This is a genomic window from Pyramidobacter porci, from assembly GCF_009695745.1.
GTDB lineage: Bacteria > Synergistota > Synergistia > Synergistales > Dethiosulfovibrionaceae > Pyramidobacter > Pyramidobacter porci.
This window is the reverse complement of the sequence record NZ_VUNH01000009.1, coordinates 1-57,671: the sequence shown is the minus strand read 5'-3', so window position 1 is coordinate 57,671 and position 57,671 is coordinate 1. Positions and strand designations below refer to the sequence as shown.

The 57,671-nt window shown below is 57.7% G+C and carries 48 protein-coding genes and 2 tRNA genes (1 of these 50 running past the window's edge); 11 read left to right on the top strand and 39 right to left on the bottom strand.

The annotated features are described in order from the left end of the window. The 3 genes from FYJ74_RS08725 to FYJ74_RS08715 form a co-directional block, all read right to left on the bottom strand. Positions 1–447: the 5' portion of a GntR family transcriptional regulator gene (locus FYJ74_RS08725; RefSeq protein ID WP_154529194.1), read on the bottom strand. It extends 180 nt beyond the left edge of the window; only the first 447 of its 627 coding nucleotides appear in the window; its start codon is at positions 445–447; the stop codon falls past the left edge of the window. A 534-nt stretch (positions 448–981) separates the two neighbouring features. Further along, complete coding sequence (locus FYJ74_RS08720) at positions 982–2,640, bottom strand: carbon starvation CstA family protein (RefSeq protein ID WP_154529193.1); 1,659 nt, start codon at positions 2,638–2,640, stop codon at positions 982–984. A gap of 121 nt (positions 2,641–2,761) precedes the next feature. Beyond that, positions 2,762–3,193 carry a hypothetical protein gene (locus FYJ74_RS08715; RefSeq protein WP_154529192.1) on the bottom strand — a complete coding sequence of 144 codons (432 nt, stop codon included), beginning with the start codon at positions 3,191–3,193 and terminating at the stop codon, positions 2,762–2,764. A gap of 175 nt (positions 3,194–3,368) precedes the next feature. Between FYJ74_RS08715 and FYJ74_RS08710 the strand changes: the two genes are divergently transcribed. Next, positions 3,369–3,443 (top strand) — tRNA-Val (locus tag FYJ74_RS08710). Positions 3,444–3,641: 198 nt separating this feature from the next. Here FYJ74_RS08710 and FYJ74_RS08705 read toward each other — a convergent pair. The 8 genes from FYJ74_RS08705 to selA all read right to left on the bottom strand — a co-directional run bounded on the left by FYJ74_RS08705 (position 3,642) and on the right by selA (position 11,518). Further along, positions 3,642–4,352 carry a P-II family nitrogen regulator gene (locus tag FYJ74_RS08705; RefSeq protein ID WP_154529191.1) on the bottom strand — a complete coding sequence of 237 codons (711 nt, stop codon included), beginning with the start codon at positions 4,350–4,352 and terminating at the stop codon, positions 3,642–3,644. Further along, entirely contained in the window at positions 4,345–5,883 is a 1,539-nt protein-coding gene (locus FYJ74_RS08700; protein ID WP_154529190.1) for a DUF1538 domain-containing protein, read from the bottom strand. The genes FYJ74_RS08705 and FYJ74_RS08700 overlap by 8 nt, the downstream gene beginning before the upstream one ends. Before the next feature lie 186 nt (positions 5,884–6,069). After that, a tRNA-Ile gene (locus FYJ74_RS08695) sits at positions 6,070–6,144 on the bottom strand. 29 nt (positions 6,145–6,173) lie between these two features. Continuing rightward, a complete protein-coding gene (locus FYJ74_RS08690) occupies positions 6,174–6,353 on the bottom strand; it encodes a ferredoxin (protein WP_154529189.1) in 180 nt (59 codons plus the stop codon). 74 nt (positions 6,354–6,427) lie between these two features. Further along, positions 6,428–7,216 (bottom strand): phosphoribosyltransferase family protein, encoded by a 789-nt coding sequence (locus tag FYJ74_RS08685; RefSeq protein WP_154529188.1) that lies wholly within the window; start codon positions 7,214–7,216, stop codon positions 6,428–6,430. A 26-nt stretch (positions 7,217–7,242) separates the two neighbouring features. After that, complete coding sequence (locus FYJ74_RS08680) at positions 7,243–7,878, bottom strand: GHMP family kinase ATP-binding protein (protein WP_195838874.1); 636 nt, start codon at positions 7,876–7,878, stop codon at positions 7,243–7,245. A gap of 296 nt (positions 7,879–8,174) precedes the next feature. After that, entirely contained in the window at positions 8,175–10,094 is a 1,920-nt protein-coding gene (selB, locus tag FYJ74_RS08675) for a selenocysteine-specific translation elongation factor (protein WP_154529186.1), read from the bottom strand. Continuing rightward, the gene (gene selA, locus FYJ74_RS08670) at positions 10,091–11,518 is read right to left on the bottom strand and encodes an L-seryl-tRNA(Sec) selenium transferase (RefSeq protein ID WP_407692120.1); all 1,428 of its coding nucleotides are present in this window, start codon (positions 11,516–11,518) and stop codon (positions 10,091–10,093) included. The genes selB and selA overlap by 4 nt, the downstream gene beginning before the upstream one ends. 112 nt (positions 11,519–11,630) lie before the next feature. Here selA and yedF point away from each other — a divergent pair, with 112 nt between their 5' ends. Beyond that, complete coding sequence (gene yedF / locus FYJ74_RS08665) at positions 11,631–12,230, top strand: sulfurtransferase-like selenium metabolism protein YedF (protein ID WP_154529185.1); 600 nt, start codon at positions 11,631–11,633, stop codon at positions 12,228–12,230. A gap of 67 nt (positions 12,231–12,297) precedes the next feature. Here the strand turns inward: yedF and murB are convergent, their stop codons facing one another. Genes murB through lepA form a run of 4 tightly spaced genes read right to left on the bottom strand, consistent with a single transcriptional unit; the run spans position 12,298 to position 18,063 of the window. Further along, positions 12,298–13,248 carry a UDP-N-acetylmuramate dehydrogenase gene (murB, locus tag FYJ74_RS08660; RefSeq protein WP_154529184.1) on the bottom strand — a complete coding sequence of 317 codons (951 nt, stop codon included), beginning with the start codon at positions 13,246–13,248 and terminating at the stop codon, positions 12,298–12,300. Next, positions 13,217–15,112, bottom strand: a complete 1,896-nt coding sequence (locus FYJ74_RS08655; RefSeq protein WP_154529183.1) for a YgiQ family radical SAM protein — start codon at positions 15,110–15,112, stop codon at positions 13,217–13,219. The genes murB and FYJ74_RS08655 overlap by 32 nt, the downstream gene beginning before the upstream one ends. Before the next feature lie 13 nt (positions 15,113–15,125). After that, complete coding sequence (gene hemW, locus FYJ74_RS08650) at positions 15,126–16,253, bottom strand: radical SAM family heme chaperone HemW (protein WP_229769434.1); 1,128 nt, start codon at positions 16,251–16,253, stop codon at positions 15,126–15,128. After that, positions 16,243–18,063: a translation elongation factor 4 gene (gene lepA, locus FYJ74_RS08645; RefSeq protein WP_320633966.1), complete on the bottom strand. Its 1,821-nt coding sequence runs from the start codon at positions 18,061–18,063 to the stop codon at positions 16,243–16,245. Before lepA ends, hemW begins: the two co-directional genes overlap by 11 nt. 399 nt (positions 18,064–18,462) lie before the next feature. Here lepA and purS point away from each other — a divergent pair, with 399 nt between their 5' ends. The 8 genes from purS to purE all read left to right on the top strand — a co-directional run bounded on the left by purS (position 18,463) and on the right by purE (position 26,628). Continuing rightward, positions 18,463–18,720, top strand: a complete 258-nt coding sequence (gene purS / locus FYJ74_RS08640) for a phosphoribosylformylglycinamidine synthase subunit PurS (protein ID WP_154529181.1) — start codon at positions 18,463–18,465, stop codon at positions 18,718–18,720. Then, positions 18,717–19,421 (top strand): phosphoribosylformylglycinamidine synthase subunit PurQ, encoded by a 705-nt coding sequence (gene purQ / locus FYJ74_RS08635; RefSeq protein WP_154529180.1) that lies wholly within the window; start codon positions 18,717–18,719, stop codon positions 19,419–19,421. Before purS ends, purQ begins: the two co-directional genes overlap by 4 nt. Continuing rightward, entirely contained in the window at positions 19,421–21,544 is a 2,124-nt protein-coding gene (gene purL, locus FYJ74_RS08630; protein ID WP_154529179.1) for a phosphoribosylformylglycinamidine synthase subunit PurL, read from the top strand. Before purQ ends, purL begins: the two co-directional genes overlap by 1 nt. A gap of 150 nt (positions 21,545–21,694) precedes the next feature. Then, complete coding sequence (purM, locus tag FYJ74_RS08625) at positions 21,695–22,690, top strand: phosphoribosylformylglycinamidine cyclo-ligase (RefSeq protein WP_154529178.1); 996 nt, start codon at positions 21,695–21,697, stop codon at positions 22,688–22,690. Continuing rightward, positions 22,687–23,256, top strand: coding sequence for a phosphoribosylglycinamide formyltransferase (gene purN, locus FYJ74_RS08620; protein WP_154529177.1), 570 nt, complete (start codon positions 22,687–22,689; stop codon positions 23,254–23,256). Before purM ends, purN begins: the two co-directional genes overlap by 4 nt. Before the next feature lie 11 nt (positions 23,257–23,267). Beyond that, positions 23,268–24,788 carry a bifunctional phosphoribosylaminoimidazolecarboxamide formyltransferase/IMP cyclohydrolase gene (purH, locus tag FYJ74_RS08615; RefSeq protein ID WP_154529176.1) on the top strand — a complete coding sequence of 507 codons (1,521 nt, stop codon included), beginning with the start codon at positions 23,268–23,270 and terminating at the stop codon, positions 24,786–24,788. A gap of 3 nt (positions 24,789–24,791) precedes the next feature. Continuing rightward, positions 24,792–26,087, top strand: a complete 1,296-nt coding sequence (purD, locus tag FYJ74_RS08610) for a phosphoribosylamine--glycine ligase (protein WP_154529175.1) — start codon at positions 24,792–24,794, stop codon at positions 26,085–26,087. 13 nt (positions 26,088–26,100) lie between these two features. Beyond that, positions 26,101–26,628: a 5-(carboxyamino)imidazole ribonucleotide mutase gene (gene purE, locus FYJ74_RS08605; protein ID WP_154529174.1), complete on the top strand. Its 528-nt coding sequence runs from the start codon at positions 26,101–26,103 to the stop codon at positions 26,626–26,628. A gap of 74 nt (positions 26,629–26,702) precedes the next feature. On the opposite strand, the gene FYJ74_RS08600 is transcribed toward purE, so the two are convergent. The 11 genes from FYJ74_RS08600 to FYJ74_RS08550 form a co-directional block, all read right to left on the bottom strand. Further along, the gene (locus FYJ74_RS08600; RefSeq protein ID WP_154529173.1) at positions 26,703–27,989 is read right to left on the bottom strand and encodes an adenylosuccinate synthase; all 1,287 of its coding nucleotides are present in this window, start codon (positions 27,987–27,989) and stop codon (positions 26,703–26,705) included. Further along, entirely contained in the window at positions 27,986–28,957 is a 972-nt protein-coding gene (locus tag FYJ74_RS08595; RefSeq protein ID WP_154529172.1) for a divergent polysaccharide deacetylase family protein, read from the bottom strand. Before FYJ74_RS08595 ends, FYJ74_RS08600 begins: the two co-directional genes overlap by 4 nt. Next, a complete protein-coding gene (locus tag FYJ74_RS08590; protein WP_154529171.1) occupies positions 28,954–30,411 on the bottom strand; it encodes a S41 family peptidase in 1,458 nt (485 codons plus the stop codon). Before FYJ74_RS08590 ends, FYJ74_RS08595 begins: the two co-directional genes overlap by 4 nt. 33 nt (positions 30,412–30,444) lie before the next feature. After that, the gene (locus FYJ74_RS08585; RefSeq protein WP_154529170.1) at positions 30,445–31,674 is read right to left on the bottom strand and encodes a murein hydrolase activator EnvC family protein; all 1,230 of its coding nucleotides are present in this window, start codon (positions 31,672–31,674) and stop codon (positions 30,445–30,447) included. Further along, on the bottom strand, positions 31,655–32,539 hold the full coding sequence (locus FYJ74_RS08580) for a cell division protein FtsX (RefSeq protein ID WP_326830914.1): 885 nt from the start codon (positions 32,537–32,539) through the stop codon (positions 31,655–31,657). Before FYJ74_RS08580 ends, FYJ74_RS08585 begins: the two co-directional genes overlap by 20 nt. After that, the gene (locus FYJ74_RS08575; RefSeq protein ID WP_154529169.1) at positions 32,526–33,221 is read right to left on the bottom strand and encodes a cell division ATP-binding protein FtsE; all 696 of its coding nucleotides are present in this window, start codon (positions 33,219–33,221) and stop codon (positions 32,526–32,528) included. Before FYJ74_RS08575 ends, FYJ74_RS08580 begins: the two co-directional genes overlap by 14 nt. A gap of 59 nt (positions 33,222–33,280) precedes the next feature. Next, entirely contained in the window at positions 33,281–34,273 is a 993-nt protein-coding gene (gene csaB / locus FYJ74_RS08570) for a polysaccharide pyruvyl transferase CsaB (RefSeq protein WP_154529168.1), read from the bottom strand. A gap of 1 nt (position 34,274) precedes the next feature. Beyond that, on the bottom strand, positions 34,275–36,185 hold the full coding sequence (locus FYJ74_RS08565) for a DUF5693 family protein (RefSeq protein WP_154529167.1): 1,911 nt from the start codon (positions 36,183–36,185) through the stop codon (positions 34,275–34,277). Further along, on the bottom strand, positions 36,182–36,763 hold the full coding sequence (locus tag FYJ74_RS08560; protein WP_195838873.1) for a Maf family protein: 582 nt from the start codon (positions 36,761–36,763) through the stop codon (positions 36,182–36,184). The genes FYJ74_RS08565 and FYJ74_RS08560 overlap by 4 nt, the downstream gene beginning before the upstream one ends. Before the next feature lie 20 nt (positions 36,764–36,783). Further along, entirely contained in the window at positions 36,784–37,578 is a 795-nt protein-coding gene (locus tag FYJ74_RS08555; RefSeq protein ID WP_229769432.1) for an undecaprenyl-diphosphate phosphatase, read from the bottom strand. A 78-nt stretch (positions 37,579–37,656) separates the two neighbouring features. Continuing rightward, a complete protein-coding gene (locus tag FYJ74_RS08550; protein WP_229769431.1) occupies positions 37,657–39,357 on the bottom strand; it encodes a ribonuclease J in 1,701 nt (566 codons plus the stop codon). Positions 39,358–39,595: 238 nt separating this feature from the next. On the opposite strand from FYJ74_RS08550, the gene greA reads away from it, so the two are divergent. Further along, entirely contained in the window at positions 39,596–40,090 is a 495-nt protein-coding gene (gene greA, locus FYJ74_RS08545; RefSeq protein ID WP_320633465.1) for a transcription elongation factor GreA, read from the top strand. A gap of 241 nt (positions 40,091–40,331) precedes the next feature. Here the strand turns inward: greA and FYJ74_RS08540 are convergent, their stop codons facing one another. From FYJ74_RS08540 to FYJ74_RS11650, 13 genes are all read right to left on the bottom strand, one after another. After that, entirely contained in the window at positions 40,332–42,170 is a 1,839-nt protein-coding gene (locus tag FYJ74_RS08540; protein ID WP_154529164.1) for an LPS-assembly protein LptD, read from the bottom strand. Further along, on the bottom strand, positions 42,167–42,679 hold the full coding sequence (locus tag FYJ74_RS08535) for a hypothetical protein (RefSeq protein ID WP_195838872.1): 513 nt from the start codon (positions 42,677–42,679) through the stop codon (positions 42,167–42,169). The genes FYJ74_RS08540 and FYJ74_RS08535 overlap by 4 nt, the downstream gene beginning before the upstream one ends. 55 nt (positions 42,680–42,734) lie before the next feature. Further along, positions 42,735–43,796 carry a hypothetical protein gene (locus FYJ74_RS08530; RefSeq protein WP_154529162.1) on the bottom strand — a complete coding sequence of 354 codons (1,062 nt, stop codon included), beginning with the start codon at positions 43,794–43,796 and terminating at the stop codon, positions 42,735–42,737. Between the two features lie 30 nt (positions 43,797–43,826). Beyond that, a complete protein-coding gene (locus FYJ74_RS08525; RefSeq protein WP_154529161.1) occupies positions 43,827–45,335 on the bottom strand; it encodes a peptidoglycan DD-metalloendopeptidase family protein in 1,509 nt (502 codons plus the stop codon). Between the two features lie 382 nt (positions 45,336–45,717). After that, positions 45,718–46,488 (bottom strand): phosphate signaling complex PhoU family protein, encoded by a 771-nt coding sequence (locus FYJ74_RS08520; RefSeq protein ID WP_154529160.1) that lies wholly within the window; start codon positions 46,486–46,488, stop codon positions 45,718–45,720. Then, positions 46,478–48,121, bottom strand: a complete 1,644-nt coding sequence (locus FYJ74_RS08515) for a Na/Pi symporter (protein WP_154529159.1) — start codon at positions 48,119–48,121, stop codon at positions 46,478–46,480. The genes FYJ74_RS08520 and FYJ74_RS08515 overlap by 11 nt, the downstream gene beginning before the upstream one ends. Positions 48,122–48,168: 47 nt before the next feature. Continuing rightward, a complete protein-coding gene (locus tag FYJ74_RS08510; protein ID WP_154529158.1) occupies positions 48,169–49,665 on the bottom strand; it encodes a tripartite tricarboxylate transporter permease in 1,497 nt (498 codons plus the stop codon). Between the two features lie 15 nt (positions 49,666–49,680). Then, entirely contained in the window at positions 49,681–50,259 is a 579-nt protein-coding gene (locus tag FYJ74_RS08505) for a tripartite tricarboxylate transporter TctB family protein (RefSeq protein ID WP_154529157.1), read from the bottom strand. Positions 50,260–50,345: 86 nt separating this feature from the next. Beyond that, entirely contained in the window at positions 50,346–51,305 is a 960-nt protein-coding gene (locus tag FYJ74_RS08500; RefSeq protein ID WP_154529156.1) for a tripartite tricarboxylate transporter substrate binding protein, read from the bottom strand. 67 nt (positions 51,306–51,372) lie between these two features. Next, on the bottom strand, positions 51,373–52,293 hold the full coding sequence (locus FYJ74_RS08495) for a Ppx/GppA phosphatase family protein (protein ID WP_154529155.1): 921 nt from the start codon (positions 52,291–52,293) through the stop codon (positions 51,373–51,375). Between the two features lies 1 nt (position 52,294). Continuing rightward, complete coding sequence (locus FYJ74_RS08490; protein WP_154529154.1) at positions 52,295–52,879, bottom strand: hypothetical protein; 585 nt, start codon at positions 52,877–52,879, stop codon at positions 52,295–52,297. A gap of 572 nt (positions 52,880–53,451) precedes the next feature. After that, a complete protein-coding gene (gene nifJ / locus FYJ74_RS08485; RefSeq protein WP_154529153.1) occupies positions 53,452–57,018 on the bottom strand; it encodes a pyruvate:ferredoxin (flavodoxin) oxidoreductase in 3,567 nt (1,188 codons plus the stop codon). A gap of 372 nt (positions 57,019–57,390) precedes the next feature. After that, on the bottom strand, positions 57,391–57,671 hold a 281-nt coding region (locus FYJ74_RS11650; RefSeq protein ID WP_195838871.1), incomplete at its 5' end, for a hypothetical protein.

The following is a 57,671-nucleotide window of genomic DNA, read 5'->3' as shown; positions in this document are numbered from 1 at the left end:
TTTGAGAGTGTCTCTCAGCAGCTGATTGCCGTAAAGACTCGCCAGATAGTCGTGAAATTCCACGTCGCTCTCAAGGAAAGCCGAGGAATTGCCGACGGCTGCGAGCTCCTCCTGAGAATCGACCATCGCCTGCAGCTTCGCGCATTGCTCGTCGCTCAGAGGAAGACTGAGATTCTGAATGACGAACTCCTCCACAGCCATGCGCAACTCCACGATCTCCACAGCTTCGGCTATCGAGATTTCGTTGACCATAGAACCTTTATGCGAACACCCCTTCATGAATCCCTCCATGACCAGCCGCTGAAGAGCTTCACGTACAGGGGTTCGGCTCATGCCGAGCTCATCACCTAGACTTTTCTCTGAAGGAGTGAATTCCGACGTTAAATCTCCCTGAAGAATCATTTCTTTGATTCTTTTGTACGCAATGTCCCTTTTCGTAGCAGACAATATTTCCCCTCCCTTTGACGTTGCAGCATAACGTAAAATCTTCTTAAAAAGAACGGCTTTTCACTTTCCATTTATGCGCGTAGAACATCATAAAATCCCGTCAGTATTTTTTCAGTATACCAAAAAAATACCATGTTGTGTTTGAATAATATCAAAATTACAACTCTTTGTCAAATACAATAATTAACATTGTGAAAACGAGGGCCCCTTTCTTAAACTCACCATTTCGCGAGGAGCAGGCAAGTAGATAACGCATGCCGAAAAATAAAAGCCCCGATTGAAAAACGCCGCGCTACACACGGTGGTGTTACAAAAATCACGCAACACAGGATCTCACGCCCTTTTCGGCGCGCCGAAAAGGGCGAAGAACTTGTGCCCTGTTTAACGAAAACAAGGATGAACTCTTTTGCTGCGCCAAGCAAACTACGCCAAGACTTTCTATCAAGAATTCGCATGAAACGGGATCTTTTCGTTCACAAAAAAAAATCTTCCTCCGAAGAGGAAGATTTTTTGTCCTTTTCAGTTTCAGTCGTCTCAGGCGCTTTGTTTTTCGCTGGCATGCATGGTCCTGATTCCAGCGATGGACATGGCGATTCCGAGAACGATGAGGATAACCGCCAAGCAGGAAAGCAGATAGTTGGGCTGAGCAACCGCGAACCGTTCCTTCACCTCGATGATCAGCGAGAAGACTGTCGTTGCAAGCATGAACCAGAAGGGAGCATACACGAAGGTATGCTTCTTTTTGAGGCCAAGCTTGACCCAGGCGGCGATGCTCAGAAGGCTCAAAGCGGCGACCATTTGATTGGCCGCGCCGAAAATGGGCCAGATCGCCAACCATGCCGCGATCACCTTGCCGCTCACATCGTGAGTCTTGGTGTAGACCAGGCAAAGAGCGAGGACGATAACGAAAATCGTCGCAGGATACATGCTGACTTTGCCGCCGGTAATCTCCTGGACCTGATAGCGAGCCAGACGAGTCGCCGTATCAAGAGAAGTCAGCAGGAAGCTGTTGATGGCAATGGCGCCCAAGCGGGCACCGAACGTGGCGTCAAGCCCCACAAGCGTCGAAAATTTACCAAAACCCAACGAGAAAATCTGCACGGGAGAAAGTCCCTTTGCGCCTTCAAGGCCAAGCACCATCAGCGTACCAATGGAGATGACGGCCACCAGACCTTCGATCAGCATGGCGCCATAGCCGACAAGAACGGCATCCTTCTCCTTGCGAAGCTGCTTGGACGTCGTGCCGCTGCCGACGAGGCTATGGAAACCGGAAATGGCGCCGCAGGCAACCAGGACGAACATGGCAGGCCACATGGCGCTGGAAGAGAAACCGAAATAGCGGACATTGGCAGCCACCACGGAAACGGTTTTCGAATCGAGCGCACTGCCGGCGAACATGCCGTACGCGCCAATGGCCACGGCAAAATACAGGAAGTAAGAGGCCAAGTAATCGCGGGGCTGAAGGAGCATCCACACCGGCAGAATGGAAGCAAAGAAAATATAAACGCCGAGGAACGCGTTCCAGAAATTGATGTCATGGGCAAAAACAGTGTTGATCAGCCAAGGGGCCGTCTCGGCGTTCACCTTGACGCAGCCGCCGACAATCAAAGCGAGCATGACGATCGTGACAACCCAGAGAGGAACGTGCCAGCGATAGATCATAAAGCCGGCGATGACAGCCAAGACAATATAGAGAGTGCTGACGAACGCGACGACCGGATCGGCCGCGAACGTACCGGCGGACATGACCAGGAAAACGGCGACGACGAGGATCAGCGTGAGGATCGTAAAACTCAGGAAAAGGAATTTTCCCGTTTTGCCGATCCATTTTTCGACAACCGCACCGATTGACTGGCCGTCATGGCGAAGAGAGGCGACCAGCGCGCCCATGTCATGCGGTCCGCCGAGGAAGGTCGAACCGATGACGCACCACAAAATCGTAGGCAGCCAGCCAAACCTCATGGCCGCGGCGATGGGGCCCGTGATGGGACCAGCGCCGGCGATCGAAGCGAAGTGGTGCCCCAGCAAAACGGCCGGATGGGCAGGACAGTAGTCGATCCCATCTTCGAACTTGACAGCAGGAGTCTCGTTCGTGTCGGAAAGGCCGTAGATATTCGCCATAAAGCGCCCATAAAAGATGTAGCCGATGATAAATACGACAGCAGAAACACCGAACATCATTGGGAACAGCATATAAAACACACCTCCGTACAATTTTTTGCGCCCTTTCGTCTTGGGCGTTTTTCTATCGTGAACCGGAAGGACCTGCTTTCCTCCCGGCACTCACCCCATGAAATTCTGCCACTCCTGCGCTTTATACCGACAACTCCCCCTGATGAGCCAAGGCATATTTGTGGGCCGCATCGATGAGCTGGGTAAGATCGGTCAGTCTTTTCAACGAATCTCCCAGAGGCGTATACTGATAGACTTCGACAAAGCCGCTGAATCCCAGCCGGAACGATTTGCTTTTTGAAGTGGTATCCCCTTCGGGGCGGACAAAAATATAGCGCTGAAGCATCAAGCCTTTTTGATGCCTGGCATTTTTAAACAGGCACTCAAGGTCCCCATCCTCGTATTTCCAGACAATGTAATCGTCCGCTTTATAACGGCCAACCTCGCCAAGCAATCCCGCTTTTATGAAATCGACCCGACGATAAACCCCCGACGCGCTGCCGCTTTGCCATGGCACAAAACGCCAATCATCCCAATAAATTTTTCCGCCCGTTAAATAGGACATATCGATCATTTTGGGCACTCCCCTGCACGATGAGATATCCATTTGACTGCATACAGCGCATTTTATCCATCTAACTTTTCAAATCTTACCACAAAAGCAAAACACCGTATACAAGCAACTTCTCCCTTTGGGGGTTGCAAAAATCGTACGAAGCATTTATAATCTCATACGTTGCAAACAAAAAGGGCGATTAGCTCAGCGGAAGAGCGCTTCCTTCACACGGAAGAGGTCACAGGTTCGAACCCTGTATCGCCCACCATATGAAACCAGTAAATCCGCGAGACAAAGCGTCTTGCGGATTTTTTTATTCCCCGAGCCGCCGTTGTCGCGCCCTTAGTATAGCATATTAATACATAAAAATCGACATGACGGATCGCGCAAAAGTTTTAATATGACCGTCCATTATCCGCGCGCCTCACGCGCGGTCTGCTAACGATCGAATTCAGATCTCTCGTTGCTACGCCGGGTCGGGACTCTCCAGGACCGCGCCGACTCCTACGACATCGTCGACCGGCACTGAAAAAATCGTGCCCATTTCCGGGGATTTCTCCGCCAGAGTTTTGCTGACGGCGGACATGATCTTCAATTTTTCTTCGCGTTGAACCAGTATTGCCAGAATTTCCATTTCATCATACAGTTTCAATCCAAAAAAACTTTCCGTATTTTCGTCGCCGACAGCACGGGCCTTCATCACGGTCCCCCCGCGCGCGCCGGCGTTCCGGGCGGATTTCATGATCGAATCGACGAAACCGTCTTCCGTACTGACAATGATCAATTCATATTTGTTTTCGTTCGTCTTATACATGACGCGCTCCTCGTTTTTTTTCTCTCGAATAGCCGACAAATAACGTCGCGGTATTCCCTGGTTCACGGATGAAAGCGGGATGGTAAAAAGGATCCCCCGCCCGGCGTTGCGAAGCTGCATATCGTCCGAGATCTGGGTGATGAGAGCGGGGATCCAGGAACGCGGGGTCAAGCTGAACACAACGACTTTTTCCTTTTCGCCGATGCCCAAGATGTCCAAAATCTCGGTGCTCGCCGTTCCTCTTCCCCAACAGGAAAGCGTTAGAGAAACGTTTTTCCCTTTGAAGAAATTTGTGGCCTGAACCGCTTTGGTTCGGTCAACAATCGTGACCATGAGTTCCATTACGGGCAATTTCTCAGTCATTATAGGCAAGCTCCTCCGGCGTGTACTCGATAATAACGAAATTGTCGTAAACCTTGCTGACCGGCGGCTGCTTGGCAGCGGCCTTCAGACGCATGTTATAGAGCACGCCAAGAATTTGGATTGAAATGAGCGGCGTCATTGCCACCATGGCGACGACGCCAAACGCGTCCGTCAGAATGGAACCGCCCGCGCCTTCGCATGCGCCCATGGCCAACGGCAGAAGAAACGTCGCCGTCATGGGACCGCTGGCAACGCCGCCGGAGTCGAAGGCGATTCCGGTAAAAATGGGAGGAACGAAAAAAGTCAGAGCAAGCGCCAGCGCATACCCCGGGATAATGATCCAGTAAATGGACAGTCCCGTAATCGCGCGCAGCATCGCAAACGCAACGGAACAGGCCACGCCGCAGGCCAAACTGACATGCATGGCTCGTTGCGAAATGGTGCCGCCGGTAATCTCTTCGACCTGCTTGTTCAAAACGTGGACGGCCGGCTCCGCGTCAACCACATAATAACCGATAATCAATCCAATAGGCAACAGCAGCCATCTGTACTCGGACATGGCCAGCGACTTGCCGATGAAGTGTCCGGCCGGCATGAAGCCGACGTTGACGCCGGTAAGAAAAAGCACAAGCCCGATAAACGTATAGGCAACCCCCACGACGATACGGACAAGAGAGCCACGGCGGAAAAGGGCGAAAATCCCCTGAAAAACGACAAAAAAAGCGACCACGGGCGTTAAGGCGAGCGAGACCTCTTTCAAATAAGCGGGAACTTTTACAAAGAAGCTTTCGGCGATGTCGATCGAAGTCATCTTGTCCAGCGAGGCGATCGTTTGCGATACGGCCGCCGCCTGGGGATTATAGATCATTCCCAGGAGCATCACCGTCAAAATGGGGCCGACGCTGCAGAGGGAAACGAGGCCGAAACTGTCCTCCCGGGACGATTCATCGTGGCGCATCGATGCCATGCCGACGCCCAGAGAGATGATGAACGGGACGGTGATCGGTCCCGTCGTGACGCCGCCGGCGTCAAAAGCGACGGGAATAAAAGACTGCGGCGTAAAGTACGCGAGAAGAAAAACCACGCCATACAGAAACAACAAAACGTGAGCGAGATCGATTTTCAACAGAGGGCGAAGCATGGCGATGACAAGAAAAACGCCGACACCGCCGGCAACGGTGATGACCAGCGTAAAATCCGAAACCGCCGGCACCTGCTCGGCCAATACCTGCAGATCCGGCTCGGCAATCGTCGTGATCAGACCGAGCAAAAAACAAACGGGCACGGCAAAGGAGAGTTTGCGCAGCAGAGTGATCTGCTTCCCGACGCCCTCCCCCATCGGCATCATGGACATGTCCGCACCGAGAGAAAAAAATCCCATCCCCACGATCAAAAGCACCGCGCCGACAAGAAAAAGCATCAGTATTTCCGCAGGCATGGGGACGATCAATGCGCTCAGCACAACGACCAAGAGAGAAATAGGCGTAACTGACGTGAGCGCCTCGCCGATCTTCCCCTTCAACTTATTCAATGCCTTCAGCCTCCCGAGAACGCTGCCGTACGCGGCAGCTCTGTATTTTCGACAACTGTGTTTCTTCAATAAAAGCTCAAACCTTGCGGCGTTCCGAGGGAGAGCCGCAAAGCGACAAACACAGTATAACAAAAAAACCTCGCCGCACGCGAGGTTTCACGAGAAATTCAATTAAGTAACAGAAAATGGTGGGCCCACCAGGGTTCGAACCTGGAACCTCCCGGTTATGAGCCGGCAGCTCTACCCTTGAGCTATGGGCCCTCTCAGATCATGCGATCAGACGACGAACGTCATTCAATCGCAATGCACGAAACCGGACAGCTTTTTACAGCCTGTTCCACCGCTGCATTGCCTTCCTGGCGAATGACTTTCGCCACGCCGCGTGCTTCGTCAAGAGAGAAAACGTCCGGCGCGATTTGTACGCAGACGCCGCAGCCAATACACTTCTCCGTATCTAGGGTCACAAACATGAGCCAGTCCCCTTCCCACGACGCACAATTATAACCAGCGCCACGACATGAGTCAACCCATCATCCATCCAGCATCAGAAAAGCGAAACGCGCTCCCCGCCGTGCAAAGACAGCTTCAATAAAGCTTTATATTCGCTGACGGCTTTTTCCTCCGGCTCGTCTACGGCGATAAACACGCCCATACCGACCAATTCCGCGCGAAACTCGTTCACGACCTGAACCATTCCGGCAGCGGTGCTGCCGCCGTGCATGAAGTCGTCGATCAGAAGCACTTTGTCGTCGGGCGAAAGGATTTTCGTTCCCATATACATCGAGCGGACTTCGCCGCTCTGCGTCGGATAATGCACGCAGACGGCCGGCCCATCGCTGGCGCGGTTTCGAAAACGGCACACCGCCAGAGGCACGCCCAGAGCCCGAGCCGTCGCCAGCCCAAGGGGGATCCCTTTAACCTCCGAGGTCATGATCAGAGAGGGATGAAGATCTTTAAAATCCGAAGCGAAAGCCAATCCCAAGACATCCGTGTAAACCGGATTGAAGAGGATATCCGCATAATAGATCAGCCCTCCCGGCAACAAGCGGCTGGGGGCGGAAAGAATTTTCGCGACGTTTTTCAAAAACTCTTCGCGGCGTTCCGAGGACAAGGCGGGGACGAAAAAAGCCCCGCCGGTACGACCGCGGTCTACGATCAGACGGCCGTATCCTTCCCGCGTCAGGGCGTCGTTCACCATGGACACGTCGTCGCTGATAACGGTCTTCGAAACCCCGAACTCATCGGCCAGACCGGTCAGTGAAATCTGACATGACGGGGAAGAAAGAAATTTGGAAGTTATGCGAATGAGCCGTTCCGTACGCTGACCTTTCATGTCGTGTCACACCTTCTCTTTTCAATTCAAAAAATAAGCACGTCCTCCACCCAGGGCAGCGTGGTACTGAAACCACAAAAGTCGTTCTCATTCCACAAGGCAAAGGCAGAGCTGCCGCTGCCGCTGATTCCCCAGGCGATGGCCCCTGTCCGATAAAAATCGGCAAAAAGCGCCCGATATTCGCCGTGTTCCCTTAAAAGCAGGTCGGAAAAATCGTTGGGCAGCAGGCCGAAGAACTCTCCGCGCACAAGCCGGTCAAAAACTTGACACGCTTCGGAGCGCGCCCGCCCGCCCGTGCTTTTCCATTCGTCATGAAAATATTCGTCCAGTCTGACAAACATATCGGCCGTCACACAACGCCACGCCGGTATGACGACGGCAACTCGCCAGCGAGCGGAGGGGGCTTGCAGCGGCGCGAGCTTTTCTCCCGCCCCCCGCGCAAGCGCCACAGGAGCCTGGCTGAGCAAAAAAGGAACGTCGGCGCCGATTTCCGCAGCGAACCGTTCCACAGGATACCCCGCCGACACCAGATAATCCAAAAGCGCGGCGGCGTCGCCGCTGCCGCTGCCCAGCCCCGTTCCCGGCGGCACTCTTTTCTCGAGGCGCATGTCCAGCGGCGGTATGGCGATGCCCGCAGCGCGGATTTTATCCAACGTTTTCAAAAGAATATTGCGTCCCTGAATGCCTGACTTTGTCCGGCTAAAAATTACCCTTACATTATCCTCTACACTCTCATTAATTGTCAAGCAATCGACCGGCCCGATTTTGAAAAAGATGGAGCACAGCTCGTGATAGCCGGATCGCAGTCTGCCCACAACTCGCAAAGACAGGTTTATCTTGCCCCAGCAGTTTCGAAATTCCATCTCGCTCAGCCTCCTGCACGCCGCGACAAAAAAAGAGGCCGGAGCCTCTTTTTGAAATAATCAGCGCCCCCTCATTCCGGAGAAAACTCTGCTCTTTAGTCTTTTTTCAAGAGAATTCTTTTTTCGCCGACGCGCCGCGTGATCCCTTTCCCATCCATGTACTCAAGAACAGGCAGGACGAACTTGCGGCTGCTGCCGGTCAAATCCCGCACTTGCGCCAGCGTGAAGCCTCCCTCGATCCGCCCCAGCCGGGCCAGAAGCGGCTTGAGAATATCGAGCGCCAGGACAAACGCCCCCTCGAGAACGACCACTTCATTGTTCTTCTTCAGCTGATCCAGCAGGCTCTTGAAATCCTTCGCCGTCATGTCCAGGGCTTTCGGCAAAGTCTCGATTTCCGGCAGCTGGAAACCGCACGCGGAACAATAGTCCAGCAGCTTTTTCCGCGCCTCGCTGTACACGGAGTCGTCGACGGCGACGAACTTCGGCAGCGCCAGTACGTCTCCGTCGACCCTGAAACGGTTCTGTTCGACGGCCTTTTCCAGGATCAAGCGCCCGGCTTTCCGCTCCGACTCCGGGAAAACCCGATTGATCAGCGATTCCGGCGCGATTCCGCGCTGGTGCGGATAAGCGGCGTGGAACGCCTTCGCTGCGGCACGAAGTTTTTCCACGGCGCTCTGATAGTTTTCCGCCGAAAAGATCATGCCGTCGCCGACGTGGAGACGCACTAACTTGCCGTTTTCTTCCAGCTTCTCGAGAACTGCGTCAAGGTCCTGACGGCGTTCCTGCGCCTGCACCATGAGTTCGCTCATGGAAAGGTTCCCTGCGAAGTTCACGATCGCGGCGACTCGTTCCTCGCGAGTTGACGCCCCGCTGAGCGCGACCAGCCGGTCGCGTTCCGATTCGCGGCGTTTCCTGCCCGAGGGGCGGCTTGCATAGGGAACGAGCACTTCTCCGCCGCCGATCGTCCGCAGCGGACTGTAAAAGCGGATCACAAAGCGCTGGCCCAGCGAAGCCACCACAGGCTCTTCCAGAACCAGCTGAACCGGAGCGGTCTGTCCGGGCTGGAGGCTTTTTTCGTCGAGCAGGGACACTCTGGCCAGGACGTCGGACGTGCCGATGTGAAGACGGACGCGCTGCCAATGTTCCAAAGGTTCAGGCACGAAGCCGAGCAGCTTGAGCATGACGTCGAGACACGACGTCGCCTTGTAGACGCCGTCAGCGCAGACGACGTCGCCATGCCGAATCTCGTTCAGGTCGAGATCGTTCAGGCACATGGCGACGCGCTGCCCGGCGTAAGCGGACTCGACGTTTTTCCCGTGGACCTGCACCGAGCGCACGCGCGATCTCCGCCCGGAAGGATAGACTTCGACTTCCTCGCCGGGAGCGATGGTTCCCTTGTAGGCCGTACCGGTGACGACCGTGCCGAATCCCGCCACGGGAAACGCCCGGTCGATCGGCATAAAGTAAGCGCCGCTGCGTTCCCGCGGCTTTACCTGGTCCACCAGGCGCTCCAGCGCGCGCCGCAGTTCGTCGATGCCGGCGCCGGTCACCGAGGAGACGCTCACGACCGGGCAGCCTTCGAGGAACGTGCCGGCCGTCAGAGTGCGGACGTCCTCTTCGACGAGTTCGAGCATCTCTTCGTCGACCAGATCCTTTTTCGTGATGGCGACGATGCCGTGCTGAACGCCAAGCAGGCACAGGATGTCCAGATGTTCCCGCGTCTGCGGCATCACGCCTTCGTCCGCCGCGACGACCAGCATGACCGCGTCGACGCCTGAAGCTCCCGAGACCATCTGCCGGATGAAACGGTCATGACCGGGAACGTCGATCAGGCTGATCACTCGCTCGCTGGGCAGGAGCAGCGGCGCGAATCCCAGTTCGATCGTGATGCCGCGCTTTTTCTCTTCTCCCAAACGATCGCAGTCGATTCCCGTCAGAGCTTTGACCAGCTGCGTTTTGCCGTGGTCGATATGTCCTGCGGTGCCGACGACAAGTGAAATTTCACGCCGGCTCATCGTTTCGTCTCCAGGGCTTCTTCAAGCGAACTGATCAGAGCATTTTCGTCCTCGGCCGGCAGCGTGCGCATGTGGAGCAAAAGCTCATTGCTGCGCGCTCCGGCGACGACGGGCAGAGTACAGCGGCGCAGGCGCTCCTGCAAGACGCCGGCGTTTAAATTCTCGTTGGCCGGAAGCAGCGAAACCGCCCAGCCCGGCAGCGGACGTTCCGGATAAGCGCCGCCGCCGACAGCGTCTTCGACCGGCACGACTTTCGTCTGCAGACAGAAATCCGCCAGTTCGGAATCGATTCTTTTTTTCAAGGCGGCCGCCCGCGCCTTCAATTCGTCTTCAGACGCGGCGATCATGCCAAGGGAAGGGATTTTTTTCCAGTCGCCGCGAAGATAAATGCGAAGCGTCGCCTCCATGGCGGCCAGCGTCATTTTATCGCAGCGCAGGGCGCGCAGCAGCGGGTACTTGCGGATCCGATCGATGATCTGCTTTTTGCCGACGATGGCGCCGATCTGCGGACCGCCGAGAAGCTTGTCTCCCGAAAAAGTGACGACATCGACGCCGGCCTCGAGACATTCGTTCACCGTCGGCTCGCCCTCAAGGCCCAGCGTCCGGGCGTCCACAAGAATGCCGCTCCCCAGATCCTCCACCATCATCAGTCCCTTGGCGTGGGCCAGTTCGGCCAGATCTTCCCGGAGCGGCAGCGACACGTACCCCGTGATGCGGAAATTCGACGGATGGACTTTGAGCAGCATCGCCGTTTCTTCGCTGATCGCGTTTTCATAATCCTTCAGATGAGTGCGGTTCGTGCAGCCTACCTCCACCAGGCGGGTCCCGGCGAAACTCATGATGTCGGGAATGCGGAACGAGCCGCCGATCTCCACCAGTTCCCCGCGGGACACGACCGCTTCCTTTTTGCCGGCCAGCGCGGCGAGCACCAGCAGCACCGCGCCCGCGTTGTTGTTCACGACGAGCGCGGCTTCCGCTCCCGTCAGCTGGCAGAGAAGCCATTCCACGTGGAAGTTTCTGTGTCCGCGCGCGCCGCTTTCGAGATTATACTCGAGCGTGCTGTACCCGCAGGCGGCCGCGCGCGCCGCCTCGGCCGCTTCGGCAGAAAGGCAGGAACGTCCGAGATTCGTGTGCACCACGACGCCGGTGCAATTCAGCACGGGACGCAGACTGGGACGCAGCCGGCGTTTCAACTCCTGACGCAGTTCCGCGAAAAAAACGTCGTCGTCGAAACTCAGCACCTCTCTGTCGAGGATCATGTCGCGCCAGCGTTCCAGAGCGTCGCGGCACATACGCTTGAGACTGTCACGGTCGATAATGCCGCCGAATTCGCCCAGGCGGTCGTCAGTGAGAATTTTTTCCATGGAAGGGAGTGAACGCATCAACTCCTGGACGGACTCGACCTTACGCTGCTTCTTAACCAATATGAACACGCTCCCACAGTAGATTTCGAGTAGCATTTTCAACCTTGAATGCTATAATCATTATTGTTGTCATTTATTATCTCACGAATATCGGAATTGGAGGAAAAAAAAGATGATTCAAATCGATGCCAGAGGCAAAGCCTGCCCCGAACCCGTGATCATGACCAAAAACGCGCTCGCCGACAATCCTGACGCCGTCGCCGTGCGCGTGGACAACGTGCCGGCCGCGCAAAACGTTTCGCGCTTCTTCGAAAGCAAGGGCTATAAAGCCGTTGTCAGCGGAGAAGGCAAAGATTTCACCGTCACCGGCGCCCGCGACGGTTCGGCGCCGGCCCCCGAGTCCTGCGGCTGCGACCTCGTGCCGTCGGCCAGACTGAAGAACGCCGTTTTCATCGCTCACAGCAGAATCGGCGGCGACGACCCGCAGCTCGGCGAAGTGCTGATGAAAGCGTTCCTCGGCACGCTGGTGCAGTACGACGAAAACGAGCGCCCCTCAGTCATCGCCCTGATGAACGAGGGCGTCACGCTTGCGGAACAGGGCACGTCCAGCGCGGAAACGCTTCGGGATTATGTGGCGCGGGGCGGCACAGTACTTGTCTGCGGGACCTGCCTGAAGCATTTCGGCCTGATGGAAAAAGTCGGAGTGGGGATCGTCTCCAACATGTTCGAGATCGTTTCCACTCTGCTTGCCTGCAATACTCTTTCTCTGTAAATTCCCCACTGCAAATCTAAAAATGATGGAAGCCCTTCCGAACAGACAAGGAGCTTCCATTTTTTATTTACAGGAACGCGTCAAGACGCCCGCATCGGCCGTCAGGGGCCGCATAACAGACTTCGCAGCGCAGCAGAAATCCCGTCCGCTCCAGAACCTTCCGCCGGACGTGCCTGACCAGCGCGAAAACTTCCGCCGAAGAAGCCCGTCCGCGATTGACGATAAAGTTGGCATGGCGCGCGCTGATCTCCGCATCGCCGACGCGGGCACCTTTCAGCCCCGTCTGCTCGATCACCATGCCCGGCGGCCCGTACGTTTCGTAAAGCGGAGGCTCGTTGCTGAACACCGATCCACAGTTGGGCAAGTTCAGCGGAAATTTTTCCCGGCGTTCCTTCAGAATCTCCAGCATCTTCCGGCGCACATCGCCGGGCGTGCTTTGTCGAAGTTCCAGTTCCACGCCGAGAACAACGCTTTTCTTTTCCTGAAAGACCGAATGACGGTAGGAAAAATTGCACTCCGCAGCGGAGACGGCGGCAACATTCCCCCGCTCGTCCAAAACCTCCACGCAGACCACGGCGTCTCCGATGCTCTGCCTGAGACTGCCGCCGTTCATATAAACCAGGCCGCCGAGGTTGCCGGGGATGCCCACGATATGTTCGAGCCCCGCCAGGCCGCGACCGGCGCACGCCCGCGCCAGCATCGGCGCCCAGATCCCGGCTTCCGCTCTGACCCTCGAGCCGGAAAAGCGGCAGCGGCTCATCTTGCGCCCCAGCTTTATGATGACGCCGCGGTAACCGGCGTCGTCGAAAAGCATGTTGGAACCGTGACCGATGACAAGAAACGGAACGTTTGCTTCTCCGGCGATGCGCTGCGCCGCCGCGGCCTCCTCCGCGCTGCGCGGTTCGATCACATAATCCGCGGGGCCGCCGATCTTCCAGTGGCACAGGGTTCGCAGCGGCACGCCGGCCTTCCAGATCAATCCCGAATCAGTCAGGATTTCGCCGAGTGTGTTGGCCATATTTCCTTTTTTCTCCTCCTGAAGCGAAAGACGTGTTCAGTCCTTTTCGTCCCGCAGAAATTCTCTGCCGGTTCTTTTTCGGCGGGCGGATCAGGCAACGCTCGTTCCAGCCGATCAGATCCTCCCGCCCCGCTTTGCGCAGGGCTTCTGCCACAAGGTCGTAATTTTCGGGCTGCCGATATTGAAGCAGCGCGCGCTGCAGGGCTTTTTCGCGACCGCCGCGGGGGACGTACAGCTTTTCGCCCGTCGTCGGATCGAGCCCTGTATAGAACATGCAGGTCGAGAGGCTGCCCGGCGTCGGGATAAAGTCCTGCACCTGCTCCGGGGTGAAACGCTGATCGCGCAGGAACTCCGCCAGCTCGACCGCGTCTTTCAGCGTACATCCCGGGTGGCTGGAAATCAGATACGGCAAAACGTACTGTTCCTTTCCCGCGCGCCGCGTCGCCTCTTCGAAGAGCTTTTTAAAGCGCACATACTCCTCGATGGGCGGCTTGCCCATCAAACGCAGCACGCGCAGGCTGGCATGCTCCGGCGCCACGCGCAGCTGACCGGAGACGTGGTGGCGGCATAGCGCCTCGATAAACTTTTCCCCCTCGGGATCGGCGAGGATATAATCATATCGCAGTCCCGAGCGGAGAAAAACTTTTTTCACGCCGGGAACGGCTCTCAGTTTTTCAAGCAGCCGGATGAATTCGCGATGAGTCGCGCGCAGACGCGGGCACGGCTTCGGCGAAAGGCACTGCCGGTGGCGGCAGCAGCCGCGGCGCAGCTGGTCCTCGCAGGCGGGCGCGCGGAAGTTCCCCGTCGGGCCGCCGACGTCGTGGATGTACCCCTTGAATTTCGGATGGCGCGTCATCTCGCGGGCTTCCCGCAGGATCGATTCATCGCTCCGCGCCTGGATGATGCGCCCCTGGTGGGCGTGGATCGCGCAGAAAGCGCAGCTGCCGAAGCATCCGCGCGTGCTGTTGATGCTGAAGCGCACCTCTTCAATGGCGGGGATGCCGCCGCATCTGTCGTACATGGGATGGGCTTCGCGGGTAAACGGCAGCTCGTTGACCAGATCGAACTCTGCCGTCGTCAGCGGGCGCATGGGCCTGTTCTGCACCATGTAACGGTCGCCGACTTTTTGCGCCACCGCCGCGCCGCGGATGGGATCCTGCTCGAGGCTTTGCAGGCGGAACGCCTCGGCATAGGCCGCCTTATCGGCCGCGACCGCCTCGTAGGACGGGATTTCCACGCAGTCCTCGGGTTTGAATTTTTTCATCACGCAGGTGCCCGGCACCAAGTCGATCTCACGCACCGGGACGCCCGCGTCAAGCCGGGCGGCGATTTCTTTCAGCTGAAGTTCGCCCATGCCGTAAATCAGAAGATCCGCTTTGCAGTCGGCAAGCATTGGCCGACGCACCCTGTCCGACCAGTAATCGTAATGGCTGAAACGGCGCATGCTGGCTTCGATGCCGCCGACGACCAGCGGCTTCGTCCCCCAGATCTCGCGGACGCGGTTGCAGTAGACGATCGTGGCCCGATCGGGCCGATGTCCGGTTTCGCCGTTGGGAGAATAGGCGTCGTGCCCCCGCTTGTTGCGCGAGGCGGTCAGCTTGTTCAGCATGGAATCGAGGTTGCCCGCCGAGACGAAAACGGCCAGCCGCGGCTCCCCCATCGCTTCGAAATCGCGGCGGCTGCGCCAGTCGGGCTGGGCGATCACGCCGATGCGGTAGCCCAGGTATTCCATCCAGCGGGCGATCAGGCCGTTGGCAAACGTCGGGTGATCCACGTAAGCGTCGCCGGTGATAAATAGAAAATCCAGCTGCTCCCAACCGCGGCGTTCCATGTCCCGCCGGCAGACCGGCAAAAAATCGTTCATTCCCATGGCCTCTTTACCGTTCCAAATCCATCAGTTCCGCCCAGATCGAATTGCCGACGCGCATTCCCCGCGGCGAAAGGGCTACGCCGTTCCCGCGCCAGACAAAATCCTGTTCCGGCAGGGAGCGCAGGCGCTTCGTTATCGCGTCGAGCCAACGTTCGCCATAGCGCGCGGCAAACTCTTCGAAACGGATGCCTTCGCTCGTGCGCAGCGCCAGTACCGCCGCTTCCGAAGCTTCCCGGGCCTCGGACAGTTTCTCGCGAAATTCCACGGGGCTTTGTCCGTTCTCGATCCGCTCCGCCCACCGCTCCAGGCTGCGGCAGTTGGCGAAACGGACGCCGTTCAGAAAGCCCCAGGCGGCCGGCCCCGCCGCACACACGTCGCTGCGCCTCCAATAGGCCTGATTGTGCCGGCTTTCGAATCCCGGGACCGCAAAACTGGCGATTTCGTATTGCTGCAATCCCTGACGCGGCAGATAATACTGCGCCCAGCGATACATTGGATAGCCGTCCGGCAGTCCCGGCGGCCGACGACGCCCCCAAAAGCTGCCGTCTTCGATCGTGAGCTGGTAGACGGACAGGTGCGTCACGCCTGCGGCGACGAGCTTCGACATGTTTTCGTGCCAGCGCCTCAGCGTCTGGCGCGGCAGACCGAAGATCAGATCGGCGCTGACGCGGAACCCTTTTTTCATGCAACGTTCCAGAATCCTCAGCGCCTGCGCGCTGTCGTGCGGACGGGCCAGCATCCTCAGTTCCCGATCGTCAAGGGACTGCACGCCCACGCTGACGCGCGTGACGCCAAAATCTTTCCAGAGCGCCAGTTTTTCCTCGTCGGCGCTCTCGGGATTGGCTTCGACCGTAAACTCGCAGGCGGGCTCCCGCGGAATTTTAGCCAGCGCGCCGAGCAGTTCGCGCCAAAGAACCAACGGCAGATACGACGGCGTGCCGCCGCCGATGTAGACCGTTGAAAATTCCCCTCCCGAAAGCCCGCGCCGTATCGTTCCCAGCTCCGCGACGACGCACGCCAGCCACCGTTCCATCTGCCCGCTTCGCGGCGCAAAGCTGTAAAACGCGCAGTACGGGCATTTGGAACGGCAGAAAGGCACGTGGACGTAAAGCGAGAGGCGGCGTTTATCTGCCATCCTCTTCATCGTTCACGTCGAGGAACGAGAGGAACGCTTCCGGCGGGATGGAGACTTTGCCGATCTGCTTCAGGCGTTCCTTTCCTTTCTTCTGTTTTTCGAGCAGCTTGTTCTTGCGCGAGATGTCGCCGCCGTAGCACTTGGCGAGCACGTCTTTGCGCAGCGCCCGCACGTTGGTGCGCACGATCACCTTTTTGCCGATCGAGGCCTGGATCGGCACCTCGAACAGCTGGTTGGGGATCAGCGTTTTCAGCTTCATGGCCGAGGCGTGACCGCGGTGATAGGCGTCGTCGACGTGGCATATGAACGAAAACGCGTCGATCGGCTCCTGATTGATGAGCATGTCCACCTTGACCAGATTCGAGGCCCGGAAGCCGATATGCTCGTAGTCGAGAGACGCATAGCCGCGCGTCAGCGACTGCAGCTTGTCGTAGAATTCCACGATGAACTCGGCCAGCGGCAGGTCGTAGACAAGCCGCGCCCGCTCGGGCGTGATGTAGTCGAGATTAAGATAAACGCCGCGCTTGTCCTGACAGAGCTGCATGACCTTGCCCACGTAATCCTTGGGCGTGTAGACCGTCAGCCGGATCATCGGTTCCTGGACTTCCCGGATCTCTCCTTCCGGCGGGAAATCGCCGGGGCGGTGCGCTTCGACGACTTCGCCGTCTTTCTTGACGACGCGGTACACCACATTGGGGGCCGTGGCGACGAGATGGACGTCGAATTCGCGCTCGAGCCGCTCGCGCGAGATGTCCATATGCAGCAGCCCGAGGAAGCCGCAGCGGAATCCGAAGCCCAGAGCCGTCGAAGTTTCGGGATCGTAAGTCAGCGAGGCGTCGTTCAGCTTCAGTTTCTCCAAAGCGTCGCGCAGCTGCGGGAAGTCGTCGCGCTCGACCGGATAAAAGCCGCAGTAGACCACCGATTTCACCGCTTGGTAACCGGGAAGCGCCTTTTCCGCCGGCCGGGCGACGTTCGTCACGGTATCGCCGACGCGCGCCTCGTCAAGCGTCTTGATGCTCGCCGTAAAGTAGCCGACTTCCCCCACCCCCAGCGCCTCGACCGGCGTCCAGCCCGGCGAAAAGACGCCCACTTCTTCGACCGCATAGGAAGCGCCCGTCGCCATCATCTTTATCGCGTCGCCGCGCTGCATGGCGCCGTTCACGATGCGGACGTAGCAGACAATGCCGCGATAGTTGTCGTAAACGGCGTCGAAAATCAGCGCCTGCAGCGGAGCGTCCTCGCTCCCCCGCGGCGCGGGAACGCGAGCGACGACCTGCTCCAAAATCTCATGGATGCCGATGCCTTCCTTGGCGCTGCAGCACACGGCCTCCGAGGCGTCGATGCCGATCACGTCTTCGATCTCGCGGCGGACTTCCTCCGGGCGCGCCGAGGGCAGATCGATCTTGTTCAGAACCGGGAGCACCGTCAGATCGTGGTCGACCGCCTTGTAAGCGTTCGCCAGCGTCTGCGCCTGGACCCCCTGCGTGGAATCCACGACGAGCAGCGCGCCCTCGCAGGCCGCCAGGGAGCGCGACACTTCGTAGCCGAAATCGACGTGCCCCGGCGTGTCGATCAGGTTCAGCACGTACGTTTGCCCGTCGGCGGCATGATAATCCATGCGCACGGGAACGGATTTGATGGTGATGCCCCGCTCCCGTTCGATCGCCATGTTGTCGAGAATCTGCTCCTTCATGTTCCTTTTGGCGATCGTTCCCGTCGCCTCCAGCAGACGGTCGGCAATCGTAGACTTGCCGTGGTCGATATGGGCGATAATTGAAAAATTGCGTACTTTTCGAGGATCGGCTGTCACAGAAAATCGTCCTTCCTTCGCGCATGATACAAAAATTGCGGTTTCTGATCCGCAAGCTAGTATACACGATTTTCCTGCCGGCACAAAGTATTTTTGATTTTAGACCTTCAAATGCCCGTTCGCCAAAAAAAATAAAATTCTTCGAGAAAGAACTTTTTCTCTGTTATTATTTGCAAAAAAGCTTTCAATGCGCAGTCCTCGGCTTATTTCGTTGCAGGGGTCGGCCGTCGGATAAAAATCCGGCCTTTCTTTCGGCAAAAATCATGCGCTCTATTTATTGACTTTTATTTTACGATGAAGAATAATGTCAGTGCGATTTCGCGTTCAGGTCCGCGGATTTTTTTGAACCCGAAAAAGAAAATTATTTGGAATGCAATTTCCAGAAAGAGGTATGAACCGATGACTTACGGAATCCGTCTGCTTGTTTTTCTCAAGGAAGGCGTGCTCGACACTCAGGGCAAAACGGTCGCGGCGTCTCTCAAAGGCATGGGATACGGCTGCCTGAAAAATCTGCGCGTCGGCAAGTACATCCATCTCGACGTCGACGCCGCTTCCGAGGCCGAAGCCGCCGCGCAGGTTGAGAAGATGTGCGACGATCTGCTTGTCAACGATATTATCGAAGAATTCACGATCGAATCAGAGGCGGCCCGCGCATGAAAACCGCCGTCGTCGTCTTTCCCGGCAGCAACTGCGACCAGGACGCCGTCAAGGCCGCGGCTTCGGTCGCAGGAGCGACGGCCGTCACCGTCTGGCACAAGGAAACAGCTCTTCCCGATCGTACCGATCTGGTCATTCTCCCCGGCGGTTTTTCATACGGCGACTATCTGCGCTGCGGCGCCATGGCCGCGAATTCGGCGATCATGAACGCGGTCAAGGAACACGCCGCCAAAGGCGGCCTCGTTCTCGGCATCTGCAACGGCTTTCAGGTGCTGACCGAAAGCCGTCTGCTTCCCGGCGCGCTTTTGGCCAACGACTGCATGCATTTCGTCTGCAAGCCCATGACTATCCGCGTGGAGCGCGACGATCTGCCCTTCACTCTTCGTTACAAGAAGAACGAGGTCCTCACAATCCCGATCGCCCACAACGAGGGACGCTATTACATCGACGCCGAAGGTCTGAAACTCCTGGAAGGCGAAGGGCGCGTCGCCTTCCGCTACTGCGACGCGCGGGGCAATATCACCCCGGAAAGCAATCCCAACGGCGCGCTGAACAATATCGCCGGCATCGTCAACGACCGCGGCAACGTGCTGGGGCTGATGCCGCATCCCGAACGCTACAGCGATCCGTTGCTGGGCGGAAACGACGGCGCCGGATTCTGGAGTTCCGTAAAAAGCTGGCTTGAAGGAGGCCTTCGCTGATGAATTACAAAGAAGCAGGACTCCGCGAGTCCGAATATCTTTCTCTAAAGAAAACGCTGGGGCGCGAACCCAACGAGCTCGAACTGCGCATCATGGGCGTGATGTGGTCGGAACACTGCAGCTACAAGTCCACGCGTCCGCTGCTCAAAAAACTGCCCAAGGAAGGCCGGTACGTCGTTCTCGGTCCGGGGGAGAACGCCGGCGTCATCGACGGCGGCGCAGGCGTCGGCATCGCCTTCAAGGTCGAGAGCCACAACCATCCTTCGGCGGTCGCCCCCTACCAGGGCGCGGCGACCGGCGTGGGCGGCATCATCCGCGACATCATCGCGCTGGGCGCGCGGCCGGTCGCCTCGCTTGACGGACTGTTCTTCGGCTCCGAGCAGTCGCCGGTCCACGACGGCGTCGTCAAGGGCGTCGGCGGCTACGGCAACTGTATCGGCGTTCCCACCATCGGCGGCAAGACCTGTTACGATCCCACCTACGAGGGCAACCCCCTCGTCAACGCCATGAACATCGGCACGGTGCGCCTCGACAAGATCGTCAGCTCGCAGACGGCCAAGCCCGGCCAGGCCGTCGTCATCCTCGGCTCCAAGACCGGGCGCGACGGCATCGCCGGCGCAGCGTTCGCCTCCGCGGAACTGAAAGACAACGCCAAGGAGAGCCGTCCGTCGATCCAGATCGGCGATCCCTTCGTCGAAAAACTGCTCACCGAAGCGTGCCTGGAGATGCGCGACGCCGGGCTGTTCGTGTCGATGCAGGACATGGGCGCGGCCGGGATCCTTTCTTCCTCGTCGGAAGTGGCCGCCAAAAGCGGCGTCGGCATGACGATCGACTTCGACAAGGTGCCGCTGCGGGCGGAAGGCATGGAGCCGTGGGAAATAGCCCTGTCGGAATCCCAGGAGCGCATGCTGCTGATCGTCGAGGACGCGAAAATGCCCGAAATTTACGCGATCGCCGAGAAGTGGGGGCTCGACGCCACGGAAATCGGCCGCACCGAAGAGGGCGACCACTACCGCATTTACTGGAAAGGCGGGATCGTCGCCGACATTCCCGCCACGACGATCGGCAGCGACTGCCCCACCATCGACTGGCCGCAGCAGCGCCCGGACTTGGAAGCCCGCTGGAACAAAGAGCTCAAGTTCGACGCGCCCGGCCCGGGACAGGCCCTTCTCGATCTGCTGAGCGATTCCAACCTGCACTGCAAGGAAGACATTTACGTCCAGTACGACTCGATGGTGCAGACGAACACCGTCGTCGGCCCGGGATCGCCGGTCAGCGTGTTCCGCATCGCCGACTCGGGACGGCTGTGCGCCGTCAGCATGGAAGCCGATCCCTGGGGCTGCGAGCTCGATCCCGAGCGGGCGACCGCCAATCTGGTGGCCCGTTCCTGCCGCGCGCTCGCCGTCGCCGGCGCCGTTCCCGGCGGTTTGACCAACTGCCTCAACTTCCCTTCGCCGGAAAATCCGCAGCACTTCTGGGTGCTCTCTCGCAGCGTCGAAGGCATGGCTTCCGCCTGCCGCGAGCTCGACTGTCCGGTCGTATCCGGCAACGTCAGCCTCTATAACGAAACGTCCGCCACGGCGATCCTGCCGACGCCGCTGCTCGGCGTGGTCGGCATCGTCGAAGCGCCGGCGGTGATGAAGTGCGGCCGGTGGAAAGAGGGCGACATTCTTTTCCTGGCCGGCTGGAACGAAGGGACTTTGGCGGCGAGCGTTTATCAGCGTCGTTACGCGCGCGATTTCGCCGGACGTCCCGTTCCCTTCGTGCCCGAGCGCGAAAGGGCTTTCGCCGCCGCCGCGCTGGCCACGGCGAAAGCTCAGGCGGCAGACAGCGCCCGCCCGATCGCCGGCGGCGGCCTGCTCATCGCCCTCGCCAAAGAGGCGATCGAGAGCGGCGTCGGCGTCGATCTGAAAGACAAGGATTACAGCGCTGCCGACCTCTTCGGAGAAGGCGCCACCGCGGCGGTCTACGCCGTGCCAGCCGTAAAGGTCGAAAAGTTCCGCCGCTGCTGGAAGGACGTGCCTCTCGAGGAGATCGGCGTTGTCGGCGGTCCATGCCTCGCCGTCGGCGGAAAATGCCTCCGCAGCGTCGAAGCGCTGAACAAGGCGTTCAGAAATCTTTGAAATTTCCAGCGCGAGCCGCATCCTTTCACCGGCAGCAGCTCGCGCGACCGCGGTGTTTTTTCGCGCCGCGCCGAAGTTTGGGCTGACGGGCACGCCTGAACCGTCTGCAATCGAAATATCTGGCTTTGATCAATTGGAGGACAGAAGACCATGGGCAATCTGACGTACGAAAAGGCCGGCGTCGACATCAAGGGCGGCGACCATTGGGTTGAAACGATCAAGGGCATTATGAAACGCCGCAAGTCCGACCCGCGAGTCGTCGGCGGCATCGGAGGCTTCAGCGGACTGATGCGCCTCGACGGGGACCGGCTGATCGCCGGCTGCTGCGACGGCGTGGGGACAAAAGTCGAGATCGCCCGCGCTGCGGGGATCTACGACGGTCTCGGACAGGACCTCGTGGCCATGAACGTCAACGATCTGGTCACCGGCGGCGCCGTGCCGCTCTTCTTTCTGGATTACATCGCCTGCGGCGCGCTGAACGAAGAGATGATGTCCGCCGTGGTCACGTCGGTCGTCGAGGCCTGCGAGTATTGCGGCTGCGTATTGCTCGGCGGCGAAACCGCCGAAATGCCCGGAGTTTACGGCAAAGAGAGCTTCGACCTGGCGGGGTTTGCCGTCGGCACGCTCAAAGAATCGGAAATCATCGACGGCTCCAAGGTCAAAGAGGGCGACGTCATCATCGGACTGCACAGTTCCGGCGTCCACAGCAACGGCTACACGCTGGTCCGCTCGGCGCTGGCGGAGGAGATCGCCCACGGTCTGGACGAAGAAGGTCCCGTCGCGGGCGAAACGCTGGGACAGACGCTGATGAAGCCGACGCGCCTCTACGTTCCCCAGGCCATCGCGGCGGCGAAGACGGGCAAGGTCAAGGCCATGGCGCACATCACCGGCAGCGGCCTCGAAGACAACATCAACCGCGTCGTCCCCGCTCCCTGCGTCTGCAAGCTGAGCTACGACTGGCCGCGCCCGGCCGTTTTCGATCTGATCGCCTCCAAGGGCGTTTCCGAAGAGGAGATGCGCCGTGTCTTCAACCTCGGCATCGGCTACGTCTTCATCGTCTCGCCCGAAGACGAGGCCGAGGTCGTCTCGGTCCTCGAATCGCTCGGCGAAAAACCGCGCCGCGTCGGGCGCGTCGTCAGGGCATGACCTGCAAAATCGGCATTCTCGTCTCCGGCCGCGGCACGAACATGGAAGCCATCGTCGATCACATCGCCGCGGAAAAAGCCGACGTGCAGGTGCTTTTCGTGGCCAGCGACAACGCTTCCGCGGCGGGGCTGCGCCTTGCCCGCCAGCGCGGCATTCCCACGGCCGTGCTGCCCTATAAAGACGGACGCGCCGCCGGCGAAGCGGCCGTCGAAAAACTCTGGCAGGAGCGCGGGATCGACCTGCTCGTTCTGGCCGGTTTCATGCGCCTGTTGACGGGCGAGTTCGTCGGCCGCCATGAAGGGCGCATCCTCAACATCCATCCGGCGCTGCTGCCGAAATTTCCCGGCGCGCACGGCATCGAGGACTTCTGGAAAAGCGGCGAGCCGGTCAGCGGCGTCACGGTCCACCTCGTCGACGACAAGATGGATCACGGCCCGATCCTGGCGCAGCGAGAAGTGGCCCGCGAAAGCGAAGACACGATCGAGACTTTCGAGGCCAAAATCCACGCCGTGGAGCATCAGCTCTACTGGCAGGCGTTGAAAGACTACATCAAGCGGATTTCATAGGAGGTCTGTACATGAAACGCAGAGCGCTTATCTCGGTGGCCGACAAGTCGGGAGCTCTCGAACTCGGCCAAACTCTCGTTGCACTTGGCTGGGAGATTTTGTCGAGCTCCGGCACGGCAAAGATGTTCCGCGACGCGGGCGTTCCCGTCGTCGAAGTCTCCGATCTGACAAAATTCCCCCACATCCTCGGCGGCCGCGTGAAGACGCTTCATCCGCTCGTTTTCGGCGGCATCCTGGCCCGCCGCGACCTCGAGGCGGACGTCAAGGACATGCAGGATCACGGCATCGCCGGCATCGACATGGTAGCGGTCAATCTCTATCCGTTCGAAAAGACGGCCCGCTCCGGCGCCGTTCTCGACGCGCTGATCGAAAACATCGACATCGGCGGCGTGGCGCTGATCCGCGCGGCCGCCAAGAACTACCGCTACGTGGCGGTCATGACCGATCCGGCCGATTACGCTCCCGTTCTCGAAGAGCTCAAGGCCGAGGGCGACGTGACGCTGGAAACGCGCCGCCGCCTGGCGCTTCGCGCTTTCGACGCCACCGCCCGCTACGACGCGACCATCGGCGACGGACTGCGCCGCGAGCTGGGCGAAAAACCCGGCGAGGATTCCGTGACGCTGTCGCTCGTGCGCACGCAGGAACTGCGCTACGGCGAAAATCCCCACCAGCGGGCCGGCGTTTACCTTCCGCCGCTGGCCGACTCGCCCGTGACGCAGCTGGCCGGCAAGGAACTCTCCTACAACAATCTGCTCGACCTCGACGCGGCCATGCGCGCCACCGCCATGCTGCAAAGCGACGTTGGCGCCGTCGTCATCAAACACACAACGCCGTGCGGCATGGCGATCGGGAAAACGGTCGCCGAAGCCTACGACCGCGCCTTCGCCTGCGATTCGCTGTCGGCGTTCGGCGGCGTCGTCGGCGTCACCCGCCACATCGACCTCGAAACGGCCGGAGCCATTTCCAAACACTTCACCGAGGTGCTGCTGTGCCCCTCCATCGACGACGCGGCGCTGAAGCTCCTGACCGAGAAGCGCAAAAATCTGCGCGTCATGACGTGGAAAGGCGGACGCGTCTTCGACAAGCAGATGGTTTCGACCTGGTGCGGGCTGCTGATGCAGGATGACGAACTCGCGCCTCTGCCCGATCAGAAAAAAGGCCACTGGATCGGCGCGCCCCGTCCCGATCTCTGGGACGATCTCGTCTTGGCCTGGAAAGTCGCCGCCGTGTCGAAGAGCAACGCCGTCGCCATGGTCAAAGACGGCGAAGCCGTCGGCATCGGCATGGGCTTCTGCAGCCGCGTCTTCGCCGTCGAATTCGCGGCGCGCCAGGCCGGCGAAAGGGGCCAAGGCGCGGTGATGGCTTCGGACGCCTTCTTCCCGTTCCCCGACGGCGTCGAAAAAGCGGCCGCAGCCGGGATCGCCGCCATCATCCAGCCGGGCGGCTCAGTGCGCGACGAAGAAGTCGCCGCGCGCGCTCAGGAACTCGGCGTGTCCATGTTTATCAGCGGACACCGCACCTTCCGCCACTAAACCATGGACAAGAAATTGAACGTCCTCGTCATCGGCGGGGGGGGGCGCGAGCACGCGCTCGTGTCAGCCTGCGCCCGCTCGCCCCGCTGCGGAAAGCTTTACGCCGTCCCCGGCAATCCCGGCATCGCCCAGGAGGCGGAGTGCCATGCGCTGAGCGTCACGGACGGCGCAGCGCTGGCCGCGTTCTGCCAGGATCGTCAGATCGATCTGGCCATCGTCGGTCCGGAAGGACCGCTCGCCGCCGGCGTCGCCGACGCGCTGCGCGCCCGCGGCGTGGCCGTGTTCGGCCCGTCCGGCGCGGGCGCGCAGCTCGAAGCCAGCAAGGAGTTCTCCAAAAATTTCATGGCGCGCCATCGCATTCCCACCGCGGACTTTTACGTGTGCCGCACGATGGACGAAGCGGAAGAAGCCCTCTCCCATTTTTCCAGCCCTTATATCGTCAAGGCCTCGGGGCTGGCCGCCGGCAAGGGCGTTTTCGTCGAGCCCACGCTCGACGGCGCGCGCGAAGCGGCCCGGCAGATGCTCGTCAGCAAGAAGCTCGGCGCCGCCGGCGAAACGCTGGTCATCGAAGAAGCGCTGCCCGGGCGCGAACTTTCGCTGATGGTCGTCACCGACGGCACGACGTATCGCCTGCTCAGCACCAGCCAGGACCACAAGCGCCTTCTCGACGGCGACCGCGGCCCCAACACCGGCGGCATGGGCGCCTACGCGCCCGCGCCGTGGGTCACGGGAGAGCTGATGGACCGCGTCCGCCGCGAGATCATCGAACCGTCCGTCGCCGCGCTCGGGAAAGAAAAGCTCGACTACCGCGGCGTTCTGTACGTCGGCCTGATGATCGCCCCGGACGGCACGCCCAAAGTGCTGGAGTACAACGTGCGCCTCGGCGACCCCGAGACGGAAGTGCTCCTGCCGCTGTTCGAAGGCGACTGGGTCGATCTGTGCTGGCGCGTCGCCCAAGGCGAGCTGGCGTCCTTCCCGTGGCGCAAGGAAAAGAAAAACGCCCTCTGCGTGATCCTCGCTTCCGCCGGTTACCCCGCCGCCGCATCCGCTGCGGCGGAAATCCACGGCCTTGACGCCGCCGGCGCCGTCGCGGGCGTGACCGTCTTCCATGCGGGAACGTCCGCGCAGGACGGCAAAATCATGGCGACCGGCGGCCGCGTGCTCTGCGTCACGGCGACCGGCGAAACGCTGCAGCAGGCCAGGGAGCGCGCCTACGAAGCCGTCGGCAAAATCCGCTTCCAGGGCATGCAATACCGAAACGACATCGGCCATCAGGTCTTCGAGAAAAAGTCCGTTTAAAAGGAGAACGTTTATGAACCAGCCCAAAATCGGCATCATCCTCGGCTCCGCCAGCGACGCCCCCCACGCCAAAAAAATCGGCGCCACGCTGCGCGAGCTCGGCATTCCTTTCGAGGTCACCGTCGCTTCGGCTCACCGCACGCCGGAAGACGCGGCGCATTACGCTCAAAACGCGCGAGCCCGCGGCTTGGAAGCGATCATCGCCGTAGCCGGCCTTTCCGCGGCCCTTCCCGGCGCCGTCGCCGCGCAGACGACGCTGCCCGTGATCGGAGTCCCCGTCGAGTCGGGCACGCTGCTTGGCATGGACGCGCTGCTCTCCACGGCGATGATGCCGCCCGGGGTGCCCGTAGCTTCCGTAGGCATCAACGGCGCCGCCAACGCCGCGCTGCTGGCCGCGCGCATCGTTGCCGTCCATGACGGCGTCGTCGCTGAAAAGCTGCAGTCGTACGCAGACGAAAAAGCGGCCAAAGTGCGCGCGTCTCGCCGCGACGCCCAAGTCTTCGCCGACGTGCCCATGGCTCCCGAAGAAGCGCTGCGCTGATCTTCGTAAAAACGAAAATGGGATGAGGAAACGAGAATTCGTTTCCTCATCCCATTTTCGTTTTTACGAGTCTTCTACAATCCGCGCAGCACGAGCTGCTCGCGATCGGGGCCGACGCCGATCAGAACGACGGGGATGCCGATGACCTGCTCGATGTGCCGCACATAGTCGCGGGCGTTTTCCGGCAGATCCTCGAAGGCGCGCGCCGCCGAAATGTCTTCGCTCCAGCCGGGCAGCGAATAATACACGGGCTCGACTTGAGCCAGTTTGGCGATGGCGGAGGGGAAATCCGCGACGATTTTGTCGCCGACTTTGTACGAATTGCAGACTTTGAGCTCTTTGAAGCCGGTCAGGATATCGAGCTTGGTCAGAGCCAGACAGGTGAAGCCGTTCACCCGCGCCGCGTAACGGAGCGCGACGAGATCGAGCCAGCCGCAGCGGCGCGGACGTCCGGTCACGGCGCCGAATTCGCCGCCCTTGCGGCGGATTTCCTCGCCGTCGGGGCCGAAATCTTCCGTCGGGAACGGGCCGGAACCGACGCGGGTCAGGTAAGCTTTGGCCACGCCGATGACGCGGTCCACGTACTTCACGCCGACTCCCAGACCGATGCAGCCGCCCGAGGAAACGGGATTGGAACTTGTCACCATGGGATACGTTCCGTGGTCGACGTCGAGCAGCGTGCCCTGCGCGCCTTCGCATAACACCGTCTGTCCGTTCTCGAGCGCGTTGAAGACCTCAAGCGAGACGTCCGCCACATAAGGCGAGAGCTCCTTGCCCCATTGGAACGCCTGCTCATAAATGGGGCCGAGAGCCAACGGCTCTCTGCCGTACACGCCGGTAAGGATCCGATTTTTTTCGGCCAAAGCGACGCCGAGTTTTTCGCGCAGGACATGTTCGTCCAAAAGATCTTCCACGCGGATGCCAATGCGCGTGTATTTATCGGCATAACAGGGGCCGATGCCGCGTCCGGTCGTGCCGATCTTGTGTTCGCTGTCGCGGGATTCCTCCTGGAGCTGATCGAAAAGCTTGTGATACGGCATCACCACGTGAGCGGCGCCGCTGACGCGCAGACACGCGCGGTCTTTCCCTCTGGCACGCAGTTCGCTCAATTCTTTCAGCAGCTGCTCGGGGTCGATGACGACGCCGTTGCCGATCACGCAGGTTTTGCCGGGGTAAAGCATTCCCGAAGGCAAAAGGCGAAACACGTATTTCTCTCCGTCGACGTACACGGTATGGCCCGCGTTCGCGCCGCCCTGATAACGGGCGAAAACATCGACTCTCGAGCCGATGGAATCGACAACGCGTCCCTTTCCTTCGTCTCCCCACTGAGCGCCGATAAGCGCCTCGATCTTGCCCTTCATTGTTTTTCCTCCTTCACAGACTGCTGCGAATTCCAGATCTCGTCCACAGTCACCAGCTCCACCGGTTTCAGGTCAAGTGTGCTCAGGTAGACCAGAAAAGGCAGCGTTTTCTCGCGCGCATGGCAAATCGCGACAGCGTTGCCATGTTTTCTCGCCAGTCGAAGCGCAGCATTGAATTGTGCCTTCATTGTGGACAAATCTGTCGTTCCGTCAATAAAAACTTTATTTTGAGCGACCGGGATACGATATTCCAGAGCGACTTTTTTAGCAATCGTCTTGCCGCTGGTACGGCTGTCCAGAAAACCCCACCCGGTCACCGACAGCGCCTTCATAAATCGGCGCATTGTCGGCGCGTCGGAAGTCGCCTTTGAACCTCTGTGATTGTTAATGCCGATCGCCTGCGGAAAATCTTTCCGCAGTGACGCAAGGTATTCGGCCATTTTCTTTTCCGGCACGTCAATTCCAATAACATAATTGCGTCCGCCGTTCGGATCTCCCATCGCTTGCATCGGCACATGCAGCAAAAAGGGCTGCCGCTGTTCGGCTGCATACTCAGCGATCTTGAAGCTGTGCGGCGTACCGGGAATAATCGCCCACGTCGCGCACAGTTTCAAATGGGCGATACGCTCGGCCATGCTGTAATTATAGCCGAAGTCGTCGATGACAAGAGCCAGTCGAGGCCGCGAAGCTGCGGAGGGATGCCCTTCCTTCGGCAGCGCCGTCGAGCGGAGCCGCACCAGCCAGGACGCCGCCCCGAGAATCGGTTTCGTCGTCGCGGACAGCGTTTTTTCCAGAGAAGGGAACGCCCATGGACGCCACAGCCTGTTCTCCTTCGGCAGGACGATCATGTCCTCTGCTTTTCTTGCTTCCCGACGTCGTACTTTCTCTCCATTATGCATCATGTTTGTCACAACGCAGACAACCGCAAAAGGAATCACCGCCGCCAGAACCCAGAAGGGATTCTTCATTTGCCAGGAACGGATTTCTTGTCGGGATTCAAGCTCTTATCGCCGCTTTCGCCCTTCACGGCAGCGTCATCGCTGGCCTGATCTGCGGAAATGACGGAAACATCGGAAGATACGAGCTCAGGGACGGGATCCCTCAGCGTTTCCGGTTTTTCTCCCGCGATCAGTCTCAAGAGCGTCTCTTTCGCTTTGTCGAGTTGGGGATCGCGGGACCTGGCGTCTTTTGTGGACTTTTCTTCTGCCGGCCCGTTTTTCGTTTTCCCATTCGACGTTCCCGTTCCTTCCGCCTCGCCTTTGTCTCCCTGGCTTGAATCTGCCTTGTCGCGATCTTCGTCGCTCCACAGAGACTTCACGTAAATATCGGGAGAAAGCCCGACATGATCAATGCGAACGCCTTTCGGAGTGAAATAGCGAGCCGTCGTCACGAACATTCCCGAACCATCGGAAAGATTGAAAAGGACCTGGACGGATCCCTTGCCAAAACTCTTGGCGCCGATCAGCAACGTACCGTTGCGGTCGCGCAAAGCGCCGGAGACGATTTCCGAGGCGCTGGCGCTGCCCTCGTTGATCAGCACGACCAGGGGCAATTGAGTCAGGACGCCTTCATGCGCATAGAACTCTTCGTTCGCGGAATCAACGCGCCCCTTTGTCGAAACGACAAGTCCTCCGTCGATAAACAGGTCGCAGATATCGCGAGCTGAGTCGAGCAGACCGCCGCCATTGTTTCTGAGATCGAGAATCAATCCCTTCGCCTTTTTGTTTTTGAGATCGATGACGGCCTTGCCGACATCCGGCGCGCTGGTCTTGATGAACTGGCGCAGGCGAATGTAACCGACATCGTCGCTGAGGATTTCGGCGTGCACCGTCTCGATCTTGATCGTGTCCCGCACGATCTTGAAGTCGATCAGCCTGGCCGTATCGGCGCGACGGATCCCCACGGAGACTTCCGTGCCGGGATCGCCGCGAAGCAGTTTAACAACCTTGTCGAGATCCCAGCCGATGACGATATCGTCGTTCACTCTGACAATTTCGTCCATGGGACGCAGCCCGGCCTTATCGGCGGGCGTGCCTTCAATAGGATTTATAACGAGAATTTTCCCGTCGCGGCTGGCGATGTTGATCCCCAAACCGCCAAAGGATCCTTCCAAGGAAGTTTTCTCGTCTTCCAACTGCTGAGGATCGAGAAAACGCGTATAAGGATCCTTCCACGCGCCCAGCATTCCGCGCATGGCTCCATGGACCATTTCACTCTCATCAATGTCGTTGCTTGCCGCGTCGACCTGATACGCCTCGACGATGACGCGCGCCTGTTTCAGGAGCCACAGCGAATCAGTCGAGAAAGGAGCGACCTGCGACAATTCCCCCTTGCTGGCGTACACCACGGGGATAAGAGTCATGAGGACCGCGCCGATCACGATCCCCAGCGCCACATCGCGATATTTTTTCAGTATTTTCATGAGTTCCCCGAAAGGGCTCTTCTACTCCTTCCACTACAAATATTTCAACGGATTGCGGGCCTCTCCATTGACGCGCACTTCGAAATGGAGATGCGGCCCGGTCGCTACGCCGGTCATGCCGACTCTGCCGATCGTGGCCCCTCTCTTCACGGTGTCCCCTTCATCGACCTGAATCTTGCTCATATGAGCGTAAACAGTGGCGTAACCGCCGCCATGATCGATGATGACAACCTGACCATATCCTCTCATCCAGCCGGCGAAGATAACTTCTCCCGCTCCGGCCGTCTTGATCGGCGTCCCCAGGGATGAGGCAATATCAATGCCCGTATGCTGACGTTTCGTTTTGAACCGGGGATGAACCCGCAACCCAAAACGGCTTGTCACCTTTCTGTCTGGAACCGGCCAATCGAACTTGCCGTTGCCTTCATAAGCGGGAATACGGCCGCCTTTATTGTTCCCCTGTTGAGCGGCAAGGGCCTTTTTCTTAAGGTACTCGTCAATCTTTTTCTGCAGAGCCCTTTCGGCTTCCTCGCTTTCCCGCATCGCCGCCTCATGGGCTTTTTTATCTTTCTCTACGCGAGCCAAAAGTTCCCTGCGGTGAGCTCCGGCCTGCTTATTGGCCTGCTGTTCCCGCGTGCGCTGTTTATGGCGCTGCGCCAATTGCCCGCGCGTCTGTTGAAGCTTCAATTCGTCGCTCTTCAGAGCCAACCTTTCCGCTTCAAGAGCCTCAATGTCTTTCTCGTCCTGGCGGCTCAAGCGGTTCATGAGATACGTCAGGTTGTTGAGCTCCGCCAAGTCCGCCGCCGAGAGCATTACGTTCAGATCGGCCGCGCCGCCGTATTTGTAAATAGCGACGCACCGTTTTGAAAGGATATCCTGCAAAGTTCTGATGCGCTTATTGTGCCCTTCAATGCTTTCGGCAACCTCTTTGAGCTCCCGCTCGTTCTTTTCGATCTGCAAATCAAGCAGGGCAATTTGCTCTTCGGACTGCTGGACGCGGTGATCAAACACGGACAGTTCGCGCAGATATCCCTTCTCCTTTGCCTTCGCTTCGGCAAGCTCGCGGGTATGGTATTGAATGCGTTTATTCAGCAGATCCAGTTGTTTTTTCTGCTGAGCGATCTTGTCGTCGAGGCTTGGCGCGCTCAAGGCCGGAGAGCCAAGAGCGAGCGCCAGACAAACGGAAAGCCAGGCAAATTTTCCTGGGCGCAAGCGGTATTTCGAGCCCGGCAAGGCACAAATCCTAAAGCGGGGCAGCCGCATTTTTTATGTAATGGCGCACAGCGACAAAACTGCACAGCCACCCCATCGTCACACCTGCGCAAAGCAGGACCTGGTCAAGCAAAACGATTTCTCTCCACTGCAACTGCTGACGCAGAAACGGAAGGACCGCATCGATCGTCCCCATGACATGCAGCTGTCCATAATGCAGCAGGATCACAGCAGCCACAGCGCCTAGCAGCCCCAGCAGCATTCCGTTGAGGACGAACGGGGACGCCACGTATGAGCGGGTCGAGCCGACAAGAAGCATCACCGATATCTCCTGACGCCTTGAATAAATGCTGATGCGAATCGTGTTATAGAAGACCAAGCCGCTCACAAGCATTGCGATCACGAGAACCGTCAGAGCGATTTTGGAAATCAGCGAGGACAGTTTCACCAGACGTTCGGCCAGCGCTCCGGAGTACATCAAGTCGTCGATCTCGCTCATCCCCGAAAGCTGCTTGACGATCGAAGTCACCAGCAGGGCTTGCCTCACCTTGATTTCAATTGTCCAGGGCAGGGGATTGTCCCCCAGCAGCGTTACCGCTTTCGACTGGGCGCCCATTTTCGCGCGCAGACGATCCAGCCCCTCCTGAGGGGAGATGTACTTCAGCTCCGCAATGTCGCGGTTATCCTTCAAAGCGTCGATAATGTGATGCACCGCTTCCTCCGAGGAAGCATAAGCCTGTATTACCAAGTCGCTCTGGATGTTCACGGCAATTTTGCGGATATTCAGCGCCAGAAGAGAGCTTGCCCCCACCAGAAAAAAGACCGAGGCGGCGGTGACCAGCGTCAGAAGGCTCAAACCCCAGTGACGAAAAAACAGCCGGAGCGTGTCGCGCACAACATATCTATAAGTCCCCACTGATGCTGTACCTCCCTTCCCGCTCGTCGCGAACCAGGCGCCCCATGTGCAGTTCCACCACGCGCTGGCGATACGTATCGACCAAGTGCTGATCGTGCGTCGCCACGATCACGGTGGTTCCCGCGGCATGGATGGACAGTAGCAGTTTCATCACGTACTCCGCCGTATGCACGTCCAGGTTGCCGGTCGGTTCGTCCGCCAAAAAGAGGCGCGGCGCATTGACGATCGCCCGCGCGATGGCGACTCTTTGCTGCTCGCCGCCGGAGAGCTGATCGGGCATAAGTCCTCTGCGGTTCCACAGGCCGACCTTATCGATAACGTCGTCGGTTCTTTCGCGTGCTTCCGCGCGCGGCACCCCGCACACTTCGAGAACAAAGGCCACGTTCTCCCATGCCGTCAGATTCGGCAGCAATTTGTAATCTTGGAACACCACGCCGATGTCACGGCGAAAGTATGGCAAACTGGAAGATGAAAGTCGGCGCAAGTCGATTCCGTCAAGGCTGACCTGCCCTCTTGTCGGCAGCACTTCCCGGGTCAGCATCCGCATCAGCGTCGTTTTTCCGGAACCAGTAGTGCCGATCAGGTATACGAACTCTCCTTCCGAAATATCCAGATAGATATCGCTGAGGGCCTGGATGTTCGGCGAAAAGATTTTCGTCAGTCCGTTTATGTGGATCTCCATAGCAATGCACCTCCTGTCGCCATTCCCAATCACAAGCGCCGCTGATTATCATACCACAATCACAAGCGCATTGCCCTTTCGAAGCAGAGGGCAAAGTCGGATTGGATCGCCGCGCAGGCCGCTTCCAGCCCAGCCTGCTTTTGCCACGGACGAGGAAAGAGAACCTCGCCGCCGTTCCATAGAGTTCCTCCCCAGCGTTCGGCAAAATCGGACACTTTCGAATCGTACGGGATCAGCGTGCACGGGACTTCCGCCTTCAACGAGAGCACGCCGAAGTGAAGGCGCATGCCAAACGCTCCCGCGGCGCCGCTGAAAAGTTTCGACAGCTGTTCAGCGTCGGGATATATAAGCTCGTCGACTCCGCACACGCCGCGTTCCTGAATTTCCCGCATCAGCTGGAGATCGTTCTTGTCCATCGCGACTCCGACGGTTTTCAGTTTCCCGGCGAAAGACGAACGGGCGTAAGCCCTCGCGGCTTCGTACTCCAGCTCCCCGTCATGACGGCGAAAATTTACGAGGAAATATTCGGAGCGCCGGCTCTCGTTCCTGAAAGGAAGCGCCAGGGCCAGATCGTCCGAAAGAAGACAATGTCCGTTGAGAAAAGTCTGCGAGTGAAGATCGCGGACCGAAACGATCTCGCAGCTTCGGAAGGCATCTTGGGCCAAAAGGCGATTGATCCGACGCGACAGCGGGCCGATGGACTGGCCGACCGCCCATGTTTTGCAGCCGCAGAGTTTGGCCAATCTAACTACCGTCCAATAATACCACGGACTGCGAAAACTGGAACTGTCCTGAAAAATTCCGCCGCCGCCGAGCAGCAAAGTCTCGCTGTGCCTCAAAGCCCGGACAACATCTCGGCGGGACCAGCGGTCGATTGGATAAACGCGATGCCGTTCCGCGCTTTTTTTCGGTTCCCCCGACAGCATGGCGATCTCGCGTTCCTCCAGGCCGCAGTTCTTCAGAAGCTGAATGGTCGCGGCCGCCAGCAGCTCGTCGCCGAGATTTCCCATGCCGTAGTAGCCGCAGAGCAGAACTTTCCAACGGCGCGTCATTTTACAAGAGACTGCGCAGCCGCCGGGAGAGCGGCCGCCCCAAACGGACGCCGACAACCAGGGCCAGGCTGCCCAGCACCAGGCCGATCCACCATCCGTTGAAGCCCCGAAGCAACGTTAAAGACAAGGGCGTATGGAAATGGCAGAAGCTGTTCACCGCGGAAGAGAAAGCCAGCGTCACGGCCAGGCGAAGGATTTCCCGCCAATGAGCCCACATTTCCTGACGTTTAAGATAGTACCAGACGACCAAGGCCGGATAGCCGACGAGAAATTCCTTGGTTCTGGGACGGGCGCCGAGGATTTTTTCAAGCCAGTCGCGGAACATGATCTCGGACGTCCCGACGAGCCCGTAATTGCCGCTGCGCAGCAGCATCACTGCGGCGGCCAGCAGCAGCGTTCCCGCCAGCACGAGTTCGCCCCAAAGCGGCGGCCGCGTGAAAATCTCGGCCAATGATTCGGGATGTTCGCGCTTATGCACGTCGATCAGCAGAATGAGGAGCGGCGGAAGGAGCAAGCTCAGCTTGACGCCGCTGAACGTGCTCAGGCGATACATATAGAGAGGCACGGAAAAACGGCCGGCGATCACGAGACCGCCGACAAGCACGAGCAGAAAACCTTCAGCCGCCCCGCGCAGGGGCACCTTCCAGCGCTCCATGGCCAACAGCGAAGCTTCCGCCGCCAAGAATCCGGCGGCAAACGCTCCGCCAAGGCGAGAAAGAATTCCCGCGTACAAGGAGCACACGCCAAGGACGACGGCCGTCGCCGCAAGAACGCCCAAAAACCGTTTCCGAGAAAGGAGCGAAATGTCGAAATAACGCTCAACATATCTCGCCAACAGCAGCAAAAGCAGGATCTGCAGAGCGATCGCCGAAAAAAAAGAATTGATCCATGGGCTGGACGGAGCAGGGGCCGGCCACAGACGCTTGAAGCCGTTTTCGTCGAGGCGCGCCCGCAGAGCCCTCACGTCCTCGCAATATTCGGCAAGCTGAGGCGCAACGGCACGCAAAGGATCCGCGCGGAGCACCAGAAGACGCACTTCTCTCTCCTCCGCGGCGCGATAAAAACGGTTCAGCATAATGGGGCGAATGATATTCCTTTTCAAGACTTCCTCGCGATCCACGGCATGCAGCGACACGACGTTCGGCCAAGCGGCAGCGACCTGCCCGGCCGCTCCGTACTGCCGCGAGAATTCTACCTGCGCCATCAGCAAACCGCGTTCCTTGACAAAGCTGCCCAGTCGTTCCGTATAAGGGTAGGTTGCGGCAATTTCTCCAGTGGGACAGAGGACTTTGACGCTGGAGAAATTGTCGCAGATAAACGTCAAGCTCTCTTCGAGTTCTTCGCCCGAGCTGCCCATACTGGGCGACGGCGCGAAAACCAACGGCACGCCGGCCGCCGAAAGGTACTGCATCGAACGCAGATCGGGCAAGACGCCCGCTTTTTCCATCTGCACATAAGGACGCGGTATCCTGAAATAGACGGTCTGGCCGTCAGCAACGCTCTCTCCGTTCTTGAAGCGTCTCTTTAAATATTCTTGCTGCAGTTCCGCCAACGCCGGATCCTTAAGAATCACGACGGTCCCCGAGGGATAAGAAAAACTCTTGAGGACCGAATCGGGCACATCGGCTGCCGGAACCGCCGTTACCCGATCGACGGCCCCCTTGCCGAGATCTTCCGCCGTGCATTCGGGCACCATGAACGCAGAGATTCCCGCCTCCATCAACGCCGCAAATTTATTCTGTCCCTCTTCCGCGTTTAAGGAATGAAGTTCCATCAAGTCAAACACAAGCAGCGAGGAATGGTTCGCACGCTCTTGAAACAACCTCCACATGAGAGATGGCATGGCAAGCGCCAATGCCGCGAACAGACAATAAACGAACACTCTTGCGTTATTTTTAGTTTTCGTCATCATGAAGACACCTCCCAGAGTTGATTTAAAGGAAACCCCAACTCTTCCATCATAGAGCCGAACAGACACACCGGGAACCCCACGACCGTCGAGTAATCTCCGTGGATCGCCCGCGCGAAAAAACCGCCCAACCCCTGGATCGCATAGCCGCCAGCCTTGCCGAAAGGCTCGCCTGTCGCAACATAGCTTTTTATGACCGAAGCCGTCAGCTCTCTGAACTGCACCCTCGTGCAATCGTACCGAGAGAGCCGACGTTTCTTCCAAAACAGCGCCAGGCCGGTGTACACCGTGTGCTCCTTGCCCGCAAGAGACGAAAGCATGACAAAAGCTTCCGCGCCGTCGTGCGGCTTGCCGTAAATCTTTGCATCCAGGGACACCACCGTGTCGGAAGCGATGATTAACGCCTGAGGATATTTCACGGCAAGGGACTGCCCTTTCAATTCGGAAAGCCTCATGACCAAGTGCGCGGGAGATTCGCCGGCAATTCTCTCTTCGGCGACGTCGGCAGGGATAATGTCGAAGTTCAGGCCGATTTTCTCAAGGAGTTCCTTGCGTCGGGGGCTTGCCGACGCGAGGATCACGTGAACATCTCTCATGTGCATTAGAGCCAGATCAGCGCGACAAGCCCCAGCGCTCCGCAGTACAGAGCGAAAATCCACCAGCGCCCGCGGAGGATCGTGCGATGGAGCAAATACAACGCTATCAATCCGGACACAAAGGCAAGCAGCGCGCCACAAAGCCAGCCTTCGGGAAGGGATACGCCCGCCCCGGCAGCATGGCGCAGTTCGAGCACTGCCGCGCCCGTTATGGCCGGGAGAGAAAGCAAAAACGAAAAGCGAAACGCTTCCGCCGCGCTCAAGCCGCACAGAATGCCCGCAACCAACGTCGCTCCCGAGCGCGAGATGCCGGGGATCACCGCGATTCCTTGAGCGATGCCGACAATAAGGCCGATGGAAACGCAAATTTTACGCGTGCCGGGAGGAACGACCGCAAGAATCGACATCAAGGCGCTTGTCACCAAAAGCGCGCCGCCGACGCCCGCCATCGAAACGCCGATTCTCTCCACGAACGGCTTCAGCAACAGACCGATAATCGCCGTCGGCATGGATCCGAAGATGACTGCCCAGCCGAAATACCATCCGTCCGATTTCTGTCCGACCGGCATTCTGAACCCACGAAAGAATTCGAAAAGCATCCGTAAAATGTCTTTTCTAAAATAAACCAGCGTAGAACAGACCGTAGCCACATGCAGCACCAGATCGAAAGCCAGCCCCGCTTCGCCGTTCCCCGTCACATGCTGGAATATCGCCAAGTGCGCGGAGCTGCTGACCGGCAGATACTCCGTCAGTCCCTGCAATACGCCTTGCGAAAGGCTGGAAATCAATGGAGTCATCATTTTCACCCGCCTCACAGAATTTATCCGTCAGAAAATTTGTTCAGAGCTCAAAAGCTCTGAACAAATTTCAATGTCCCGTTATAACCTTGCGATCAACGGAATCACGGCGGACGCGCTGCGCATGTACTTCCTCAGCAACTCCTTGCATCGCAGGGAAATCTGCTTTTTCAAGAGCTCGTCGTCTTCCGGCAGCTCGCGTTTCAAAGCGCGGCGGACGGCTTCGGAAAACTCCTGGCGCATCCCCTCCGCGTCCTTGAAATGGATCTGACCGTAGCTTTCGAAACAAGGCTCGCCGACAAGAAGCCCCTTCTTGTCGAGCGTTACGGAGACCACAAGAACCCCGTTCTCCGAAAGTTCCTGGCGCTCCTTCAGGATCGAGCCTTCCTTCTCCCCCAACGCCATACCGTCTACCAGCACGGCGCCGGCCGGCGCTTTGCTTTTGACTCCGGCCGAATTCCGCGCAATCGAAAGGATGTCGCCATTGTTCATAATGAAAACATTTTTTTCGGGAATTCCCACTTCTTCGGCAAGCTGCGAATGACGGATCTGCATGCGGTACTCGCCGTGAACGGGAACGAAATATTTAGGCTTCACCATGCTGAGAAGCATTTTCAGCTCCTCTCTGGAGGCGTGTCCGGAAACATGCAGCCCCGCCTCCCTGCCGTACAAGACTTCGCAGCCCAGCTCGAAAAGTCTGTTGATGGTGTTGCTGACCAGTTTTTCATTGCCGGGGATAGGATTGGCGAAAAGAGCCACCACATCCTTGCTGTCAAGCTTGACCCGATGATGAGCTCCTTTGCTCATCAGGACAAGCCCGGAAAAAGGTTCTCCCTGACTGCCGGTCGTCATCACGACAAGATGGGAATCGTTGTAAGAATCCATCTCCGCCAATGGGACGACAGTCCCCGGCTCGGCCTTGATATACCCCAGGCGAATCGCCAGATCGACGTTGTTGACCATGCTGCGGCCGGCGAAGACGACCTTTCTGTTAAAGCGCGCCGCCGCGTCAAGGACCAGCTGGACGCGGTGAAGGTTGCTGGCGAAAGCGGAAATGATGACGCGCCGGTTGCGATAGGTGCGGAAAAGATTGTCGATGGCCCCGATCAACGACTTTTCGGATTTTGTAAAACCTTCGCGTTCAGCGTTCGTGGAGTCGGAAGCCATGAGCAGCACGCCCTTCCGCCCCAGTTCGGCGAAAGCGGCGTAATCGGTGACATGATCGTCGACGGGCGTGGGATCGAATTTGAAATCCCCCGTATGAAGCACGATGCCGAGGGGCGTCTCCACGGCGATCCCCAAAGCGTCGGGGATCGAATGACAGACGGAAATGAACGTGACTTTGAAGACGCCAAGCGCAACGGTTTCCCCGGCCTTGACCTCCACCAGCCGCGGCTTGTACCGCGGCGCGGCTTCCAGCATCTTCCCCTCGATCATGCCCAGAGTAAGTTTGGCGCTGTACACGGGAACGTCCAGTTTGGGCAGCACGAACGGCAGCGCGCCGATATGGTCTTCATGCCCGTGGGTGATCAGGATGCCGCGGATTTTTTTCCGATTTTCTTCAAGATAGGAGATGTCGGGAATGACAAAGTCGATGCCCAGCATCTCCTCGTCGGGGAACATCAGGCCGGCGTCGATCACCACAATGTCGTTTCCGTACTCTATGGCGTACATATTCTTGCCGATTTCCCCCAGTCCGCCCAAGGGAATAAACTTCAGCGTTTCAGTCGGCGCAGAGGCAATTTTTCTTCTGTGGGCATAGGCTGCGCGTGAGACGTTCATTGCCGTCCCTTTTTCGCTGATCGCGCGCCGGCTGTACGTTCCTTTGTTGCCCCTTCTCTGGGGTGACGCCGTTGCGGGCTGCGTTGATATTGCACTTTTCGAATTATTTTTCATCTCAACATTCCTTGTCTATAATTTTTGCGATGACTCTCGCAATGAAAGAACACTTCTGCTAAAATAGAGTTTCATAAGGCATCTTTGCATTTCAATCTTTCTTTCCCCAACTGGAGGTATAAAAGTGGCTGAACACAAGCACAACGACGATGCTGTTTTAATGACTCAGGAAGGGTATGACAAACTGAGCACCGAATTAAAACAGCTCAGAAGCGAAGAACGTTATAAAATCGCCCGCAGGATCGAAGAGGCCCGTTCTTTCGGCGATCTCAGCGAAAATGCCGAATATGCCGCGGCCAAGGATGACCAGGCCAAGCTCGAAGGCAAGATCCAGGTCATGGAATATCAGCTTTCACGCGCCAAAATCATCGATTCGGCCAGTTTGGACAATTCGCACGTTTCGGTAGGGACGACCGTGACCATCATGGATATCACCCACAATAAGGAGTTCGTCTATTCCATTGTCAGCTCGGAAGAATCCGACCCGGAAAAAGGTTTCATTTCTTCCGTGAGCCCCGTAGGGCGGGCCCTGATGAACAAAAGAGTGGGGGACGAAGTGCCCGTCAAGGTTCCGATGGGAATCCGCAAGCTCAAGATTCGCAAGATCAGAGTCAAATAATTCCAGCTGCCGAGTTCTTTGCGGAGCGCGACATAAAAACGCTGAGAGGCTCAGCATGATGGGCTGTGCCTCTTTTCTATTATATCCCACTCATTTCCGTTTGTGTAAATTTTGTGGCAAGAAAGTACGGCCGCTTCGCGTCGTTTTTTCGGATTTCATCAATCGCAAAAAAATAATCAGGTCATGTCGGGTACAGCTTAACCGGCATGACCTGATTTATCGTTTCCGTACAAAGCTCTCTCTAAATATCGAATTTAGGCATTATGATCTCTGCTTCTTCCGCCTGTTCCGTGCCGTCCTTTTCCATAAGAGTCGGTTCATAGCGCTGCCGGCGCACAGCCAAACCGCCGGGACGCCCAAAGGGATTGCTCAAACTCTCGTTGCCCATTTTAAACCGGCTGTCAGGGAACGCGGTGATGGCAAAGGATAACGTGATCCAGTCGTTGTTATTGCTGTCCGTCAGATCGTCGTTCACCGTCAGCTCCCAACGCGTACAGCAGCTGTTGTCGTACGTCAGGATGTACCCCATGGAAGACAGTTCATTCTTGTTGCCGGTCAGATCGAAAACTCCCTGCACCGCAAAGGTAAGAGAAGGCCCGATCTTTATGCCCACGCGCTGATAAAAGGTGTCCGTATCATAATTGCGATCCCAGCCATTGCCAAACGCGGAACGGCCCGACACCCTTTTCTGCTCGAATGCGGAGCCGATCTCAAAGCCGCCGCAGGATGCCCTGACGCCCAATGTTCCGATCGTCACGATCTGACGATCGCTGCCGTCGTTCTTATAGCCGTAATTCCAGTAATCGCCTTTGAAGAAGGGAGAGATGGTCCAGGCGCCGAGCCGAAAGGGATATTCGGTGTAGTAATCGATTCCCCAGCCATAGCGCTCGATAAAATCGCCCCGATAGTCCCCTCGCTTGACTCCCGTTTCCTGAAATCTTCCCCAGTTTCCCTTGAAGCGAGCATACTGAGAAAAGTCGCCAATATGAAGTCCGACCCAGGGAGAGGTCAGTCCCACTTCCGGATCGCGCCAAAGCGTCGTTTCATATTCTTTCTGACCGGGCTTTCTTACGACCGAGCGTTTTTCTCTCTGGGCCCAGCCGACATCCATGGCCCAGCCGGAATGCGCCAACGCCGCCCCCCAGAAGGGACGGGACTTGGTCTCATCCGTACTGCTGTCGTACTGATGATTGTCTCCCGCATACAGGGACAGCCAGGAGGCAATCTGTTGATCGACGCGCGCCTGATATTCGAACATGCCTTCCTGCCAGATCCCCGCGCCGAGGGCAAGCTGTCCGTTGTTCCAGGAAAAGGTCGAGCGCGCTTCCAGCCCCAAGTGTTTGTCGCTGTCATAGTTCGGCCTGATCGTCGTAACGTTTTTCGACTTGGGCTTTTGATTGACGACCATATTGAACGGCATCGTGAACAGATACGCGGAACCTGCATAAACCCGGGGATGATGGAGCACGATATACTTCCCCGGGACCATGACGATTCTCTTGGAACGAAGCAAATAATGGGGGTGCTCCTGCTTGCAGGTTGTATATGAAGCGCCGTTCCAACGCACGACGGCGCTGTCAGGGGCGCTTCCCCGCAGATAACTTCCCCGCAGCCATTTTTTCTCGTGGGCCGTCTGCGGGTCCGCAACTTCAACGCGCGCTCCTTTGATGTAAACGGCCCCATAAGGGACTTTTGACGATCCTTCGGCTCCTTCGAGATATCCGGTTGAATCGTTCAGATGATACTCAAGAAAATCACCCGTCAACGTGTCCGTATTGTGACGCTGGATTTTGATTTTTTTTCCGGCGGAGGCGAACGCTCTGATCACATTCGTCTCCGCATCCAGCGTCACTCGATCCGCTCGGAACACCAGATCGGCATAACGCGCCACGGCATGTCCCTGCGCGGTGGCAAGATGATTGACTTCGTCAAACTCAATGCTGTCCGCCTCGAGGACGACAGGCAGAGTGTCCGCTGTGACCTCGGGCAGCTTTTTCTGCGCCGCCCAAACGTCATTTGTCGGCGCCAGCAGAGAAAAAACAAGCACGAGCCCCCCGAGGCACGTCGAATACTTCGTCATTCACTCCACCACCGTATGCATCCATCTTTGACACGTATCTTGCGCTGTCCGTCCATAACCGCATTCCTGCAGACCAACGTATAAACGTCGCCGCTTACGGTCACTCCCCGAGGAAAATTCCACACGTCGTTTTTTTGCTCCCAGCGGGCTTCCGGCGTCTTCCACTCAAAAGGATGTTCAGAACGTTGCCATATTCCGTCGGCATCACGCAACGTCAACGTGCCGTTTTCATGATCGTAGGCTCCAGTGGGAGCGTTGATCGTGCGCAAACCGGATGGCCCCACGATTTGGCTTGAAATTTTGTTCAAATACTCCACAGGATGGTCGCGCACGACTTTCTCCGCGCTGATTCTCCACTGATCCTTGCCGACGTTGCGAACTGCTGTAACGCCGTCTATTTCCCAGTTCAATTCCTTGCCGATATCGACGAGGGCTCCCATGACATCAAGATCGCGCCTCAGAGCTCTTCCCCAGAGGGCCAGTGCAAGCGCAACGAATGCGATGACCAAGGCTCTTATGCAATTCCGCCGCACATGACCATTCCTTTCCAAAGTCTCTTGCGGTTTAGAGGTTGTCAATCTCGGTTGCCTTTTTGGGGGGCTCCGCAGCGTTCTCCACTTTCGTTTTTTCTTCGTTCACCTTCTGCAAATTCACGGTTTTACCGCTCAAAACATCGACATATTTATCGTTCGCCAACGCTCCCAAAGAGGCAGGGATTGGATATGCAGGAACCGAGACGTTTTTCTCGGTTTCAGAGTACATGATGGCCCCCGCCGGCACTTCTTTGGCGTTGCCGCGGATAAAGAATCCGCCCGCCAGCCCCAACGGCCCCAATGCAAGTGCGCCCACAAGGCTTGTTCCCGCTGCCGCCGCATAACTGGCTTCAAACTCCGTCGCCTTTTTGGAGGCTTCGCCCTCGCTCAGAGGCAAAGTCGGACTTCCCAGAGTTCTCAAGGACTTCACCGAGATTCTGATCTCAGAAGGGCGGCCAAAACTGCGCGGTTTCTTGACTGACGTGACAAGCCCTTCCGCAGGAGCGCCCACAGGGGCGACAAGCTTATTGTTCACGATAAGATTATGCGTGAGTTTTAACAAAACCCGATCGCCCTTTTTGGTTACCGAAGGTTTCAAGGTTTCCATCAGCTGCAGGCGAACGACCGTTCCTGCAGGAACTTCAACGGGCTCGGAGGTGACAGGATCGGAGACGACCATACCGAGCACCCGTTCCACTCGCATCGCTATGGGCTTGTCTTCCATGGAGCTTCCTTCGAGCCTTTTTTCAACAACGGGAATTCTTTCGACAAGCGGCTTATCGGCATTATTAAAAATCTCAAGGCCCCATTCAGCCACGCTCATCTTGTACAGAAGCGACGGCTGCCCTTCGGTTCCCTTCTCGAGGTAATCGATATGAGCAGACTCGCGCTCCGCCAACGTGCCTTGAAGTTTTGTGCCGTAAAGATCCTTCTCTACGCTGTCAAGTCTTGAAATCAAACCGCCTGAACGCACTGAACCATAAATCGCATTTTCCAGCCAATCAATCTGTTTCGCCGCTGTCGTGTCCGTGGCAGCACCCGCTGCGCTTCCCAGAAGACTGCACACAAGTAAAACGATTCCTACCTTTTTCATGTCTCTCGCTCCTCTTGTCTTTCACTATTTTCAGCGCAGATAGCTCATCGGATTCGTCGGGCTGTCGCTGCGGCGCACTTCAAAATGAACGTGCGGCCCCGTAGCGCGCCCGCTCGATCCCACTGTGGCGATCACAGTCCCTTTTTTCACGTTCTGTCCCTTGCGGATCATCAACGACTGGCAGTGACCGTACAAAGTCGTATACGTGCTGTCATGACGAATGATGACCGTCCTCCCATAACCGTTCATCCAGCCGGAAAAGATAACCTGGCCTCCCCGCGAAGCACGTATAGGAGTATGCCGGGGCGCGCGTATGTCTATTCCGGCGTGAAAAATCCTGGCACGTCGAATCGGATGCCGGCGCCAGCCGAATGGACTCGAGATTTTTCCCACCACCGGCCAGGAAAAACGGCCAGCCGCTCCACTGGCGGCTTTGGCAACGGGGGGAGCCGTCCGCGACATGCCTCCGCCGCTTGAACTGCCCCGATACACGGCAATAGACTGGCTTGCGCCAGGGATAAATACCTCTTGACCGGCATTCAATTCCACTTTATCGCTTAATCCGTTCGCCATACGGATCGCCCTCTCGGCGACGCCGTATTTCTTGGCAAGCGCGTTTAAAGTCTGCCCTTTGGCGATCTTGACGCTCAATCCGTCCTGATTGGGAATGCGCAGCACAATGCCGGGAGAAAGCCGATCCGGCGTGCGGAGGATGTTGGTTCCATAAAGAGAATCGATGCTGAGGTTATTTGCGCTGGCAATGGTCCACAGAGAGTCGCCCGGTTTTACCGTATACTTCCGGTATTTTACCGGATCCGCTCTCTGTTTGGAAGCGAGTTTTTCCTCGGCGCGGCTCTTTTGTTCTTCCAAGACGTCTTCCAGCAAATCTTCCGTGCGCGGAATCAGGAGAACCTGCCCCGACGAAAGCTTGTCAGGATTGCTGATGTTATTAGCCTTGCTTATCGTCGCGACAAGAATCCCGTACTTCCGCGAGATATCGACCATCCGTTCGCCCTGACCAACAGTGTGTTCCAGCCAAGGACGCTCATCGATATCTTCGCCCATCTCGTCCTTCTCACCCAGCAGCCGGACAATGACGTTGCTGTCGTCGGCTTTCTGACTGCTCAGCTCCGAAAGAGACAACGTCATAAAAGGGTCATGCACCGGCAACGGCTGATCGAAAGACTGTTTCCCATTCATCGCGGGAAGGATCGCCAACCTTCCGCCGCCAAGAGGATCTTCCTCGGGAACGACCTCATCCAGCATCAGGCCACTCTCCTCGAATTCGGGAGAATCCGGGAGCAGGGGCGAGATAACGCCGCTGGTATTTTCCCGTTCAAGCTGAACCATCTGCCCGTGAGCCAGAGCCGCACGCGCTTCAAAAGAAGGGAAAAAAGCGGAAAGCGGAAAATCCTTATAGGCAGGCAAATCTTCAGCTTCGAAAACTGCCAGAGAGATAGCCCCGGCTGTCGCCAAAATCATCGAACCCATCAAGCTCCAAAAAACTCTGCGGCTGTTTTTCTTGTCCAATCGGTCCAAGAGCAATCGTCAACTCCTCATAGATACTTTTCTCACGGTGCCAATCACGTGGGACGCTTATTCTGCATCAAGGAAGACACGATACATCTCATTATAACGCATCCATTATACTCGTTTCGGACGGTGAATTCATCTGTTCCCTCCAAGAAATTTCAGCGGCCCCGTTTCGCGCCCCGAATGCGTTAGGAGCGAGCGCTTCCGGAAGAACTTGGGATGCATGCAGGAAGCACCGCATAAAAGATGGGGTGGGGCAGACGATGATCGTCCCCCCACCCCATCTTTATACCGAGTTCTCATGGAACAATTCAATGCGGATGGCTCCTCAAGGCGCCAAGACAATTCAATGTTCGAGTCGGAAAGTCGCATGAATAGGGACACATTTTCATTTTGCGCTTTCGGTAGGATGCGAATATTCATGGGAGCAGCCCTGGCTGACGAGCTGTCTTTTCAAGGTCAAGGGAGAAACGCCCGTCGCGATAAAGTAAACTTTTTCTCCCAAGTTCATCAGGTGATCGGCCACACGCTTTAGATGTCGAAAAAGATCAATCGCGATGAAGATTTCCGCAGGCGTCTCCGCCAGATAAGGGGAAGAAAGACGCTGCATCAACGACTCGGCGCATTTGCGGCAAATCCGCACGGTTTCCCGACGTTTTTCGCGGATCACGGCGAGCACGCCGCCGTCTTCCTTATCGAGGGCAAGCAAAAAGTCGTCGATCATCTCGCTGCATCGGCGCGAAACGTCAAGCAGATCGTCGATCTTGGGCAACGGCGCGCGCCCGTGGTAATCGTTGACGTATTCTTTCAGCCGTTCGGCGACGTTGACCGCCTGATCGCCGATGCGCTCGATATCCGTGATGATCTTCATGACCGCATAGACATAGCGCAGGTCCTCGCGCATCGGCTGCCGCATGGCGATGGAATAAAGGCACTCTTGATCGATCTGCTCTTCCAGTTCGTCGATCGCGTCGTCGCCGCAGATGACATCCTCTTCCGCGCCGACATCGAGGGTGCGCAGCCCCGCTACGGCTTTGGCCAGAGCCTCTCTGGCGCCAATCGTCATCTGCTGGACGAGCGCGTACATGCGCGCTTTGTCGGACGAATAGAGATAATTTTCGAGACTGCGCTCGCTTGATTCGCTCTTTTTAGTCGCCACTCACAGTCCCCTCCTTCCACTCGGGAAAGGCTCTTCCGGTCGAATATCTTGCCTGCTTCTTGGTGAACTCTTCGCCCTCGGCCACCTCTTTCGCCATGGCCAAGAACCCCTGCATCAGAGACACCAGCCGGACAGCCCGAGAAGCGTTGCGGTCGTAAGAAGCGCTTTCGCCCACTTCACGGCGGATCTGGTTGCTCAGACCGGCAAATTCCGCTTCCTGACTCTCCAGCGCGTGGACCTGGCCTTTCTCGCCAATGACAAAAGCGCACAGAGCGGACCGCATACACTTGCGCGACAGTTTGCACCAGCGCTCCCACACGCCGTTTCCCAAAAGAGCGCGGAGCGCGTCGTGAACCGCCGTTGACTCCAGATGCGATCGGATCGATCCTGTCAGCAGCTTGGACATGCCGCGCAGGATCGACATTGTGTAACTGATGATCGTAAAATCCTCCGACACTTTTTCTTCTTCGGCAGGAACGCGAATATGATAGGCAAACTCCTGACAGGATTCGCACAAATCGGCGATCGCCCGAGGCAGTTTTCCGAAAAGCGCGCCGTTGCGCTGCTGCGGTTCGAGCAGCATCTGCAGATAAGCCTCCATGTAGTTGGAGAGGCGCCCCATTTCCTTTGACAGAAGCATGACCGCCAGTTCGGGGACATCCAGAATCTTCTCGTCGATATAGCGGGGTTCGCTCAGACTGCCGCTGCCCGATACAAGCCGGATGCCGATCCACGTGAGAAACTGAGGGAAAGGCAGAAAGACGAGAATGTTGAACGCCGCGATCAGCACTTGCCCGTACACCAGTTCCTGGGCGGCGGAGATGCCGAGGGAAACGAACGTCCTGTGGACGAAGGGCAAGAGGCACAAGAAAATCAGCCCCCCCAGCAGCTTGAAGAAGAACGTCGCATATCCGAGACGCTGCGCGCTGAGCGAACCGCTCATGCCCGCCAACACCACCATGGTCGTGGAACCGATGTGCGCCCCCAGAGCGATGGGCAGCGCGGAAGTCGCCGGCAAAGCGTTCGAAGCGGCCAGGGCGATCCCCAACGCCATGATGGCCGAGCTGCTTTGCAGCACGCCCGAGCCGATGAAAGCGATGATTCCCATCGCCAGCGCGTCCGACGCCCAGCGCGTCATCAGCCGCCCGAACTCGGGATCGGCAAAAAGCGTTTTCGTGCCCCAGCCCAGAACCTGCATCCCGAGGAAGATCAACGCCAGGCAGCGAAGCACGCCGAATCCGGAACTGACCCATTTATTCCTGACCTTGCAGAGGAAATAGGACACGCCGAACATGAGCGGCGCGTAATCGAACAGATTCAGACTCAAAAGGAAGGACACGAACGTGCCGCCCAGGCTGGCCCCCATCATCACGATCAGCGAACCGGCGAAACTCAGCATGCCGACATCCACGAAGCCGACGGCAAACGACGTAGCGATGGTGCTGCTCTGCGTGAGCGCGGAAAGGACCACGCCCAGCAAAAAAGCCTGCGCTTTCTTCTTCGTAAAACGGGCCATCGAGTTTCTTGCGTTCGCGCTCATATTCTCACGAAAAAAACGCGAGCTCTGGTCGACGCCGAAAAGGAACAGCGCCAAGCCTCCCAGGATATTGACAAAGCTGGTGAAATACAGCACAGCACAATCGCCTCCTCCGCCTCTTCACGGCAGGAGGCGGTTTTATTTCAACGATCCGCTTTTGCGGCTCTCTTACTCTTCAGTTCGGAGAAAATAGGCGCCAAAAGCATCACGCCCGTGATCGCCAGGAGCACCGCGCTCAAAGGGCGCGTATAGAGGAGCTGCGGCCCTCCCATGATCAGCGTCATCTGCAGATTCGTCTCGATCAGTGCTCCCAGCACCAGCCCCAGCACGATCGGCGACAGCGGATAATGGAATTTCTTCAGAATCCAGCCGAGCACGCCGAAACCGAGACACACGCCGACGTCGAACACCGACGAGCGAACAGCAAAACTGCCGACGATCGCGAACGCAAAGATCAGCGGATAAAGCACGGTCTTGGGGATTTTCGTCACCTTGATCCACAGGCGGCTGCCCCACGTGCCCAGAAAATAGAGCACGATATTCGCGACAAACAGACTCGAGAACAAAGTATATACCAGTTCGGGCTGCTTCGCAAAGAGCTCCGGCCCGGGACGCAGTTCATGGATCATCAGGGCGCCGATCAACACCGCCGTGGAGGCGCTGCCGGGGATCCCCAACGTCAGCAGCGGCACCAGCGCGCCGCCGACCGAGGCGCTGTTGGCCGCTTCCGCGGCCGCGACGCCCTCATAAGCCCCCGTGCCGAACGTCTCGGGATGTTTGGACAACCTCTTCTCCATATCATACGCCAGAAAAGAAGCGATCGTCCCGCCGGCGCCGGGGAAAATGCCGATCAGCGTTCCCAGAACGCTCGAACGGATAATGGACCACTTCAGCCCCAGGTAAATCTTGAGCGACGGCCACTCCGACACGCGCTCCTGCGCCGCTTCATACGCCCGATAATCGTTTCCCTCGATGTTGGCGAAGACTTCGCTGAGGGCGAACAGACCGATCAGCGCCGGCACAAAAGAAAATCCATCGTACAGATTGAGAATGTCGAAGGTAAAACGGCTCACGCCGTTGACATGATCCAGGCCGATCGTGTTCAGCACAAGCCCCAGCAGCACCGCCATCAGCGACTCCGCCCACTTCCGGCCGGCCATGGACGAGACCGTGGACAGTCCCATCAGGGCCAACGAGAAGTACTCGGCCGGCCAGAACTTCAACGCAAAATTCGCCAGCGGCGCCGCAAACAGGATCAGGATGACAATGCCGATAAAGCCGCCCCACACGGAAGCAACCAGAGAAATGCCCAGTCCATAGCCCGGCTTGCCGCTCTTTGCCAGAGGATAGCCGTCGAAAGCCGTGACGACCGCCGACGGCGTTCCCGGCGTGTTGATCATGACGGCCGTGACCGAACCGCCGTAATTCGAAGCCAGATAAATCGCGCACAGCATCACCAGCCCCATCGTCGGCGACATGCCAAACGTGAACGGCAGCAGAATCGCCACCGCCATCGAAGGCGACATGCCCGGCATCGCTCCGCCGAGAATGCCGACGACGACGCCGGCGGTGACAATGAGAAACGGACCGGCGCCGATCAGATTGCGAAGCCCCGACCAAAGGTTTGTCAACAAATCCATCGTCATCGCTCCCCGTCACACGAACAGTTTGCTGAAAAGCGTCCCTGCCGGAAGGCCGATCAGAAGCACCTTGTTGAAAACGAACCACGTGAACAGAACCCAACAGGCCGCGGTCCCCAGGATCAGCAGGATTCGCCGCTCGCCCAGAAGCAGCATCAGCAGCGCCAGCATGGCCGCCGTACAAACGAAAAATCCCAGCGTGCCGAACTGCGAGATGGCCGCCGCCACAATCGCAAAAGCCCAGAAAACTTTATCGACGCGGCCATGCCCAACGGCTTTGAGGCGGGGGGCCCGCCACGTGCGAATCAGCTGAAACAGGGAAACGGCCAGCAGCGGCAGCGACCACAGATAGGGCATCAGCTTCGAACTGCTGTCCATGCCTCCCATCTCTTCAAGGCTGTTCGTCAGAAAGATAAATACGACGGACAGCTCGACAAAAGCCGTCGGCACCAGCAACGCCCCCAGCCGGTCCCTTTTGCCGCAGACAACGAAAAACAGCGCGGATACCGCAAGAATTGCCGCGCAGACACCGACGATCATGCCCAGACCACGAGGATTGTTCAGCGACAGGGCAAGTTCCTGCATTGACTGCATGTATATCGACACCTCTCTCTTTCGAAAAGCGGTCCCTGTTTCGTGAACCACAAAACAGAGACCGCTTTTGATGCCGTGCCGTCCGTTTACTTGATCATCCCGGCTTCGCGCAAAGCGATTTTGGCGCTCTCCACATCGGCTTTGACCTGCGCGGTGAACTGATTACGTCCCCAGTCGACCACGTCGATGCCGTCACGCTCAAGATATTCTTTCCATTCCGGATCGGCGGCGACTTTTTTGTTCAGATCTTCCCACCACGCGTAGGCCTCTTCGGGCGCGCCCTTGCGGATGGCGAAACCGCGCCACATGATCTCATCGTCCAGACCTTCATACCCCAGTTCCTTGAACGTCGGCGCATCGGGGAACTGCGGCAGGCGCTCGGCACGGCACAGGGCGAGGATCTTGTAGCCGGGACGCCCGGCCATATCGGCGGGATTGCCCACGTAGGCCACGCTCTGGCCGCTCAGCGTTCCCATCATGGCCTCGGGGCCGCTCTTGTAGGGAACCCACTTGGCCTTCATGCCGACGATGCGCCAGACTTTGGTCGCCAGCACATGATCGTTGCCGCCGGGGGCGGGACCGCTCCACAACTGAGCGCCGTTCTTGGCTTTGGCGTCGGCGACGACTTTTTCGAACGTGTTCAAATCGCCTTCCGCGGCGCCGATGACGCACTCGGGATCGCGCATCAGCATCGCGACCCATTCCATGCTCCAGATCATCTCGTCCTCGTTTTTCTTGGAGGACAAGACCTTGTTGACGACGGCGGTCGTAGGTGCGAAAACCGTATAGCCGTCCGCCGGCTGCTGAAGCACGTGCCCCAGCCCCACCAGCCCGCCGGCGCCCGTCACGTTCTCGACCACAAAAGTCGCGTCGGTGTACTTGGCAGCGACAGAGATGAACTTGCGGCTGGTCACGTCCATCAGTCCGCCCGGAGCCACGTAATTCACCACGTGGATGGGACGCTCGGGATAAGCCGCCCACGCGGCTGCCGCGAAAACAACCGCGCTCAGAGCGAGCACGAACGACATTGCCTTACGGAATTTCATGAAACACCCTCCTCCTTGTCAGCCGCTTCTCTATCCCCGAGACCATTTCCCGGAGAACAGAGGTTATTTAAACCTTAAAGAGCTGAAACAGCAAACCATGCCGCAGGCTGCGGTCGCTGACCGTCATTTCCTTGGCGCCGGTCAGTTCGAGAACGGCCTTGACGATGCAGGCTCCGGCCAGGATCACGTCTGCCCGCTTGGGCTGAAGGCCGACGATCTCGCGGCGCTGCTCCAGCGTTTTGGCCGCATAGTCCGCGATCTGAGCGTTTACGTCATTGAGACTCAGTGTGGATCCCTGAATCGCGTCGGGGTCATATCGAGCCATCCGATGCTTCACCGAAGCCATGCTGGTGACCGTGCCGCCCATGCCGACAAGAAACGCGACGGGGCCGGCAACGCCGCCGTCGCCCAGTTCTTTGGCAATGGCCGCCTGCGCTTCCGCCAGTTTATCCGCGGCGACGGGCATTGCCGCGAGGTACTGCTCGGTAAAGCGGACGGCGCCCACGTTGAGACTGAACTTTCTCACCAGCTTGCCGGCTTTGCCAAAAACAAACTCCGTGCTGCCGCCGCCGGTATCCATCGTCATCAGATCGGTCTCGGCGGCCCCTTTGATGCCCGACATCACCGCCACGTAGGAAAGCTGCGCTTCTTCTTCGCCGGAAAGTACGCGCAGTTCCACGCCGCAGAGCTCTTTGACGCGAGCGATGAAATCCGCGGCGTTCTCTGCGACGCGCAGAGCCATCGTCCCCACGGCGACGATCTCATCGGCCCCGGCCGCTTTCGCCTCGCCTACAAAATTTGCCACGGACCGCGCGTTGCGCTCCAACGCCTCCGCGCCGATGCGGCCGGTGTCTTTCAGCCCTTCACCGAGGCGGACGATGTCGTTGACGTCCTTGACGACTTTGTAACCGCCGGCTCCGGTCCCTTCCGCCAAGCAGAACTTGATCGAGTTGGTGCCGACATCGACGATCGCTTTTCTCTGCGTCATCTTACCTGATCCCCACCGACTTCTTCATGGCCTGGATGTAATTCATGTTCTCCACGCCCTTCATGCCGAGTTTTTCCACGACTTTCATGATCAAAACGGGATCTTCGTGCTCGACGCACATCGTCCGCCACGCCACGCCGTTGAATTCCGCGGCGGCAATCTCGGCCGTGGCGCCGTCAATCTTGTAAATGTCGCGATCCTTTTTCACCTGAACAAGTTCCAGATCTTTATGCGGCACGACGAGCTCCTCGATAAACTGGTCGTGAGTGTATTCGGCACGCTCAAGCTCCGGCAGTTCCACCTTGAGGATTTCAGCCAGCGCGGAAAGTTCGTCCGCGGCGATCGGGAACCCCGTCTTGAGAACCGGCAGCCATTGCTCCAAGCCGTCGGCATTGACCTTCTGCAGAGACTTGACGTCGATAAGATCGAAGCGGATCTTGACGTTCTCGTCGCTGTTTCGGGAAAGAATGTATTCTTCGTCGGTTCTCTTGTTCGAATCCATCGGCAGGGCCCGCAGCGTTTTCTCGCCGACGCCGAAGTCTCCCTTGCCAAAGGTCCGCCACTCCCAGCGTGCCACAATCGCCATACAAAACTCCTCCTTGAGATGAGACGTGTCTCCACAAAACCCAGAAAGCTTACCGACAAGCACTCGGCGTCATTCTTCAAAGTTATTGAAGACTTTTCTTTTTCAAAATTTATCCTTGAGATGAAATATTGATAGATTATTTCGCTTGCTTTCCGTGATTAGTCATTTTACTCGCCAATAAAGCGATGTCAATACCTTTACAGTTCCTAGAGGCTATAGCCAGATTAATTCGTATAACTTAAACAAATTTATTTCAATTGCCGATAAAAATGCAGAACCACCGCGACACAAATCGGCCGATGAGAATCTGCGATGCGAGTCATACCGTTTTTCCTTAAGAAGGGCACGACTTTTATGGCAGCAAAGGCGCATCGGAAACTGCACGATGCCGCTCCTCAAAGGCTTAACGCTCTTCGAAACGCGGCTTTTTCAAGCACTCCTTTTATAGATCCGTTTTTTATTGAAAATCAGTACAGTATAAAACCGTTCCACATAAAGCGATCCAAATTACAACAGAGGCAGGAGCCGAAGATCTCAGCCCCTGCCTCTGTGCACATCATGATTCGCTAAAGTTATTCCGCTTCAAGAGGCTTGGCCTCAGCCAGACTCTTGTACACGCAATAACGTCTCTTGGCGTCGCGCTCGGCCTTTGCATAGAGCTGCTCGGCCATTTCGGGATTCGTCTTGGCCAGCGAAGTGTAGCGGCTCTCGCTCATCAGGAAGTCGCGGAACGAAGCCTTGGGCTCCTTGGAATCGAGGACGAAAGGATTCTTTCCTTGTTCTTCGAGCTCGGGGTTGTAGTGGTACAGATGCCAGTAACCGGCTTCCACGGCCTTCTTCTCCTGCTCCTGGCTCTTGCCCATGCCGGCCCTCAGACCGTGATTGATGCAGGGCGCGTAGCAGATGATCAGCGACGGCCCGTCGTAAGCCTCGGCCTCGCTCAGCACCTTGACCAGCTGGTTCTTGTCGGCGCCCATGGCACACTGAGCCACATAGACGTAACCATACGTCATGGCGATGCGCCCGAGATCCTTCTTGGCAACCTTCTTGCCGGCCGCGGCAAACTTGGCGACGGCAGAAGTGGGCGTGGACTTGGAAGACTGACCGCCCGTATTGGAATACACCTCGGTGTCGAAAACAAGAACGTTGACGTTCTCGCCGCTGGCAAGAACGTGGTCCAGACCGCCGAAACCGATGTCGTACGCCCAGCCGTCACCGCCGAAGATCCAGATGGACTTCTTGACAAGATAATCGGCCAGGTCGCCGACGCGAGCCAGTTTGACGTTCAGCTTTTCGTCGCCGAGATCGCAATCGAGCACTTCGTACACCGCCTCGGCTGCGGCCTTGCTGCCGGCTGCGTCGTTGCGAACGTCGTACCAACCCTGCAGAGCCTTGCGAACTTCCTCGGGCAGCTTGTCGGACGCGAGCAGCGCTTCGACATTGGCCGTCAGATCGTTGCGGCTGTTCTTGACGGACATGGCCATGCCATAGCCGTATTCGGCATTGTCCTCGAACAGAGAGTTCGCCCAGGCGGGGCCCTGCCCAAGCGCGTTGGTCGTGTAGGGCATGCTGGGAGCGGAAGCGCCCCAAATGGACGAGCAGCCCGTGGCGTTGGCGATCATCATGCGGTCGCCGAAAAGCTGCGTAACCAGCTTGGCGTACGGCGTCTCGCCGCAGCCGGCGCAAGCCCCCGAGAACTCTAAGTAGGGAGTGGCAAACTGGCTGTTCTTCATGTTGTGAGTGTTGACGCGGTCGGACTTGTCGCTGACATGATCGATGCCAAAATGCCAGTTGTCCGCCTGAGCCATCTGGGAGGCCAGCGGCTTCATCTCAAGAGCCTTCACGGGGCAGATATCGGCGCAGTTGCCGCAGCCAAGGCAGTCAAGCGGGCTGACCTGAATGCGGAACTGAAGGCCGGCAAGCTCCTTGGGAGCCTTCACCGGCAGCGTCTCGAAACCGGCCGGCTTGTGAGCGGCTTCCTCCTCATCGAGCAGCACGGGACGAATGGTTGCGTGCGGGCACACCATCGAGCACTGGTTGCACTGAATGCACTTGTCCTTGTTCCACTCGGGAACGAAAACGGCAACGCCGCGCTTCTCGAAAGCGGAAGTGCCGTTGGGGAAGCGTCCGTCCTCGATGCCGACAAAAGCGCTGACGGGCAGCTTGTCGCCTTCCTGAGCGTTGATCGGATCGACGATATCCCTGATGAAATCAGGACGCTCTTCGCAGCAACCGGCAGCTTCGGTCCTGGGAGCGTCGACTGCCTCGGCCCACGCCGCGGGGATATCGATCTTCTTCAGAGCGCCGTAGCCCTGATCGACCGCCGCATTGTTCATGTTGATAATATCTTCGCCCTTGCGGCCGTAGGACTTCTGAATGGCGTCCTTCATGTACTTGACGGCGTCTTCCATGGGAATGACGTTGGCCAGCTTGAAGAAGGCCGACATCATGACCATGTTGGTGCGGTTGCCGAGACCGATCTTCTGGGCGATGTCCGTACCGTCGATCACGTAGAACTGAATGTCGTTCTTGGCCAGATAACGCTTGACCTTGGCCGGAACGTTGGCTTCGAGGGCATCCATGCTGGTCCACTGCGTGTTCAGAAGGAACGCCCCGCCCTTCTTCAAGCCGGCGGTCACGTCGTACTGGTGCAGATATTCCTGCTTGTGGCAGGCTACAAAGTCGGCGTTCTCAATGAGATAGGTCGACTTGATGGGCTTTTTTCCGAAGCGCAGATGCGAAACGGTGATGCCGCCCGACTTCTTGGAGTCGTAGGAGAAATACCCCTGAGCATAGAGATCGGTGTTGTCGCCGATGATCTTGATGGCGTTCTTGTTGGCGCCGACCGTGCCGTCGGAACCAAGGCCCCAGAACTTGCAGCGGATCGTTCCTTCGGGAGCGGCGTTGATCGTCTCGCCCAAAGGCAGCGAATGATAGGTCACATCGTCGTTGATGCCGACCGTGAAATGATTGACGGGCTTGTAGTTCTTCAGATTATCGAATACCGCCTTGATCTGCGTCGGCGTCGTGTCCTTGGAACCCAAGCCGTAACGGCCGCCGACGACCAGCGGACGCTCGGCTTCGGCGTATTCTTCGAACAGCGAGCAGACATCCTGATACAGAGGCTCGCCCAGCGCGCCCGGTTCTTTGCAGCGGTCGAGCACGGCGATCTTTTTGACAGTGCCCGGAAGGACCCTGAAGAAATATTTGGGGCTAAACGGACGATACAGATGGACGATGACCAGACCGACCTTCTCGCCGCGGGCCATCAGGTAATCGACCGTCTCCTCGGCCGCCTGACAGGCGGAGCCCATGCAGACGACAACGCGTTCCGCCTCGGGATCGCCGTAGTAGTTGAACGGATGATACTCGCGTCCCGTCAGAGCGGAAATCTGCTCCATGTACTGCGCGACCGTCTCGGGCAGCTCATCGTAAAAACGGTTGCAGGCTTCGCGGGCCTGGAAGAAGATGTCGGGATTCTGAGCAGTCCCTTTGGTGTAAGGATGCTCGGGATTCAGAGAGTCGGCCTTGAACTCGGCAATGGCATCGTAATCGACCAACTTCGCCAGATCGTCGTAGTCCAGCACCTCGATCTTCTGAACCTCATGAGAGGTACGGAAACCGTCGAAAAAGTTCAGGAACGGCACGCGCGCCTTGATAGCCGTCAAATGAGAAACGGCAGTCAGATCCATGGTCTCCTGCACGCTGGAAGAAGCCAGCATCGCAAATCCAGTGCCGCGGCAGGCCATCACGTCGCCATGGTCGCCAAAGATCGAAAGGGCATGCGTCGCCAGGGCACGGGCGCTGACGTCGAAAACCGCAGGCAGACGTTCGCCGGCGATTTTATACATATTGGGGATCATCAACAGCAAACCCTGCGAAGCCGTAAAAGTCGTCGTCAAAGACCCGGCGCTCAGAGAACCGTGCACAGCACCTGACGCGCCCGCTTCGGACTGCATTTCCGAGATCTCGACAACCCGGCCAAAAATATTCTTTCTCCCCTGCGCAGCCCATTCGTCGCAGTCTTCAGCCATCGGCGAAGAAGGCGTAATGGGATAAATCGCGGCGACCTCAGTGAACGCGTAACTGACGTGCGCTGCGGCCATATTGCCATCCATTGTCTTCCAGTGCTTTGCCATTTCGAAACTCCCCCTTGATGATAATTAGGATCTGCTGTATCTCAATAAAATCGAAAAGGTCTCCCTTTTCCTTTCTAACCCCGTCTACGATAAAACCCCTCACTAAAATGCAAACTGCAACGCCACAAGACAAATATACAGAAAACCCCTCTTGAAGCAATTAAATTCTATCACGAATGTCATAAAAGTTTGCGATTTATCGCCAAGAAAAACAACGAAAAAAAATAATTGAGTAAAATCTTCACAGTGTATACTGTATTTTCATCTCATTGATGCAGGTTAGTTGTATTCTTGCAACAGGAGAAAAAGCCATCTCGTCTTGCGCTAAACGTCCACTGTAAAGCACCAATACTGATTTTCGATGAAAAGACATCATTGAAAACGCCGCACTGATGCGCGGCTGTGCCGCACAAAGCCTGCGGCACGCGATTTCATGCGGCTTTCGAGGCGCCTTCGGCGCTCTGAAAAGGGCGAAGAACCTGTATTATTTTTACCGAATCCCCGCCCGAACAAATCAGCCCGTACAAAAAAAATCCGGCCAGGGGGGAAGAAAATTCCGCTGCAGGCCGGTGATTTTTCGAGCGAAGATTTTTGAGCGAAGAAAGGAGAAGAAAGGGAGAGAAAAAGAGAAGAAAGGAAGAAAAAAAAACAGA

Excerpts from the sequence above, each read along its gene's own strand:
- FYJ74_RS08720 (WP_154529193.1), bottom strand. The coding sequence starts at position 2,640 with ATGCTGTTCCCAATGATGTTCGGTGTTTCTGCTGTCGTATTTATCATC.
- nifJ (WP_154529153.1), bottom strand. The coding sequence starts at position 57,018 with ATGGCAAAGCACTGGAAGACAATGGATGGCAATATGGCCGCAGCGCAC.
- FYJ74_RS08585 (WP_154529170.1), bottom strand. The coding sequence starts at position 31,674 with ATGCGGCTGCCCCGCTTTAGGATTTGTGCCTTGCCGGGCTCGAAATAC.
- FYJ74_RS08510 (WP_154529158.1), bottom strand. The coding sequence starts at position 49,665 with ATGGATTTGTTGACAAACCTTTGGTCGGGGCTTCGCAATCTGATCGGC.
- purN (WP_154529177.1), top strand. The coding sequence starts at position 22,687 with ATGACCTGCAAAATCGGCATTCTCGTCTCCGGCCGCGGCACGAACATG.
- purH (WP_154529176.1), top strand. The coding sequence starts at position 23,268 with ATGAAACGCAGAGCGCTTATCTCGGTGGCCGACAAGTCGGGAGCTCTC.
- hemW (WP_229769434.1), bottom strand. The coding sequence starts at position 16,253 with ATGGCAGATAAACGCCGCCTCTCGCTTTACGTCCACGTGCCTTTCTGC.
- FYJ74_RS08715 (WP_154529192.1), bottom strand. The coding sequence starts at position 3,193 with ATGATCGATATGTCCTATTTAACGGGCGGAAAAATTTATTGGGATGAT.
- FYJ74_RS08690 (WP_154529189.1), bottom strand. The coding sequence starts at position 6,353 with ATGTTTGTGACCCTAGATACGGAGAAGTGTATTGGCTGCGGCGTCTGC.
- csaB (WP_154529168.1), bottom strand. The coding sequence starts at position 34,273 with ATGACGCGCCGTTGGAAAGTTCTGCTCTGCGGCTACTACGGCATGGGA.
- FYJ74_RS08555 (WP_229769432.1), bottom strand. The coding sequence starts at position 37,578 with ATGATGACTCCATTGATTTCCAGCCTTTCGCAAGGCGTATTGCAGGGA.
- murB (WP_154529184.1), bottom strand. The coding sequence starts at position 13,248 with ATGGCCAACACACTCGGCGAAATCCTGACTGATTCGGGATTGATCTGG.
- purS (WP_154529181.1), top strand. The coding sequence starts at position 18,463 with ATGACTTACGGAATCCGTCTGCTTGTTTTTCTCAAGGAAGGCGTGCTC.
- FYJ74_RS08590 (WP_154529171.1), bottom strand. The coding sequence starts at position 30,411 with ATGAAAATACTGAAAAAATATCGCGATGTGGCGCTGGGGATCGTGATC.
- selB (WP_154529186.1), bottom strand. The coding sequence starts at position 10,094 with ATGAGCCGGCGTGAAATTTCACTTGTCGTCGGCACCGCAGGACATATC.
- FYJ74_RS08490 (WP_154529154.1), bottom strand. The coding sequence starts at position 52,879 with ATGGCGATTGTGGCACGCTGGGAGTGGCGGACCTTTGGCAAGGGAGAC.
- FYJ74_RS08705 (WP_154529191.1), bottom strand. The coding sequence starts at position 4,352 with ATGACTGAGAAATTGCCCGTAATGGAACTCATGGTCACGATTGTTGAC.
- FYJ74_RS08505 (WP_154529157.1), bottom strand. The coding sequence starts at position 50,259 with ATGCAGTCAATGCAGGAACTTGCCCTGTCGCTGAACAATCCTCGTGGT.
- yedF (WP_154529185.1), top strand. The coding sequence starts at position 11,631 with ATGATTCAAATCGATGCCAGAGGCAAAGCCTGCCCCGAACCCGTGATC.
- FYJ74_RS08540 (WP_154529164.1), bottom strand. The coding sequence starts at position 42,170 with ATGACGAAGTATTCGACGTGCCTCGGGGGGCTCGTGCTTGTTTTTTCT.
- FYJ74_RS08575 (WP_154529169.1), bottom strand. The coding sequence starts at position 33,221 with ATGGAGATCCACATAAACGGACTGACGAAAATCTTTTCGCCGAACATC.
- purL (WP_154529179.1), top strand. The coding sequence starts at position 19,421 with ATGAATTACAAAGAAGCAGGACTCCGCGAGTCCGAATATCTTTCTCTA.
- FYJ74_RS08500 (WP_154529156.1), bottom strand. The coding sequence starts at position 51,305 with ATGAAATTCCGTAAGGCAATGTCGTTCGTGCTCGCTCTGAGCGCGGTT.
- purM (WP_154529178.1), top strand. The coding sequence starts at position 21,695 with ATGGGCAATCTGACGTACGAAAAGGCCGGCGTCGACATCAAGGGCGGC.
- FYJ74_RS08655 (WP_154529183.1), bottom strand. The coding sequence starts at position 15,112 with ATGAACGATTTTTTGCCGGTCTGCCGGCGGGACATGGAACGCCGCGGT.
- purQ (WP_154529180.1), top strand. The coding sequence starts at position 18,717 with ATGAAAACCGCCGTCGTCGTCTTTCCCGGCAGCAACTGCGACCAGGAC.
- purD (WP_154529175.1), top strand. The coding sequence starts at position 24,792 with ATGGACAAGAAATTGAACGTCCTCGTCATCGGCGGGGGGGGGCGCGAG.
- FYJ74_RS08530 (WP_154529162.1), bottom strand. The coding sequence starts at position 43,796 with ATGAAAAAGGTAGGAATCGTTTTACTTGTGTGCAGTCTTCTGGGAAGC.
- FYJ74_RS08595 (WP_154529172.1), bottom strand. The coding sequence starts at position 28,957 with ATGAAGAATCCCTTCTGGGTTCTGGCGGCGGTGATTCCTTTTGCGGTT.
- FYJ74_RS08685 (WP_154529188.1), bottom strand. The coding sequence starts at position 7,216 with ATGAAAGGTCAGCGTACGGAACGGCTCATTCGCATAACTTCCAAATTT.
- FYJ74_RS08600 (WP_154529173.1), bottom strand. The coding sequence starts at position 27,989 with ATGAAGGGCAAGATCGAGGCGCTTATCGGCGCTCAGTGGGGAGACGAA.
- FYJ74_RS08495 (WP_154529155.1), bottom strand. The coding sequence starts at position 52,293 with ATGACGCAGAGAAAAGCGATCGTCGATGTCGGCACCAACTCGATCAAG.
- FYJ74_RS08565 (WP_154529167.1), bottom strand. The coding sequence starts at position 36,185 with ATGATGACGAAAACTAAAAATAACGCAAGAGTGTTCGTTTATTGTCTG.
- FYJ74_RS08550 (WP_229769431.1), bottom strand. The coding sequence starts at position 39,357 with ATGAACGTCTCACGCGCAGCCTATGCCCACAGAAGAAAAATTGCCTCT.
- purE (WP_154529174.1), top strand. The coding sequence starts at position 26,101 with ATGAACCAGCCCAAAATCGGCATCATCCTCGGCTCCGCCAGCGACGCC.